The organism is Nonomuraea sp. NPDC048892, assembly GCF_040649735.1.
Classification (GTDB): Bacteria; Actinomycetota; Actinomycetes; order Streptosporangiales; family Streptosporangiaceae; genus Nonomuraea; species Nonomuraea maheshkhaliensis.
Map to the genome: position 1 here is coordinate 171,548 of NZ_JBEZFZ010000013.1, position 56,280 is coordinate 227,827.

Sequence of the window (56,280 nt, forward strand, 5' to 3'; positions counted from 1 at the left end):
GGCCGAGCCGCGGACGAGCTCCTCCAACTGGCCCAGACCCGGCTGCGGGGTGTAGTCGGTGCTCGCGATCTCGTTCTCCCGCAGCACCCCCACCAGCCTGCGCATCTCGGCCAGGGCCGCGCGGCCGGTCTTGGAGATGGTCTTGACCGCCAGCCTGGCCTGCTCGATGTCGCGGTCCATGGCGAAACCCGCGCCGTCGGCCTGCACCACGATCACGCTCACGTTGTGGGCCACGACGTCGTGCAGCTCCCTGGCGATCCTGGCCCGCTCGGCCGCGGCGGCCATCCTGGCCTGCTGGTCGCGCTCGCGCTCCGCCCGTTCGGCCCGCTCCTCCAGGCTCTCCAGGTAACGCCTGCGGGTGTTGGCGTACAGGCCGGTCAGCCAGACCGTCACCACGAAGACCGAACCGCTGAAGAACATCCCGAACGTCGGATCCGACCAGTGGACCAGCGCCAGGAACACCCCCACCTCCGCCACCAGCCCCGCCGCCAGCGCCCAGCGGAACGAGCACCGGTAGGCCACCGCCCAGAGCGCCACCAGCACCGCCAGGTTGGCGGGCAGCGGGTTCACCCCCGCCAGCCACTGGCCGAAGCTGATCAGCGAGACGGTGGCGAAGCAGCCCAGCGGCCGGCTCCGCCACGCCAGCGGCGCCAGCAGCGCCGCCGACAGGGCCAGGTAACCGGCCGCGCCGAGATAGGGGCTCCCGTCCTGAGCGGCGCCTGGTGGAGGCCCGTTCAGCGCGTACGGCACCGCCAGCAGGGCGCACAACAGCGCCAGAGGGGCCACACTGGCGGCGGCCGCCAGCTTCTCGTGGCGCCTGGACCACGCCCGTACGCTCCCGAACACATCATCACGATATGTAGGCCCGGCGCGGCCTTGGTCCGCCTGGAGGGTGAAGTCCGGGTACGACCCAGGTCTTACATGGCTTTGCCCTTACGCGGGGCTTACGGTGAGTTTGGCATCCTTCATTACCGGGAGCGCCCTTCGTGGGCGAGTAAAGGGAGATCGTGATGGCGGATCATGATCGAGACGCCGGGTCGCGCGGCGAAGAGGAAGCGCCGCGCGACCCGACCCAGGAGCCGCGCGAGCCGGCCCAGCTCAGATACGGGGAACAGGCGGACCGCCCGTACGCCGACCTCCCACCCACCCAGCCGATCGCCTCCAGCTGGGAAGAACCGCCTCCCTCTTCTTCCGGTGGCTTCTTCCGCCGCCGACGAACCCAGATCACGGCCGCGGCCGTCGCCGGCCTGATCGCCGGCGGCCTCCTCGGCGGCCTCACCGTCGCCTCGGCCACCGACCACGACCACGACCGGTTCGACGGGTGGCTCGAACACGAGAACCGCTGGCGCGCCCCGGACGGCCTGCGCATGCCGGAACGCATGAACCGGGGCTGCTACCGCACGGACGACGCGTTCTCCTGCGTCGCCCCACCACCCCGCGTCGACGACCCCGACTCTTTCGACGAGGACGACGACTAGCCTCTCAAAACCACGGCCCCGGCCCCCGCCAGGACGTCATGAAAGAAGAAATGTAGGGCCGGTGGGATTCGAACCCACACTAACAGCCACCTAAAGACTGCGCCTCTGCCATTGGGCTACGACCCCTTTTCACCTTTCCCTTGCCCGCGAAATTTTCGGTCTGGGAATGGCAATTCGGGCACAGGAAGCGGAGATTCTCCATTCGATTGTCGAGCCAGTCGCCACTGATGTGGTCGACATGGAGCGTCAGCGGCCTTCCCTGCCACGTGCCGCCAATCTTACAGCCTGCGCACGTGTACGGGACCCCTGCTTCGGCCTGAGCGCGGCGGAGAATCGGCGCCTTCTCGCGAATGGAACCGGGCGGGCGCGTCACCAGAACTTCCTGGTAGGAGCGCGCGGTCGCGGAACGCCGCCCTTTGCCGTGGGCCTGGCCGACGAAGTGAGAAGTGTCTATGCCGAAGTGCTTGAGCCGCCGGCTGATGTGGGCGTGGCTGCCCCCGGTCCACTTGATCCCGAGGCGCCTGAGCACGTCGGCGACGCTACGCGACTCCGCGGCGGCCTCGGCGAGCGACTCGCGGGAATACTTGATGTACGCGGCCACGACGCGAGCCTAGAGAACGACTCCGACGTTTTCCCGCGGCCGGGAAATCGCTGCGAGCATGCGGAGAATGTCGCCTTTGCGGGCCCTCCGGGAATGGAGGGCCCGTCGGGTCAGAGGAGGCCGAGCTTCTTCTTGAGTGAGGCCACGTGGCCCGTCGCCTTCACGTTGTAGAGGGCCTGCTCCACCTTTCCGTCCCCGTCGATGACGAACGTCGAGCGGATGACGCCCACGACCTCCTTGCCGTACAGCTTCTTCGTGCCGTACGCGCCGTAGGCCTGGTGGATGGTGAGGTCGGGGTCGGACAGCAGGGGGAAGGTCAGCGCGTCGCGCTCGGCGAACTTGGTCAGCTTGGCCGGCTTGTCCTTCGACACGCCGAGGACGACGAAACCCTCGGCGGTGAGCTGGTCGAGGCTGTCGCGGAAATCGCAGGCCTGCTTGGTGCAGCCGGGGGTCATCGCGGCGGGGTAGAAATAGAGGATCACCCGCTTGCCGCGGTAGGTCTCCAGGGAGACGGTGCCGCCGTCGGCGGTGGGTAGCGTGAACTCGGGCGCGGCGTCGCCGGGCGCGAGCTTGGTTTCGGTCAATTGGCCCTCCTGAGTTCTCCCCGCCAACCTACCGGCCTGGCCGCCGTGCCGTACGGCGTGCCGACCTGACAGACTGATCACCCAGAACGGACGAAGCCCAGCACGGCACGCGGCGCCGGGCACGCGTACGGTCGAAAGGAGAGCCATGGCTGACACCGATCCCGACGAGCTGGAGCGGCGGATCGCGCGGACGCGCGCGGAGTTGGCGCAGACGGTCGACGCCATTGCCGACCGGGTGAGCCCCAAGCGGGTCGCCGAGCGTACGGTGGCGGACGTCAAGATCAGGGCGGGGAACTTCGTGGCGTCCGTGGGTGACGCGCTGGGGGTGACGCCTCGGCCGGTGCCGTACGACGGGGAGGAGCCGGATCGGGTCTGGGAGGACGAGCGGCCCGACATGGGTCCTGTGCTGATCGCGGTGGGCGCGGTGCTGGTCGTGGGGGCGGCCGTCGTGCTGTGGCGGCGCAGGCGCAATCGTCGTTGACTCGTCGTTGAGCGGTTCACGCGTTCCTGGGGTCGGTCGTTGAGCGGGTGACGTGCTCCGGGGGCCAGTTGACGTGCTCCGGGGGTCAGAGGAAGGTCTGGCCCTCGCCTCGGTACGTCGGCACGGTCTCGACCAGGGTGTCGCCGTCCACGAGGTGGAGGGCGTCGAAGCGTTCGCACAGCTCGCCCGCCTTGGCGTGCCTGAACCACACCCGATCCCCGATCCGCAGCTCCGCGGCGGCCTGGCCGATGAGCGGGGTCTGCACCTCGCCCGCGCCCTCGTCGGGCGCGTAGCGCAGGCCGGCGGGCAGGTACGGCTGGGGCAGCCGGCTGGGCCCGGCCGAGCCGGAGGCCGGGTAGCCGCCGCCGAGTACGGTCACCGTCTCCATGTCGGGCCGGCGGACCACGGGCAGGGCGAAGAGGGCGGCCGGCCGGCCGGTGAAGCGGCGGTAGAAGTCGAACAGCCTGGGGTGGAAGAGCCCTGAGCCGGCCGCCACCTCGGTGATGGCCTTCTCGCGTACGGTGCGTTCCACGGAGCCGGTGCCGCCGCCGTTGACGAATTCGAGGTCGGTGTACTGGCGTACGGCGTTCACGACGCGGCCGCGCCGGACGATGAGCTCCCTGGCGGAGCGGGCCTGCATGAGCCGGATGAGGCGGGTGTAGACGGCGTTGCCTGGCGGGTCGTCGCCGAGGCCGGCGATCTGCGACTCGTACGCCATCAGCCCGGCCAGCCGGAACCCGGGCCGCTTGGCGATGCCGGCGGCCAGGTCGGCGGCCTGGTCGGGCTCGCGGACGGGGGAGCGCAGCGCGCCGGCCCTGAACCGTCCGCCGAGGGCGAGGTAGCCGGCGTCGATGTCGAGGCAGGTCCTGAGCTCGGCGCGCGGGTGCACGTGGGCCACGGCGGCGTCGATGAAGTCGAGGTGGGTGGCCGAGTCGATGGTGACGGTGATCCGCCGGGCGGCGTCCTGGTCGGCGGCCAGGGTGGCGAGGGCGTGCCGGTCGGCGGTGGGGTAGGCGACGAGGATGTCGGTGAAGCCGTGGCCGGCCAGCCAGAGCGCTTCGGGCAGGGTGAAGGCCATGATGCCGCGGAAGCCGTCCATGGCCAGGACACGTTCGAGGACCGCCCGGCTGCGGATGGATTTGCTGGCGACCCGAATGGGCTTGCCGGCGGCGCGGCGGACGAGGTCGGCGGCGTTGGCGCGCATGGCCGCCAGGTCGAGGATCGCGAACGGCGCTTCCAGGGCCGCTGTGGCTCTGTCGTAGCGCTGGCGGTCATCCATACCAGCAGCGTAACGACATATCGGGCAAATGAATATGAGGCTTGTTCGTGTTGATCGCCGTCCCCGTAATGATCGGGCAAATGGGCGGCGAGGGCGCGGTTCAGGTCATGCGGGATCCATGTACGTCTGTCGTTGTGATGACCACGCTTCAGCAGATACTGCCCGGTGCCGCCGTCACCCCGCGGCACACCGGGCTGCGCCGGGCGAACAGGGCGTTGCGGCCGGCGCGTACCGTTCCGGGGGCCCTGGTCGCGCTGACGCTGGCCGCCGGGCTGGGGGTGACCGCGGCCGAGGTGGTCTCGGGGCTGCTCGGCGCGCCGCTCGGCTGGGTGCCGGTGAACGAGGCGGTCGATCTCGCCACGAAGAGCACGTGGCCGGAGCTCGCCACGCCGTCCCTGGTCATGTCGGGGGCGGGCGTGCTGATGCTGCTGCTCGCGGTCGTGCCGGGCCGGTCGAGGACGGTGCCGGTGGAGACGTCCGACCCACTGATCGTCATCGGGATCACCCGCTCAGGACTGCGCCGCACGCTCCGCGCCGCCGCCCAGCAGGTGGCGGGGGTGGACAAGGCCCGGGTACGCCTGCGCCGGCGCACCATCGAGGTCACGGTCGTGACGAGCGCGGAGAGCTCGGGCCAGATGTTGCGGCAGGTCGGGGTCGCGGTGGGGGACCGTCTGGCGGGCGTGGGCACCCTAGGGACGGGCGAGGTCGTGGTGCGTCTGCGCAGGAGGTCCGCGTGATGGGCTCTCCGGTACGGCGGGGGCGCCGTGTGATCTGCCGGGACAGTGGGAGGTACGTCTGATGCGTCAGTACACCGGGAATCGGGTCGGGCTGGCGATCGTCGGGGCGACGCTGCTGGGCCTCGGCGCGTACGCGTGGCTGCGCGGCGAGGACCGTTTCCTCGGCCTGCCGCCGGGCGCCAGGGTGCTGCCCGCGCAGGCGTACCGGACGCTGGCGGAGGAGCCGTGGCCGCTGTGGTTCCTGGCCCTGGGCCTGTTGCTGCTGACCCTGGTCTGCCTGCGCTGGCTGCTGCTGTGCCTGGGCTGGGGCCGCAGGGGCACACCCAACGGCACGGGCACGGCCATGCTCTTCGTGGGCCTCAAGGGCGTGGAGGGGCTGGGCCGGGCGGGGGTCAGGGTCGCCGAGGACGGGCTGCGCATCTCCCTGACCTGCCCGGCGGCGGCCGACGTGGGCGCGGTGGTGGGCAAGCTGGACGGCGACATCGTCGGCCGGATCCGGCGGGAGGTCCGCGATGACGAGGCCCCCGCCGTCGTACGGCTGCACGTCCGCCGCCCGGCCGGTGCCCGATCACGTTGAAAGGCCGGGTCGCCGCCCGGTCAGCACTCGATCACGTTGACGGCCAGGCCGCCGCGTGAGGTCTCCTTGTACTTGTCCAGCATGTCCTGCCCGGTGATGCGCATCGTCTTGATGGCCTTGTCGAGCGCCACGTAGTGCTTTCCGTCGCCGCGCAGGGCGATCCTGGCGGCGGTGATGGCCTTGTTGGAGGCGACCGCGTTGCGCTCGATGCACGGGATCTGGACCAGGCCGCCGATCGGGTCGCAGGTCAGCCCCAGGTTGTGCTCGATGCCGATCTCGGCGGCGTTCTCCACCTGCTCGGGGGTGCCGCCGAGCACCTCGGTGAGGCCGGCGGAGGCCATGGAGCAGGCCGAGCCCACCTCGCCCTGGCAGCCCACCTCCGCGCCGGAGATCGAGGCGTTCTCCTTGAACAGCACGCCGATCGCGCCGGCCGTCAGCAGGAAGCGGACCACGCCCTCGTCGTCGGCGTGGGGGACGAAGCGGGTGTAGTAGGTCAGGACGGCGGGGATGATGCCGGCGGCGCCGTTGGTGGGGGCGGTGACGATGCGGCCGCCGGCGGCGTTCTCCTCGTTGACGGCGAGGGCGAAGAGCGTCACCCAGTCCATGGCCTGGAGCGGGTCCTTCTCGGCCGGCTCCGACTGCAGGCGGCGGTGCAGCTGGTTGGCGCGGCGCTTGACCTTCAGGCCGCCGGGCAGGACGCCCTCCTTGGAGATGCCGCGGCGCACGCACTCGGACATCACCCGCCACAGGTTGAGCAGGCCCTCCCGGATCTGCTCCTCGGTGCGGCCGAACGCCTGCTCGTTCTCCAGCATGAGGGCGGAGATCGACAGGCCCGTGTTGGAGCAGTGCTTGAGCAGCTCCTCGCCGGTGGTGAACGGGAAGGGCAGCACGGTGTCGTCGGGCTTGATGCGGTCGGCGCCGGTGGCCTTCTCGTCCACCACGAAGCCGCCGCCGACCGAGAAGTAGACCTTCTCCCTGATCGGCTCGCCGGAGGCGGTGTAGGCGGTGAAGCGCATGCCGTTGGGATGTTCCGGCAGCGAGATCTTGCGTTCGAAGACGAGGTGCTCGCCGACGACGAACGGGATCTCGTGCGTGCCGTAGAGCTTGAGCGTGCCGGACTCGCGCATCGCGGCGATGCGGGCCTCGACGCTGTCCACGTCCACCAGTTCGGGCTTCTCGCCGGACAGGCCGAGCAGGACCGCCTTGTCGCTGCCGTGGCCCTTGCCGGTCAGGCCGAGCGAGCCGTACAGGATGGTCTCGACCCGGGCCACCCGGTCGAGCAGGCCGTCCTCGTGCAGGCCGCGGGCGAATTTGTGCGCGGCGGCCATCGGGCCGCCGGTGTGGGAGCTGGACGGTCCGATACCGATCTTGAACAGGTCGAAGACGCTGATCGCCATTGATGTGCGCCCTTCTTAGGGGCCGGGGCCCGGCCGTGCGGGCCCCGGCGGTGGGTCAGGACTCGCTGCCCTTGGTGAGCGCTGTGTACTCCTCGGGCGTCAGCAGCTCTTCGGTGTCGCCTTCCACGCGCACCTTGAACATCCAGCCCTCGCCGTAGGAGTCGCTGTTCACCAGGCCGGGGTCGTCCACGACGGCCTGGTTGACCTCCACGATCTCGCCGCCGACCGGCGCGTAGATCTCGTTGACGGACTTGGTCGACTCCACCTCGCCGACGGAGTCGCCCCGCTCGATGGTCGAGCCGACCTCGGGGAGCTGCACGTAGACGACATCACCAAGGGCCTCGGCGGCGAAGGCCGTGATGCCGACGGTCACGGTGAGGCCGTCTTCGAGGCCGGCCACCCACTCGTGCTCCTTGGTGTAGCTCAGGTCGTCAGGGATGTTGCTCACTTGTTCCTCCTGTAGAAGGGCAGCTCGACCACGTCCATAGGTTCATGGCTGCCCCGGATGTCCACGGCCAGGCCTGTTTCCGCGCCGGTGTCCACGTAGGCCATCGCGATCGGCTTGCCCAGGGTCTGGGAAGGCGCGCCGCTGGTGACCACGCCGACGACGGCGCCGTCTTTCGTGACCGGGTAACCGTGGCGCGGCACCCGGCGGCCCCGCGCGACCAGGCCGACGAGCCGGCGTCGCGGCGTGTCGTCCTTGACCGCCTCGAGCGCCGCCCTGCCGACGAAGTCACCGGGCTTGTCGAATTTCACCACCCGGCCCAGCCCCGCGTCGAACGGGGTGAGCCCGGCGTGCAGCTCGTTGCCGTACAGGGGCATGCCGGCTTCGAGCCTGAGCGTGTCGCGGCTGGACAGGCCGGCGGGCTTGAGCCCGTACGGCTCCCCGGCCGCCGTGAGGGCGTGCCACAGCGGCACCGCGTCGTCGTTGGCGACGAACAGCTCGAACCCGTCCTCGCCGGTGTAGCCGGTACGGGCGATGAGGGCCTGCCGGCCGTCCACCACGCCGGGCAGCCCGGCGTAGTACTTGAGCCCGGCGAGGTCGGCGTCGGTGAGCGTGGCCAGGATCTCCTGCGAGCGGGGCCCCTGGACGGCGATCAGCGCGTACTGGTCGGACCGATCCTCGACGACCACATCGAACGCTTTAGAGCGAATTGTCAGCTCATTTCCGACTTTTTCATAGTTCGAGGCGTTGGCCACGACCATGAACTCCTCGTCCCCGAGCCGGTAGACGATGAGGTCGTCGAGCACCCCGCCGCGCTCGTCCACGATCATGGTGTAGCGCGCCCGCCCGGGCGCCAGCGCCGACAGATGCCCGACCAGCGCGTGGTCCAGCGCCTGGCCGGCCTGCGGCCCGGTCAGGAAGATCTCTCCCATGTGGGACAGGTCGAACAGCCCGGCCGCCTCGCGCACGGCCTTGTGCTCCGCGGACTCGCTGCCGTACCGGAGCGGCATGAGCCAGCCCGCGAAGTCGGTGAGCGTGGCGCCGAGGCTCTCGTGAACGTCTCGTAGCGGTGTCGGTCGGGACATTGGTCGCACCTCAGGACAGGGTTGGATGCCAGGATCCTCCCCCTCTGTCATCGATGCCTGAGAGCTTCGCCCGACTTTTGCCGGACTTTCACCTTCGGCGAGGCCCATGGGCCTGCTTTCCAGAGGTCACCCTTAGCCGTGCGGTCCTTTGCCTTGAGAGGTTTGCGGGGAGGGCTTGCTCCTTCAGGGACCCTGACCGGCTGTCAGGGTGCTCTCCCGCACGATGCGTCGGTGATTGCCGCCAGCCTAGTGCCGTCCGGGGGTCGTTGTCGCGTCCAGGGCAGTCGTGACCCGCCGCCGGCGCACGCGTCTCAGCAGGCGGACACCAGCGCGTCGAACAACGCGTGGCCCTCCGCCATCTCCGCGTGCCACTGCACGGCCACCACGAAAGCCGCGTCCAGCTCGACGGCCTCGATCGTGCCGTCGGCGCTCGTGGCCGTGACCGCCAGGCCGGGGGCCAGGCGATCGACGGCCTGGTGATGGTAGTGCGGGACCGCCACCGGCTCCTCGCCCAATGCCTTCGCCAGCCGGGTGCCCGGCACGACGTTCACCGGCAGGTCGCCGAACCGGCCGGGCCCTGGGCAGTGGTCCGTGTGGCCGACCACGTCGGGCAGGTGCTGGTGCAGGCTGCCGCCCAGGGCCACGTTGAGCACCTGGAGGCCGCGGCAGATGCCCAGGTAGGGCAGCCCGGCGTCCAGGGCCGCGGCGAGCAGGGCGAACTCCGCCTCGTCGCGGAACCGCCTGACGTAGCCGATCCGCTCGTGCGGGGCGGCGCCGTACCTGGCCGGGTCGATGTCGCCGCCCCCGGCCAGGATCAGCCCGTCCAGGCCGCGCACGACGGAGGCGGGCGCGCCGGCCGGAGGCAGCACGACCGGCTGGCCGCCGGCCCGCACGACCTGCTCCACGTACGCGTACGGCAGCAGCGCGGCCGTCGTGTCCTGCCACACCGTGAACGAGGCGGGCTCGACGTAACAGGTGATGCCGATGACGGGACGACGCACCATGACCCCCTTAGAGCGGTGTGACGTAGGCACCGGAGATGCCGCCGTCCACCAGGAACTCGCTGCCGGTGATGAACGAGGCGTCGTCGCTGGCCAGGAACGCCACCGCCGCCGCGATCTCCGACGCCTCCGCGAAGCGGCCCACGGGGACGTGCACCAGCCGCCGCGCCGCCCGCTCGGGATCCTTGGCGAACAACTCCCGCAGCAACGGCGTGTTCACCGGTCCCGGGCACAGGGCGTTGACCCTGATGCCCTCCCTGGCGAACTGCACGCCCAGCTCCCGCGACATCGCCAGCACCCCGCCCTTGGACGCGGTGTAGGAGATCTGCGAGGTGGCCGAGCCCATCACCGCCACGAAGGACGCGGTGTTGATGATCGAGCCCTTGCCCTGGCGGCGCATGTACGGGATCGCGTGCTTGCAGCACAGGTAGACGCTGGTCAGGTTCACCTCCTGGACGCGGCGCCAGGCGTCGATGCCGGTCTCCAGGATCGAGTCGTCGTCGGGCGGCGAGATGCCGGCGTTGTTGAAGGCGATGTCCACGCTGCCGTAGGTGTCGTGCGCCGTGGCGAACATCCGCACGACGTCGTCCTCGCTGGTCACGTCGGCCCGTACGAACAGGCCGCCGACCTCGGTCGCGGCCTTGACCCCCGCCTCCTCGTCGATGTCCGCGCAGACCACCTTGGCGCCCTCCTCGGCGAAGCGGCGGGCCGTGGCCAGCCCGATGCCGCCGCCCGCGCCGGTGATGACCGCCACCCGATCCTGCAACCGCTGCATGTGTGTCACTCCGATGAGATGAAGACGTTCTTGGTCTCGGTGAAGGCGGCCAGGGCGTCCGGGCCGAGCTCCCTGCCGAGGCCGGACTGCTTGAAGCCGCCGAACGGGGTCCAGTAGCGGACGGAGGAGTGGGAGTTGACCGACAGCGCGCCCGACTCGACCGCCCTGGCCACGCGCAGCGCCCGGCCGACGTCGCGGGTCCAGATCGAGCCGCTCAGGCCGTAGGGGGTGTCGTTGGCGATCCGCACGGCCTGCGCCTCGTCCTCGAACCTGACCACCGACACGACCGGGCCGAAGATCTCCTCGGTGAACGCGCGGTCCGTCAGCTCGGGGGTCAGCACCGTCGGCGGGAACCAGAAGCCCTTGCCCTGGGGGCAGGAGCCCTGCAGCCAGGGGGTGCCCTCGACGAAGCCGCGGACCCGGTCGAGGTGCTCGGCGCTGATCAGCGGGCCCATCTCGGTGCTCTCGTCACGCGGGTCGCCGACCTTGACGTCCTGGACGGCCGGGGCGAGCAGGGCCATGAATGCGTCGTACACGGACGACTGGACGAGGATCCTCGACCGGGCACAGCAGTCCTGGCCGGCGTTGTCGAAGACGGCGCAGGGGGCGGTGCGGGCGGCCTTGTCCAGGTCGGCGTCGGCGAAGACGATGTTCGCCGACTTGCCGCCCAGCTCCAGCGTGACCCGCTTGACCTGGCGCGCCGCCTTGGCCGCGATCTCCTTGCCCACCTCGGTCGAGCCGGTGAACACGATCTTCGCCACGTCGGGGTGCTCGACCAGGCGGGCTCCCGCGACCTCCCCTGCCCCAGGCAGCACCTGGAGCACCCCCTCGGGGAGGCCCGCCGCCAGGGCCAGCTCGGCCAGCCTCAGCGCGGTCAGCGGAGTCCACTCGGCCGGCTTGACGATCACGGTGTTGCCCGCCGCCAGAGCCGGGGCCATGCCCCACGTCATGATCACCATCGGGAAGTTCCACGGCACGATGATCCCCACGACGCCCATCGGCTCCTGGAACGTCAGGTTCACCCCACCGGGCACCGGGATCTGCTTGCCGTGGTCGCGCTCAGGCGCCCCGGCGTAGAAGTGCAGTACGTCGCGGACGTTGCCGGCCTCCCAGCGGGCGTTGGCGACGGTGTGGCCGGCGTTGGCCAGCTCAAGCCCCGCCAGCTCCTCGCCGTGCGCGTCCACCAGGTCGGCGAAGCGGCGCAGCAGCCGCGCCCGGTCGCCCGGGGCCACCTCACGCCACGTCGCGTACGCCTTCCTGGCACGCTCCACGGCCCGGTCGACCTCGGCCGCGTCGCAGAGCTCGACGTCGGCCAGGACGTCCTCGGTGGCCGGATTTACGATCTTCATGCGCCCCCGTCACATCCGCTCGAAACCACGGAACAGTTCCCAGTCCGTCACCGCCGCGTCGTACGCGGCCAGCTCCACCCGCGCGTTGTTCGCGTAGTGGTCGACCACGTCCTCCCCGAACGCCTCCTTGGCCAGCTTCGACCCCTCGAACAGGGCCAGCGCGTCGCGCAGCGTGTGGGGCACGGTCTCGGCCCCGCTGACGTAGGCGTTGCCGGGGCACGGGTCCTCCAGCGGCAGCTCGGCGTCGATGCCGTGCAGGCCGGCCGCGATCAGCGCCGCCACCGCCAGGTACGGGTTCACGTCGCCGCCCGGCACCCGGTTCTCCACCCGCAGCGACGGGCCGTGGCCGACGAGCCTGAGCGAGCAGGTGCGGTTGTCCACGCCCCACTTGACCGCCGTGGGGGCGAAGCTGCCGGGGACGAAGCGCTTGTAGGAGTTGACGTTGGGGGCGTACAAGAGGGTCAGCTCCCGCATGCACGCCAGTTGCCCGGCGATGAAGCGGGCGCCGAGCGGTGAGAGCCCGTAGGGTCCCTCGCCCGCCATGACGAGCTCGCCGTCCTCACCGCGGAGGGAGATGTGCACGTGGCAGGAGTTGCCCTCACGCTGGTTCGGCTTGGCCATGAAGGTGATCGAACGGCCCTCCTGGGCCGCGATCTCCTTGGCGCCGTTCTTGTAGATGGCGTGGTTGTCGCAGGTGGCCAGCGCCTCGGCGTAGCGGAAGGCGATCTCGTGCTGGCCGAGGTTGCACTCGCCCTTGGCGGACTCGACGTACAGGCCCGCGCCCTCCATGTCGCGCCTGATCCGGCGCAGCAGCGGCTCGACGCGGGCCGTGCCGAGCAGCGAGTAGTCCACGTTGTAGAGGTTGGCGGGCGAAAGATCCCGATATCCCCGGCGCCAGGCGTCCTCGTAGCTGTCGTCGTAGACGACGAACTCCAGCTCGGTGCCCACGTACGCGGCCAGCCCCCGGTCGCCCAGGCGGGCGAGCTGCCGGCGCAGGATCTGGCGCGGCGAGGCGGTCACCTCGGCGCCGTCCTCCCAGGTCAGGTCGGCCATCAGCATCGCGGTCCCCTCGTGCCACGGCACCCGGCGCAGCGTCGCGAGGTCGGGCTTCATCACGAAGTCGCCGTAACCGCGCTCCCAGGACGACATCGAGTATCCCTGCACGGTGTTCATGTCCACGTCGACCGCGAGCAGGTAGTTGCAGCCCTCGGAGCCGTGGTGCAGCACCTCTTCGAGAAAATACCGCGCCGACAGCCGCTTGCCCTGCAACCTGCCCTGCATGTCGGCGATCGCGAGGAGCACGGTGTCGATCCGCCCGTCCGCCACCTCGTCGCGCAGCTCGGCGACGGAAAGGAACCCGGTGCTCGCTCGTCCGCTCACGCTACGTCGCTCCGATCTGGCCTGACGCGCTCACCCGTTGATTGGGCTAGTCTCAGACCATTGATGTGCATGCCACGATCGCTTGTCAAGACCTGAGGACACGTTGGACGAGTCGGCGCGCTTGATGACGGTGTTGCGGCCGGTCAGGGCCGGCAACGCCTTCGAGGAGACCGTGGAACGGCTGCTCCAGGCGATCAAACTCGGCGTGGTCGCTCCGGGCGACAAACTTCCCGCCGAGCGCGAGCTGGCCGCGCGGCTCGGCATCAGCAGGGTGACGCTGCGCGAGGCGATCCGCGCCCTGTCCGACGCGGGCTATCTCGACGTACGCAGGGGCCGCTACGGCGGCGCGTTCGTCACCTACGTCCCGCCCAAGCCCGACGCCGGCGACCTGCGCCAGGCCCTCAGGAAGATGGGCCAGGACGAGCTGTCGGACGCGCTCACGTTCCGGCTGGCGGTGGAGTGCGGGGCGGCGCAGGTCCTGGCCACCTGCGAGCTCACCGACGACAGGAAGGCCGTCCTCGTCCGCCGGCTCGCCGAGCTCAACCAGGCCGGGCTGGACGACTACCGCCGCCTCGACACCGCCTTCCACCTGTCCATCGCGGAGCTCACCGGCTCGGCCCTGCTCGCCACCACGTGCGCCGACGCCCGCTCCAGGATCAGCGACCTGCTCAACGCCATCCCGATGCTCCAGGTCAACCTCGACCACGCCGCCGTCCAGCACCAGGCCATCGTGGACGCCATCCTCGCCGCCGACCCCGACGCGGCCAGGAGAGCCGTCACCGAACACCTGGACGGGACGGCCGCGCTGCTGCGGGCATTCCTCTCCTGACCGGCCATGATCGGGCAATGGGGCCTGGAAGGGGCGCGCGGCTCGTACCATCGAACCCAAGGCCATGCAGAACTGGTTTCAGCAGAGCATCATCTCCACAGGACGGCTGCCGCTGTTCTGTTACTTCGTCATGCTCATCGTCGCCTTCATCGCCACCCGCATCAACGTGCGCCTGATCAGGGCGAAGATCGGCTGGTTCCGCAACGTCAACGTGGGCGAGATGCACATCCACCACGTGGTCTTCGGCGTGGTGCTCATGCTGATCGGCGGCGTCGCCCTCATCGTCTCGCCCGGCTCGCAGATCGGCACCGCCGCCGCGGCCTCCGTGTTCGGCGTCGGGTCGGCGCTGGTGCTGGACGAGTTCGCGCTGATCCTGCACCTGCACGACGTCTACTGGGAGGAGGAGGGCCGCACCTCGGTGGACGCCGTCTTCATCGCGGTCGCCGTCACCGGCCTGCTCCTCATCGGCCTGCGCCCTCTCACCTGGAACTACGGCACCCCGGTCAACCCGGCCATGCTGATCGTGGCCAACCTGGTGCTCGCCGTCGTCACGCTGCTCAAGGGCAAGATCTGGACCGGCATGGCGGGGCTCTTCGTGCCGCCCATGCTGCTGGTCGGCGCGATCCGGCTGGCGCGGCCGGGCTCGCCGTGGGCCCACTGGTTCTTCGGCAAGGGCTCGCCGCGCAAGGTGGCCAGGGCGGTGCGCCGGGAGGAGAGGTTACGGCGGCCGGTGATCAAAGCGAAGATCGCGTTCCAGGAGTTCCTCTCCGGGCGGCACGATCTGCCGTCCACCCGGCGCGGGCGCCGGCACACGTAGCGGCTGTCCCGTAGCGGCTGTCCCGGCGGGCGCGGGCACACGAAGCGGCCATCCCGTAGCGGCCGTCCCGCAGCGGCTATCCCTGTGTGCCGGAGACCGGCTGAACCCATGGGATGAGGTCCGGGCGTTTGGCCGTGCGGCCGTCGCCCGAGGAGCGGCCGCGCAGGCGGCGCGCCATCCACGGCCCCGCGAACGTGGCCAGCCAGCGCACCTCGCCCGCCGCCACCCGCCACCGCGCCGCCGGAGGCAGCGGCGGGAAGGGCAGCATCCACGAGTCGTCGCTGCCGGCCAGCCCCAGCGCGTGCGCCATGGCGGCGGCGATGCGGGCGTGACCGGCCGGGCTCGCGTGCAGGCGGTCCACGCCCCACATCCGCGCGTCCGTGACGAACTCCATCGCGAACGTGTCCACCAGCGTGACCCCGTGCCTGGCGGCGGCGGCGCGGATGCGCTCGTTGAGGTCGAGCACCCGGGGCACTAGTGGCCGGGCCATCGGGGCGATCTTGCCGATGTCGGGGAACGTCACGCTGACCACGTGCGCGCCCGCCCCGGTCAGCGCGGCGAACATCTCCTCCACCACCCCCGCCACCGCGGCGGCGTCGAAGCCGGGACGGATGATGTCGTTCATCCCCGCCATGACCGTGACCAGGTCGGGCCGCAGCGCCAGCGCGGCGTCCAGCTGCTCGGCCCTGATCTGCGCGGCCACCCGGCCGCGGACGGCCAGGTTGGCGTAGCGGAGCTCCGGGTCGGCGCGGGCCAGGTGCTCGGCCAGGCGGTCGGCCCAGCCGCGGTGGCCGTTGACGTCGTCGCCGTCGCCCAGGCCCTCGGTCTGGCTGTCCCCGAGCGCGACGTAACGCGTGTAGGCGGTCATGAGGGCCCCTTCCCGATGCGCTCGCGTGCCCCGGCCGAGCGCTCCTCCGGCGTCCGCGCGGTACGCAGGCACCATAAGCGGTGGGCGCCCGCGGGTGCCAGGCGGGGGTCAGGCGGGGGTTGGACGGGGGTTGGACGGGGCTACAGAGCGACCACGGAGCGCAGGGCCAGGCCCGCGCCGAGGAGGACGACCATGGCGGCCGTGCCCATCGGGGCGAGGCCCGACAGCCTGGCGGCCAGGCGGCGACCGGCCGAGGCGCGCCGCTCCAGCCGGTCCACGAGTTTGACCAGGAGCAGGCCGGTGATCGTGAGGGTGGCGGCCATGCCGACGCCGTACGCGGTGACCAGCGCGACGCCGAACCAGGTCCGGCCGAGGGCGATGGCGCCGAGCAGGACGATCAGGGCCGAAGGGCTGGGCACGAGACCACCCGCCACCCCGAGCCCGATCAGGCCGCGGCGCTTGGAGCGATGCTGTTCGTGGTCGTGGTCGTGGTCGTGGCTGTGTCCGTGCTCGCCCTGGTCGTGGTCGTGCTGCTGGGTGCTGTCGTCGCTATGACCATGGCCGTGTCCGTGTCCGTGTCCGTGTCCGTGCCCGTGCGCATGTCCGTGACCGTGACGGTGCCCATGCCCATGCCCATGCCCATGACCGTACGTACGGCCGTGGCGGGTGTTCTGGAGGAGGCGCAGGCCGATGACGGCGATCAGCACGCCGCTGGCCACCCCCAGCCAGGCCAGCACCGACTCCCCGGCCAGCGCCGTGAACACGGTCAGCAGCAGCCCCACCACCAGCACGCCCGCCGTGTGCGTGGCCGTCACCGTCGCGCCCACCACGAGCGCGTCGCGCGGGCGCCCGCGCCGGCCCGCCAGGTACGCGGCCATGATCGTCTTGCCGTGCCCGGGGATGAGGGCGTGCCCGGCCCCGAGCACCACGGCCAGCGCCACCGCCAGCAGGCCCAGCGGCACGGTCAGCGTCTCCGAGCCGATCAGGCCGGTGAACGTCCGGTCCAGCGCGGCCAGGGCGTCCCCGATCGGCCCGCCGATCTCGACCCCGCCGGGCACTGCGCCGCCGCCGGAAGTACCGGACTGGCCGGGGGCAGCGGTGCGGGGAAAGCCGAGACTGGAGAGGGGGCCGGAGACCGTGAAGGTGGCCGTCCGCTGGTCGAGCGGGGCCGTGAGCAGGTCGTCGGGGTAGGACCGCAGCTCCTGGCTGATGCTGCGGGCGGGCACGGAGGAGCCGGTCAGGGCCACCCCGTCGCCGGCGGCGGTGATCTCGCGCCAGCCGATCCTGTCCTGCTCGAACCCGTCGGTGAACGTCACGGCCCCCGAGGCGCGGACGTCGCCCACGAGCCGGCAGGACAGGCGGCTGGTCCGCAGGCCGCCCTCGCCGGGGGCGTAGGTGAAGGAGGAGCCCTCCACGCGCCACGGCACCGTCCGCCCGGCCACCTCAAGCCGCTGGGCGGCGGCCAGGGCGGCGCAGCGGCGGGCCGGGTAGGCGGCGTCCACGTCCGGCTCGGCCTGGAGGGTCGGCAGCTCGGCCAGGTCCACGACGGCGAGGTTGCGCACGGCCGTAGCCGAGACCCGCAGGCCGTTGTAGTGGTTGACGGTGAACCGGCCGAGCGGATGAGCCAGCGTCTCCGCATGGGCGGCCGAGACGGGCGTCTGCGCGTGGGCGGAGGCGGGCAGGAGGGTCGCGCCGAGGGACAGCAGCAGGCCCGTCGCGACGGACAGCAGAGCGAGCAGGACCGCTCTCATGAGAACCTCGCCAGTGCGGAAAGCGTCGGGTCGAAGGCCGGATCCACCCGCGCCGAGCGGCCGAGAGCCCGCTCGATCACGGCGCGGTGGTAGGCGAGCAGCGGGTTGTGCCAGCCGGTCGCGGTGGCCCGCTCGGCGTATTCGAGCGCCTCGGCCGGCTCGCCCGCCTTGAACAGGGCCCAGGCCAGGGCGTCGGCGGCGACGAGGTTGGGGTTGCGCGCGTATTCGGCCCTGGCGTGCCGTACGGCCTTGGCCGGGTCGCCGTGGTCGGCCTCGAACTCGGCCCACGTCAGGTCGTCGCGCACGCCCGCCGCCGCGAAGAGCTTGCGCTGGGCTTCGAGCAGCGTCCAGTCGGCCCGCTGACCGGCCTTGATCCGGGTCTCGCCCTGCTCGATGAGGTACTGGGGGAGGGGGAGCCGTTCGACCACGCGCTCGTACAGGCCGAGTGCCTCGGTGAGCCGGCCGCCGAGCGCCGTCGCCCTGGCCTGGCCGGCGAGGGCGGGCGTGTAGGCGGGGTAGGCCGTGAGGGCCTTGCCGTACCAGTCGGCCGCGGTCTTGAGGTCGCCCGAGTGCAGGGCCAGTTCGCCCAGGTAGTAGCGGGCGTAGGCGACGTCGGCGGGCGTCCAGGCGTCGTTGTGCGCGTATTCGAGATATTTGCGGGCTTTGTCGAGGTCGCCGCGCAGCTCGGCCGCGTAGGAGGCGCGGGTGAAGGCGGGGACGCCGGGGTGCAGGTCCATCATCCGGTCCACGGCCCGCTGTGCCCCGCGCAGGTCGCCGAGCTGGGTCTTCGCGTCGGCCAGCACGCCGTACGCCGCCACGCCGTACGGGTTGGCCGCGATGGCGCGTTCGGCCAGCCGTACCGCGTCGGTGAACTCGTGCCGGCCGGCGGCCAGCGCCGCCTGGGCGGTGAGGACGGCGTCGTCGCGGTCGTTCAGCCGGGCGGCCGTGGCGAGCGCGCCTTCCGCCTTGCTGTAGTACGCCGGGTCGCCGGTGACCCGGGCCTGGTCCACGTACTGGGAGGCGAGTTGCGCCCAGCCGCGGAAGTCACCGGGCAGCCGCTTGAGCCGCTCCTGCAACGTCTCGCGGCGCTGCGCGTCCGCCACCGGCAGTGGCTCGGGCGAGGCCGTGAAGGTGAAGATCGTGAACAGCATCGCCCCGACGAGGGCGAGACCGGCGAATATCGCGAAGGCACGCATGTCCAAGGCTCCAGGGTCGGGCTCCCGGGTCGGGCTCCGGGGTCGGAAGGTGGGGCCGACCGGCCGTGACGGGGGGCGCGGCCGGTCGGCCCTTTCTGCTGGCGGCAGGCGATGGGAGACGGGGCCTGCCGCCGGGGCAACCGGCCGGTCTGGAGAGGAACCGGCCGGTCAGGCGGGTCAGCGCTGGTTCACTGCCACGTTGCTCGGCAGCGGGATGTACGGGAACGTCTGCCCGAACGGCTTGTCGTTCCTGTCCACCTTGTCCGTCAGCCCGGGCACGAGCTTGCCGGTCAGCGCGGCGCCGGCCACGGCCTGCAGCTCGATGTCCACGACGTCGTCGGCGAGCCGGCGGCCGTTCGGGAAGCCCGCGAGGTCGCCGCCGAGGACGCCGAGCCGGTTGGGGGACTTGGACGGCGGGACCGCCATGTTCAGCCGCAGCATCTCCGAGGGGCGCAGCTTGCCCGCGTCCTTGTTGAGCACCTGCGAGTTCAGGTCGGCCTTGATGGGGCCGTTCTGCTTGGCGATGCCGGTCAGGAAGATCTCGACCAGGTCGTTGCGCGGGGTCGCCGGAGCCTTGATCCCGTAGATCTTCTGCAGCAGCCTGGCCACCTCGGGGTCGGTGACCCGGTCGACCAGGGGCTGCACGTCGGCGTCCTTCGACGGGTCGAGGGCGTTGAAGGCGTCCTTCAGCCCGGCGGGGGCGACGACCTCGTTCACCAGCGGGTTGCACAGGCGGGAGACCTGCACGAAGGAGTTGCCGTTGAACTTGTCGGTGGTCGAGCAGACGCCGATCACGGGGTTGCGCTTGGGGTCGCCCTTGAGCGCGAGGTCCTTGGCGGGCACCTGGAGGGCCACGGTGTTGACGTTGTAGCCCTTGGTGGTGTCCTGACCGACCTCGGACAGGTCGCCGCCGTAGAGGAGGTCGAAGACGCGCAGGTCGAGGAAGAACGCCTCGTCCGACTGCCCGGCGAACGTCTTGCCGCCGTTCGGCAGGCTCTTGATCGACTGGTTGCGCAGGGTGCCGTAGTCGGGCATGGAGGCGCGTCCGACGTTGCTCGGCGCGACGATGCCGTCGTCGACCAGCGTCCTGGAGCCGCCCGGGGTGATCCGCTTGAGCGTGTAGCGCTGGCGGAAGAGCAGGTTGGGGTCGTTCAGCGAGGTGACGGGGCCGTTGTTGTAGAGGAACGTGTCGTTGCCGCGCTTGTCCTCGTTGCGGAACGTCCACTCGTAGGTGATGTCGGTCTTGGCGTCACCATCGTTGTCGATCTTTATGTTGTGCCGTGACTTGACTGCGAACGGGTAGAAGTTCGGGCCGCCGTTGGGCTCCTCGAACGGGATCCAGTTGGCGATCAAGGTCACGGAGTCCGCTTTGTCGGGACTCACGAAGGCGTACACGTCGGTGTTGTCATGCTGCGGGTCGCCCGAGATCATCGGGGCCTCGCGGTGCGAGGAAGCGATGCCGGAGTCTGTGCGGAGCACGGCTAGGGACGACACAGCGACGGCTGCGGCCAGGCCGATTCCGACAAGAGCGCGCCGGTTGGTCCGGAGCTCCATGTTCGGTCCTTTCGGGAAGGGCTGTTCGTGACTTGCGAGGTTCCGGCCGGGATTCCTCGACGCCCTATTCGTCCGTGGCCCGCCCGCGGATGTCGGTCTCCTCCTTGAGAATGAGTGTCAACCAAAGTTGACATACTTAAGTCGTCAATCTAAGTTGACGTTGTCCTGGCGGTGCGGATCCCGGGGTTCCGTTCGTTGGAGTGAATCGAGAAATGTCGTGAGAGGAGCTGTGGTGCTCAGGGAACTGCTGGCTTATGTGCGCCCGCACCGGAAGATCCTGCTCGTGGGCGGGCTGCTGGGCCTGATCGGCTCGGCGGCGGGTCTGGCGATGCCGTTGCTGGCCAAGTACGTGGTGGACGCCTTCGGACAGACCGGGTCGATGGCGGCGCCGTTACTCGGGCTGACCGCGGCGGTGCTCGTCGGGGCGGTCGTCTCGGCCGGGGGAAGTTACCTGATGGAACGCACGGGCGAGGGCATCGTGCTCGGCGCCCGCCGGAACCTGGTGGACCGGATGTTGCGCCTCAAGGTCGCGGACGTGGACCGGCTCAAGCCCGGCGACCTGCTGTCGCGGGTGACCGGTGACACGACGCTGCTGCGGGCCGTGCTGACCAACGGCATCGTCGACTCGGTCAGCTCGGCGTTCATGCTGGTGGGGGCCATCGTCCTGATGGCGACCATGGACGGCGTGCTGCTGCTCGTGACGCTGCTCGTGGTGGTGGTGATCGGCGGCATGGTGGCGCTGATCATGCCGCGGATCCAGCGGGCGCAGACCCAGGCCCAGGAGGCCGTGGGCGAGATGGGCGCGGTGCTGGACCGGGCGCTGCAGGCGTACAGGACCGTCAAGGCCAGCGGCGCGGAGGAGCGGGAGATCGCCGTGGTCGGCGACGCGGCCGTGCGGGCCCGCGACCGGGGGCTGCAGGTCGCCGGATGGACGTCGCTGGCGGGAGTGGCGACGTGGATGGCGGTGCAGATCGCGTTCCTGGCCGTGCTGGGCGTCGGCGGCGCGCGGGTCTCCTCCGGCACGCTGGAGGTGTCGTCGCTGATCGCGTTCCTGCTCTACCTGTTCTACCTGGTGCCGCCGATCGGGCAGCTGGTCCAGGGCGGCGTGCAGCTGCAGCAGGGGCTCGCCGCGATGAAGCGGATCAAGGAGATCGAGGACCTGCCCGCCGAGCCGGTCGGCGTCGCGGAGCCGCAGGCGGCACGCCCGGCCGGCGTGCGGTTCGAGGACGTGGTCTTCCGCTACGGCGACGACCGGCCGCTCGTGCACGACGGCGTGAGCTTCGAGGTGGCGCCCGGCGGGCTGACGGCGCTGGTCGGGCCGTCGGGGGCGGGCAAGTCGACGGTGTTCGCGCTGCTCGAACGCTTCTACGACCACCAGTCAGGCTCGATCGCCGTCGACGGGCGGGACATCCGCGACTGGCCGCTCGGTGAGCTGCGCGGCGCGCTCGGCTACGTCGAGCAGGACGCTCCCGTGCTGGCCGGCACGCTCAGGGAGAACCTGCTCTTCGCCGCCAGTGACGCCACGGAGGAGGAGCTGCACCGGGCCATCGCGCGGACGAGGCTCGACGACCTGGTGGCCCGGCTCCCCGACGGGATCGACACCCCGGTCGGGCACCGCGGTGTGCTGCTGTCGGGCGGCGAGCGCCAGCGGGTGGCCATCGCCAGGGCGCTGCTGCGCAAGCCCAGGCTGCTGCTGCTCGACGAGGCCACCTCGCAGCTCGACGCGGTCAACGAGCTGCGGCTGCGCGAGGTGATCGCCGAGGTCGCGAGGGAGACCACGGTGCTGGTCATCGCACACCGCCTGTCCACGGTGACCAACGCCGACCGCATCGTGGTGATGGAGGGCGGCGGCGTGCGCGCGGTCGGCACGCACGAGGAGCTGGTGGGCGCGGACGAGCTCTACCGGGAGCTGGCCGCCACCCAGTTCCTGGTCGGCTGAGCGGCGCGGGTCCGCCGCCGGGTTAGTCTCTGCTGTGAATGGGTTCATTCACAGCAGAGACCGCTTCCGGTCGTCACCGGTGTGAGGGATGAGAATGCCGGGTCGGCGGTGTTGGAGGTGACGTGGCGGACGGATATCACGGCGGGCTGAGCGTGCTCCTCGACGGCCGGAGGCTGTCGCCCGTGCAGCGCAGGATCGCCCACTACCTGAGCGAAAACCTGGACGAGGCCATCTTCCTGTCCAGCGTGGAGCTGGCCGACCGGGCCGGGGTCAGCCAGCCCTCGGTGACCAGGTTCGCCATGGTGCTGGGGTTCGCCGGATATCCCGAACTGCGCCAGGCGCTGCGGCCGCTGGTGCTGGGCGGCGGCGTGGAGGCGCCGCAGGAGAGCCTGCTGCGCGGCGCCATCGACTGCGAGATCCGCAACCTGGCCCTGGTCAGGGAGCGGCTGGCGGCGTTGCCGCTGAAGGAGCTGGGCGAACACCTGGCCGCGACCGAGCCGCTGCCCGTGCTGGGGCTGCGGGTCTCGTGCGGCCTCGCCACCACCTTCGCCTACTACGCCCGCCGCATCCATCCCGACGTGCGGCTGCTCACCCACGGCGGCTCCGAGCTGGCCGAGGGGCTGCACGCGGCCCGGCGGGCCGGAGCCGAGTGGGTGGTGGCCGTGGTGCTGCCGCGCTATCCGGCGGAAGCGCTGCGGGCGCTGGAATACGCGGAGAAGCTGGGCCTGCGCGTGGCCGCCATCACCGACAGGCCCGACTTCCCGGCCGAGATCGTGCTCGACGCGCCCGTGGGCGACCGGCTCGTGTTCGACTCGCACGCCGCGCCGCTGGCCCTGGCCATGGCCCTGGTGGAGGCCATGGCCGACGCCGCGCCGCTGCGTACGCGGGCCAGGCTCGAAGAATATGAGCGGATGGCCGACGAGACCGGCACGTTCCTAACCGGCGATCTTGCCTAGCGACCGCATCGACCACATCGTCGTGAGCACCGCCAGCGCGATGAACAGCCCGAACGCGATCGGGATCGACGCATCACCCAGCCGCCCGTCGAACAGCGCCCGCCCCGCCTCGACGGCGTGGTAGAGCGGGTTGACCGGGGCCAGGAACTTCATCCAGTCGGGCGCGAACGAGATCGGCACGAACAGCCCGGCCAGCAGCATGATCGGCAACATGAACAGGTTGAGCGTCTGCGACATGCCGTTCTCGTCGCGCACGGTCAGCGCCAGCCCCTGCGACAGCCCCGAGGCGAACAGCCCGGTCGCGGCCATGAGCAGCAGCACCAGCACCAGCTCGACGGCTCCGATGCGCACCCCCATGGCGATGGCCACGATCAGCACCAGGACGGCCTGGAGGACCAGCACGACCATGTCCTTGGCCACCCGCCCGAGCACGATCGCCGGCCGCCAGGCGGGGCTGACGGCGTAACGTTCGAGCGAGCCGTTGCGCAGCTCGGCGATCAGCCCGAACCCGGAGAAGAGCGAGCCGAACACGGCGATCATCATCATGGACGCCGGGGTGAACATGCGCAGCGCGTCCACCGTGGTGCCGCCCGGCGTCAGCGACTTCAGCAGCGGCGCGAACATGAGCAGGTAGAGCACCGGCTGCATGAGGCCGAACAGCGGCCAGATCGGGTTGCTGAAGGACTTCTTCAGCTCGTAGCCGGTGAACAAGGCGGTGTGGCGGATCATACGGCGGCTCCCGCGTCACGAAGGGATCGGCCGGTCTTGGCCAGGAAGACGTCATCGAGGGTGGAGCGGTCGAGCGCGATCGAGGTCAGGCCCAGGCCCCGCTCCTCCAGCGCCCGCAGCAGGGCGGGCAGCGTGTGCTCGCCGTCGTCCACGTAGACGCGCAGCAGGTCGTCGTCCACGCGGGTCTCGCGGGCCAGCGGCTTGAGCGTCTCCGCCGCGCGTTCCGGCTCGCTCACCCTGAGCGTGATCACGTCGCCGGAGACCTCCCGCTTGAGCGCGGACGGCGTGCCCTCGGCCACGACCGTGCCGTGGTCCACGATCATTAGCCGGTCGCACAGCGCGTCGGCCTCGTCGAGGTAGTGGGTGCTGAGCAGCACGCTCGTGCCCGCCTCGCGCAACTGCCTGATCCGGTCCCAGAGGTTGGCCCGGTTTTGAGGGTCGAGGCCCGTGGTGGGCTCGTCGAGGAAGAGCAGCGGCGGGTTGTGCACGAGCCCGATCGCGATGGCCACCCGCCGCTTCTGGCCGCCCGACAACGTACGGCCGGGGCGGTCGGCCAGCTCGGTCAGCTCGAAACGGTCGAGCACCTCGGCGGTGGCCCGCGCCGGATCGGCCATGGCGTGGATCCTGGCGGCCATCATGATCTGCGCCCTGGCGCTCGTGGTGTCCTCCACCCCGCCGGCCTGGCTCACGTAACCGAGGTTGCGCCGGACCTGCGCGGGCTCCTTGAGCAGGTCGTGGCCCGCGATCGTGGCGGTGCCCGCGTCGGGGGCGATCAGCGTGGACAAGATCCTGATCGTGGTGGTCTTGCCCGCGCCGTTGGGCCCGAGCACGCCGAAGATCTCGCCCTTGGCCACGTCGAGGTCCACGCCGCGCACGGCCTCGACGGTCTGGGCGCCCTTTCTGCTTCTCGTGGTGAACGTCTTGCGCAGGCCCTCTGCCTGAATGATCATCGGGGCGGTCAGCTCCTTCATGGCAACTCGTCGGCCTCGATCCTCGGGATCGCCTTCTCCACCCAGTCGAGCTGGGCCTGGAGCATGGCCCGCTGCAGGCCGAGGTTCTCGTTGACGTGCTCAGGGGCGCCGTGGGCGACTTTCACGCCGCTCATGTGTCCCATGGTGTCGACGTACATCCGAAGCTGGGACATCCTGCCACGCAGCGCCGTCAATATCTCCTGCTTTTCCAGCCGGTCCATGAACGTCATGGCCACCTGGAACGGGTCGACGATGGGCTTGAGCTCGTGCCACGCCTTGAGCAGCATCCGGTGGAACTCCTCGCGGCCGAGGTCGGTGAGGGCGTAGACGACCTTGCCGCCCTTGCCCGCCTCGACGACCTCCAGCAGGCCCTCGTCGGCCATCTTGCTCAGGCCGTGGTAGATCGAGCCGAACGCCACGTTGGTCCAGGATTCGATGCCCATGACCTCCAGGCGGCGGCGGACCCCGTAGCCGTTCATGGGGCCGTCCAGCAATGCGCCGAGGATCAGGATCCGGGTCGATGACATGTATTCAAGTTTGTATGCAAACTTGAATAGTCGTCAAGGTCAATAAGCTGCCTCCATGAGTGAACGACCGACGGCGCTGGTCACAGGCGCCTCCAGGGGTGTCGGCGCCGCCGTCGCCAGGGCGCTGGCCCCGACCCACGACGTCATCCTGGGCGGGCGCGACGAGCGGGCGCTGGCCGCGCTGGCGGCCGGACTGCCGGGAGCGCGCCCCTGGCCGGTGGAGCTGACCCGGGTCACCGCGGCCGACGTGGCCGGCATCGAGCGGCTCGACGTGCTGGTGCACAGCGCCGGGATGAGCCGGCTCGGCCGGATCGCCGACCAGGACGCCGACGTCTGGCGGCAGACCATGGAGGTGAACGTGATCGCGGTCGCCGAGCTGACCAGGCTGCTGCTGCCCGCGCTGCGGCGGGCCGGCGGCCACGTCGTCTGCGTCAACTCCGGCTCCGGTCAGCGGGCCAACCCCCACTGGGCGTCCTACGCGGCCAGCAAGTTCGCGCTGAAGGCGTTCGCCGACGCGTTGCGGCTGGAGGAGCCGGAGCTGCGGGTCACCACCGTCTATCCGGGGCGGACGGCCACCGACATGCAGCGGGAGGTGCGGGCGTACGAGGGCGGCGCGTTCGAGCCGGAGAAGTATCTCGAACCGGAGACCGTGGCGCGGGCGCTGCTCGCGGCCGTCATGGCCGGACCCGACGCCCACCTTACCGAGCTGACCCTGCGGCCCCGAGGGGGTCCCGTCAACTGAAGTGAATGGATCCATTCACTATGGTGGGGTCCATGCTTGAACGACTCGCCCCCATTGGCAGAGATCCCGAGACCGGCGGCTACCTGCGCGACGCCTGGTCGGACGCCGACCTGGAGCTACGCGAGTGGTTCGCGGGCGAGGCCACCAGCAGGGGGCTCGACCTGCGCGAAGACCGCAACGGCAACCTGTGGGCGTGGTGGGGGAGCCCGTCGCGCGAGCGCCCCGGCGTGGTGACGGGCAGCCACCTCGACTCCGTCCGCCAGGGCGGCGCCTATGACGGGCCGCTCGGCGTCGTGTCCGCCTTCGCCGCGCTCGACCTGCTGAAGGAGCGGGCCGTGACGCCCTCGGTGCCCGTGGGCGTGGCCTGCTTCACCGACGAGGAGGGCGCCAGGTTCGGCGTGCCGTGCATGGGCTCGCGGCTGCTCACCGGCGCGCTCTCCCCCGACCGCGCGCTCGGGCTCACCGACGACGACGGCGACACCCTGGCAGATGTGCTGCGCCGGGCCGGGCGCGAACCCCACGAGACCGGCCGCGACGACGAGACGCTGGCCACCGTCGGCACCTTCGTGGAGCTCCACGTCGAGCAGGGCCGCGGGCTCGTGACCGAGGGCCGCCCCGTGGGCGTGGCCGGGGCGATCTGGCCGCACGGCCGCTGGCGGCTCGACTTCCGCGGCCGGGCCGACCACGCCGGCACCACCCGGCTGGCCGACCGCGACGACCCGATGCTGCCCTTCGCCCGCATGACGCTGGCCGCCAGGCAGTCGGCTCAGCGGCTCGGCGTGGTGGCCACCGTCGGCAAGGTACGCGTCTCGCCCGGCAGCGCCAACGCCATCCCGGGCCTGGTCAGCGCCTGGCTCGACGCGCGCGGGGCCGACGCCGCGGCCGTGCGCGAGCTGGTCGGCGAGGTGAGCGGCGAGGCGAGCGAGGTGCGCGAGGAGTCCTGGACGCCCGAGGTGGTCTTCGCCGAGGCGCTGCGCGACCGGCTGGCCCGGGTGGCCGGGGGCGACACGCCCGCGCCCATCCTGCCCACCGGCGCCGGGCACGACGCCGGAATCCTCGCGGCGGCGGGTGTCCCGAGCGCCATGTTGTTCGTCAGGAACCCCACCGGCGTGTCCCACTCACCCGGAGAGCACGCCGAGCGGGCAGACTGCGAGGCGGGAGTGGTGGCACTCGCGGAGGTGCTGGAGGATCTGTGTCGCTGACCTACTGGTGCGAGCGGGCCTGGCTGCCCGATGGGGTCGCCGGCGACGTGCTCGTGGAGATCGACGGCGCCAGGATCACCCGCATCGAGCAGGGCCCGCCCGGCGACGCCGAGCGGCTGCCTGGGCTGACCGTCCCCGGCCTGGCCAACGCCCACTCCCACGCCTTCCACCGCGCGCTGCGCGGCGTCACCCAGGAGGGCAAGGGAGACTTCTGGACCTGGCGCGAGCGGATGTACGAGGTGGCCGCCCGGCTCGACCCCGAGTCCTACCTGCGCCTGGCCACCGCGGTCTACGCCGAGATGGCCCTTTCCGGAGTGACGTGCGTGGGCGAGTTCCACTATCTGCACCACGACCGTGACGGGCGGCCGTACGAGGACGACGACAACGCGATGGGCCACGCCCTCGTGCGCGCCGCCCGCGCCGCCGGGCTGCGCATCGCGCTGCTCGACACCTGCTACGTGTCGGGCGGCATCGGCGCCCCGCTGGCCGGCCCGCAACTGCGCTTCAGCGACGGCGACGCCGAGCACTGGGCGGTCAGGGCCGAACGGCTGGAGGCCGCCTACGGCGGGCAGCCCGACGTCGAGATCGGCGCCGCCATCCACTCCGTGCGGGCGGTGCCGCCCGAGCAGATGCAGGTCGTGGCCGAGTTCTCCCACCGCCATGCCGCGCCCCTGCACATGCACGTCTCCGAGCAGCGGGCCGAGAACGCCGCCTGCGTCGAGCGCTACGCCGCCACGCCCGTCCAGGTCCTGCACGAACGGGGGGCGCTGGGGCCGCGCTCGACCGCGGTGCACGCCACCCACCTGACCGACGTGGACATCGAGCTGCTCGCGCAGTCGGGCACCTACATCTGCATGTGCCCCACCACCGAACGCGACCTCGCCGACGGCATCGGCCCGGCCAGGACGGCGGCCGACCGGGGCGCGCGCATCACGCTCGGCTCCGACAGCCACGCCGTGATCGACCTGTTCGAGGAGGCCAGGGCGGTCGAGCTGAACGAGCGGCTGGCCAGCGAGCGACGCGGGCACTGGCGCGCCGCCGACCTGCTGCGCTCCGCCACGGTCGAGGGGCACACCTCGCTCGGCTTCCCCGACGCGGGCCTGCTCGTGCCCGGCGCGTGGGCGGACCTGGTGACGCTGCGGCTCGACTCCGTACGCACGGCCGGCGCTCCCGACCTGGAGGCCGTGGTGTTCGCGGCCACGGCGGCCGACGTGCACTCGGTGGTCTCCGGCGGGCGCCGCGTGGTGACCGACGGCCGCCACGTGCTCGGCGACGTGGGCCGCATGCTGATCCGGGCGATCGGGGCGGTGACAGGACCCGAGACGGGGGCCGCGACAGGGCCTGTGACAGGAACGACGACGGGAACGACGACGGGAACGACGACGGGGACGGCGTCAGGGGCGGAGACAGGCGCGGCGATGGGAGAGCGGCGATGACCACGACGCTGATCGACGGGATCGGGCTGCTCTACACCGGCGACCCCGAGCGCGAGGAGATCCCCGGCGCCGCGCTCGTCGTCGAGGACGGCCTGGTCGCCTGGACCGGCCCCGCCGCCGAGGCTCCCGACGCCGACGTGCGGGTGGACGCCGGTGGGCGGGCCGTCATCCCCGGGTTCGTCGACAGCCACGCGCACCTCGTCTTCGCCGGTGACCGGACGGCCGAGTTCCAGGCGCGCATGTCGGGGGAGGCGTACACGGGGGGCGGCATCAGGACCACGGTCGCGGCCACCCGCCGGGCGAGCGAGGCCGAGCTGGCCACCCGCGCGCGGGCCCTGGTCGGCGAGATGCTCGCCCAGGGCACCACCACCGTGGAGATCAAGAGCGGCTACGGGCTGTCCGTCGAGCACGAGCGGCGCTCGCTGGAGATCGCCACCGGGCTGACCGACGAGACCACCTTCCTCGGGGCCCACGTGGTGCCGGCCGGCATGGACACCGACTCCTACGTGCGGCTCGTGGCCGGGGAGATGCTCGAAGCGTGCGCGCCCTACGCGAAGTGGGTGGACGTGTTCTGCGAGCGCGGGGCCTTCGACGGGGACCAGACGCGCGAGATCCTCACGGCCGGGCGCAAGGCCGGGCTCGGGGTGCGCGTGCACGCCAACCAGCTGACGGAAGGGCCTGGGGTGCGGCTGGCCTGCGAGTTGGGGGCGGCCTCCGCCGACCACTGCACCCACCTGACAACGGCCGACGTGGACGCGCTGGCCTCCTCGGGGACGGTGGCGACGCTGCTGCCGGGGGCCGAGTTCTCCACCCGCTCGCCGTACCCCGACGCGCGGCGGCTCATCGACGCGGGCGCGACCGTGGCGCTGGCGACCGACTGCAACCCCGGCTCGTCGTTCACCTCGTCGATGGCGTTCTGCGTGGCGCTGGCCGTGCGCGAGATGCGGATGACGCCGCTGGAGGCGATCAGGGCGGCGACGTACGGCGGGGCACGCGCGCTGCGCCGTAGGGACGTAGGCTGGTTGCGGCGCGGGGCCCGTGCGGACCTCGTCGTCCTCGACGCTCCCTCCTACGTGCACCTGGCCTACCGGCCCGGCGTTCCCCTCGTTCACCAGGTGTTTCACCGTGGTCTCCTCCTTGAGGAGGACATCCAGAACCATCCCGCAGACGTAGTGCTTTAGGGAATCTTTGCCCCTGCCCGGACGTTGGCCGGGTAAGTATGCAGCTGCGGAACGAGGTGCCTGGGGATGGCAAGGCCTACGGGGAGTCGCACGCAGGAGCAGCACGTCGCTGATCGCGATCTGCTGGGGACATATCTGGCCGAGATCGGCCGGGTCCCGCTGCTCACGGCTGAGGAAGAGGTGGAGCTCGCCAAGCGGATCGAGGCGGGCCTGTTCGCCGAACAGCTGCTCGACAGCGGGGGCACGGAGCCGCGCATCGGGGACGCGGCCGACGAGGAGCTGGAGCGGCTGGCCATCTCGGGCCAGCGGGCGAAAGACGAGTTCATCCAGGCCAACCTGCGCCTGGTCGTGGCGGTGGCCAGGAAATACTCCGGCCGGGGGATGCCGCTGATCGACCTGGTCCAGGAGGGAAACCTGGGGCTGGTCCGGGCGGTGGAGAAGTTCGACTACCGGCGGGGATACAAGTTCTCCACCTACGCCACGTGGTGGATCAGGCAGTCGGTGGGCCGGGCCATTCACGAGCAGGCCCGTCCCGTACGCCTGCCGACCCACGCCGGCGAGCAGATGACCCGGCTGATGCGGGTGCGGCGCGACATCCTGGCGGAGTTCGACGCCGAGCCGACCGACGACGATCTCGCCGAGATCCTCGACCTGCCCATCGAGCGGGTGCGTGAGCTGCGGCGCTGGGCTTCCGACCCGGTCTCGCTGCAACTCGGCGTCGGCGACGAGGACGAGACCGAGCTCGGCGACATGATCGCCGACGAGACCTGGGCCGATCCCGAGCAGCAGGCCATCGACATCCTGGAGCGGGAGCGGCTGGACCAGTGGCTCACCGGGCTCGAAGGTGTCACCAGCGAGATGCTGCGCTGGCGTTACGGGCTGGTCGACGGGCGCGAGCACACGCTGACCGAGGTGGGTGAGCGTTACGGCATCGGCCGTGACCGCGCCCGCCGCATCGAACGCGACGCCCTGGCCCGGCTGCGCAAGATGGCCACCGCGGCCGCCTAGACCGCTCGCGGTTCCGGGGGGAGCCGTGCGGAGGTTCGGGGGGTGGGCCGCCAGGGCCCGGGGGCGTCAGGTTCGGGGCGTCAGGTTCGGGGTGGGTCAGGTTTTGCGGGTGATCCGCGACTTTCCGGGCGGGTCGTAAGCTCTCGGGCATGCATGTCGAGACGTTGCGCCGCTATCCGGTCAAGTCGATGCTGGGGGAAGAGCTCGCCGAGAGCGCGGTGAGCGAGCGGGGGTTCGCGGGAGACCGGGCTCGGGCGGTGCTCGACGTCGCCACGGGGAAGATCGCCAGCGCCAAGAACCCCCGCCTCTGGCGCGGGCTGCTGGCGATCGAGGGCGCGCGGGCGCCGGGTGACGCGGAGCTGTCGGAGCTGCTCGGGCGCGAGGTCAGGCTGATCGACGTGCCCCCGGAGGGCGCTCACCTCGAACGGTCGGTGCCCGAACGGGTGCTCGCCGACGGCATCGAGGCCGAGGTGCCCTACACCACGACCGTGCTCGGCTCGGGCTCGCCCGAGGGCACGTTCTTCGACTTCGCGCCGATCCATCTGATCACCACCTCCACCGTCGAGCGGATCGGCGCGCTCGGCCCGCGCGGGCGCGTCGAGGCGCTGCGCTACCGGCCCAACCTGGTGATCGCGACGGAGCCGGACGGCTTCGTGGAGAACGACTGGGCCGGGCGCGAGCTGCACGTCGGCGCGGAGGTGGTGCTGCACGTGATCGTGGCCAGCCCGCGCTGCGCCGTGCCGACGCTGGCGCACGGGTCGCTGGAGCGCGACGCCGACGCCCTGCGCACCGTGGCCAGGCACAACCGGGTCACGGTCTTCGACCTGGAGAACCAGGCCTGCGCGGGCGTCTACGCGCGAGTGCTCCGCCCCGGCCTGATCAGGAAGGGCGATCCGGTACGTCTCGCGTGACCGGCGTCACTTCGCGAGCGGCGCCAGGTACTTGTCCAGGTCGTCCAGGATCTTGCCGGCGGCCGTGACGCCGATCCCGGTCATCCAGATCTCGTCGTCCACGTTGTGCGCGTTGCCCGACTTGACCGCCTCCAGGTTCTTCCACAGCGGCCCCGCGGTGACGGTGGCCTGCGACTTGGCCGCCGCCTCCCCGTACGCGGTGTAGAAGACCGCGTCGGCATCGGCCTTGGCGATGTTCTCCTGGCTCAGCTTGCCGAAGCGCTTGTCGTCCTGGTCGGCCAGCTGCTGCGCCTCGGGCCTCGGGATGCCGGCGTCGCCCACCACGATGCCGCTGAACGACTCGGGGCCGTACATGCGGATCTCGGTCGGCATGAACCGCACGATGCTGACCTTCAGCTTCGAGAACTTGGCGCCCACCTCCTTGGCCCGCGTCTCGTACGCGGACAGCAACTGCTGGGCCTGCTCCTTCTTGCCCAGCGCCTCGGCGTCGAGCAGGAAGTTGTCCTTCCAGGTGATGCCGACCCGCTCGGTGAACACGGTGGGGGCGATCTTGGCGAGCTTGTCGTAGAAGGCGGCCTGGCGGAACTTGCTGCCCAGGATGAGGTCCGGCTTGAGCGCCATGATGGCCTCGATGTTGAGCTGCTGCAGCGTGCCCACGGGCTTGGTGTCCGCCAGCGCCGGGCCGAGGTATTCGGGCCAGGTCTGGTTCTCCTGGGCCTGCGCCGCGCCGACGGGGGAGAGACCGAGCGAGACCATCGTGTCGAGCTTGTCGGTATCGAGGACGATGACCCGTTTCGGCGTCATGGGCACCTTGGTCTCACCCATGGCGTGCTTGACGGTCCGGGTGGGCCCCGCTTCCTGGGACGCGGTGGTGCCGCTCCCGCATGCGGTGAGGACTAACACGGGCAGCATGGCAGCGACGGCCAGGCGAAGGCGCATGGGCATTCCTTGATCGTTAGGTTAGGCAATCCTAAGTATGACATGTCCGATTCAGTGTTACCCAAATGCGCGGAGTGAGATGTCCGAAACCTAGTCGAAACACCCGTGTGGCGAGATTCACAGATGTGAAACACGCCTGGTCGAGCCACGAAACCCCGGCCGAACACGCTGTGGCCACACGTCACATGTAAGGAGGGTCGCGTCGTGAAGATCGATAGCGGCACGACTGCCTGGATGCTCGCGGCCACCGCGTTGGTGCTGTTGATGACTCCGGGCCTCGCGTTCTTCTACGGGGGCATGACCAGGGCCAAGAGTGTCCTGAACATGATGATGATGTCGTTCGGCGCCATCGTCACCGTAACCATCACCTGGATGCTCTTCGGGCACTCCCTGGCCTTCACCGACAACCCCAGCTCAGCACTCAACAACTTCGTCGGCGGCTTCGACGCGCTCGGCCTGCAGAGCCTGGTGGAGACCGCGACGAAGGACGACGGCACCGGCATGCCGAGTCTCGTCTTCTCGGCCTTCCAGATGACGTTCGCCATCATCACGGTCGCCCTGATCAGCGGTGCCATCGCCGACCGGGCGAAGTTCGGCGCGTGGATGCTGTTCAGCGTGATCTGGGCCACGGTCGTCTACTTCCCCGTCGCCCACTGGGTGTGGGGCACCGGCTGGCTCAACACCATGGGCATCGAGGACTTCGCGGGCGGCACGGTCGTCCACATCAACGCCGGCGCCGCGGCGCTCGCCCTGGCCCTGGTGCTGGGCAAGCGGCAGGGCTGGCGCAAGGAGCCGATGCGGCCGCACAACCTGACCCTGGTGCTGCTCGGCGCGGCGCTGCTGTGGTTCGGCTGGTTCGGCTTCAACGCCGGCTCCGAGCTGGCCGTGGACGGCACGGCGGGCCTGGCCTTCCTCAACACCCAGGTCGCCACCGCGGTCGCCGTCGGCGCATGGCTCGTGGTGGAGAAGCTGCGTGACGGCCACGCCACCAGCCTCGGTGCCGCCTCCGGCGCGGTGGCCGGTCTGGTCGCCATCACCCCCGCCTGTGGTTTCGTCGACCCCTGGGCCGCGATGGTCATCGGCCTGCTGGCCGGCGCGATCTGCGCCTACGCCGTGGGCCTGAAGTACAAGCTCGGCTACGACGACTCCCTCGACGTGGTCGGCGTGCACCTGGTCGGCGGCGTTGTTGGTGCCGTCTCCCTTGGCTTCCTGGCCGCCTACCCCTTCCTCGACCAGCAGAGCGAGGGCCTGTTCTACGGCGGCGGCTTCGGCCAGCTCGGCCTTCAGGTGCTCGGCCCCGTCGCGGTCGGCGGTTACTCGTTCATCCTCACATGGGTGATCGGCAAGATCATCGACAAGACGATGGGCTTCCGCATCTCCACCGAGGACGAGGTCACCGGCATCGACATCACCTCGCACGCCGAGACCGGGTATGACCTCGGCACCGTTCACGCCTCCGGCGTGAGCTCCCCCAACGGCCCCGTCACCGCTCCCGCCACGAAGAAGGTGGACGCATGAGGCTCATCACCGCCATCATCAAGCCCTTCAAGCTCGACGACGTGAAGGCCGCGCTCGAACAGTTCGGCATCAAGGGAATGACCGTCAGCGAGGCCAGCGGCTACGGCCGCCAGCGCGGCCACACCGAGGTCTACCGCGGCGCCGAGTACCAGGTGGACCTGGTGCCGAAGGTGCGCCTCGAGGTCCTCGCGGAAGAGGACGACACCGAGGACGTGATCGACGTCATCGTCAAGGCGGCCCACACCGGCAAGATCGGCGACGGCAAGGTCTGGTCCGTGCCGGTCGACACCGTCATCCGTGTGCGCACGGGAGAACGGGGTCCGGAAGCCCTGTGACGTCGGAGACGCGAAGCCCTGACAACGGCGTCAGGGCGGAGCACGACAGGGGTTCCACGACGGATCCGCGGCGATGCCCGGACAAGGGGGTCCGGGCGGAGCTCGGCAAGGGGGCACAGCAGTGAGGGGAGAGGCCCGTTCGTACGCCGCGGCCCGCAAGGAGCGGGGCGCGGACACCGACCGCTGGCTGAAGGATCTCTTCCGCACGGCGAGCGACGGCGAGCACGTCTCGCTCGTCGCCGTCGGCAGCCTGGGAAGGGGTGAGCTGGCACCCGGCAGCGACCTCGACCTCGTGCTGCTGCACAACGGCCGGGCCGACGTGGCCAGGATCGCCGACCGGATCTGGTATCCGATCTGGGACTCCGCGGTCAACCTCGACCACTCCGTACGCACGGTGGACGAGGCCGTGTCGGTGGCCAGGCAGGACCTCAAGGCCGTGCTCGGCCTCATCCAGGCCAGACACGTGGCCGGCGACCCCGACCTGACCAGGAAGGCCAGGGAGTCGGTGCTGGCCGAATGGCGCGCCGACTCCAGGCGCAGGCTCGGCGAGCTGCGCGAGGCGGCCGACAAGCGGGCCCAGGCCAGCGGCGAGCTCGCCTTCCTGCTGGAGCCCGACATCAAGGACGGACGCGGCGGGTTGCGCGACGTCCAGGCGATGCAGGCCGTGGCCGCCGCCTGGGTCGCCTCGGCGCCGGGCCCGCGGGCGCGGGAGGCGTACGAGTTCATCCTCGACGTGCGGCACGCGCTGCACGTCGTCACCGCCCGCGGCACCGACCGGCTGGTTCTCCAGGAGCAGGACGCGGTGGCCGGGCTGCTCGGGCTGCTGGACGCCGAGGCGCTGATGCGCCGCCTGGCCGAGGCCGGCCGCACTGTCTCCCACGCCTTCGACGCCACCTGGCGCACCGTTGACAGGCTGCTGTCAGGACCGGCGCCCCGTGGCCGCCGCCCGCTGGCCGACGGCGTGGTCGAGCACGGCGGCGAGGTGGTGCTGGCCAGGGGCGCCGACCCGCGCAAGGACCCCGTCCTGGTGCTGCGCGCCGCCGCCGCAGCGGCCGACTCCGGGCTGCCGATGGCGCCCGCGACGGTGTCCGTACTCGCAGCTCAGTCGGCTCCGATGCCGGTGCCGTGGCCCGAGGAGGCCCGCGACGCGCTGGTGTCGATCCTCGGCGCGGGCCGCGCCGCCGTGCCCGTGTGGGAGGAGCTCGACCAGGCGGGCATTCTTGTCAAACTGCTTCCTGACTGGGAGCGCGTACGCCACCGCCCCCAGCGCAACCCGATCCATCGCTTCACGGTCGACCGGCACCTGATCGAGGCCGCCGCGAACGCGGCCGGCCACACCCGTGAGGTCTCCCGCCCCGACCTGCTGCTGATCTCCGCGCTGCTGCACGACATCGGCAAGGGCTGGCCCGGTGACCACTCGGCGACCGGCGAGGTCGTGGTCCGCGACATCGCGACCCGGATCGGCCTGCCCGCCCACGACATCGACACGCTCGCCGTCGTCGTCCGCCACCACCTGCTGCTGCCCGAGACCGCCACCCGCAGGGACCTCGACGATCCCGTGACGATCGAGAAGGTCGCCGCCACGGTCGGCACCCGCGAGGTGCTCGACCTGCTGGCCGCGCTGGCGGTCGCCGACGGCAACGCGACCGGTCCCGCCGCCTGGAACGCCTGGAAGGCGGGGCTCGTCGCCGACCTGGTCCGCCGGGTCAGGTCGGTGCTGTCGGGCTCGCCGCCGCCCCAGCCGCCCACCCTCTCGCCCGAGCAGGCCGGGCTGGCCCGCCACGGCGGCGGCGCCGTCCGGGTCAACGGGGGAGCGGTCACGGTCGTCGCCCCCGACCGGGTCGGGCTGCTGTGGAGCGCCGCCGGGGTGCTGTCGGCCCACCGGCTGGTCGTGCGCTCGGCCTCGTCGGCGTCCGCGGGCTCCACGGCGGTGATCGAGTTCTCCGTCATCCCCGAGTACGGCTCTCCGCCCGACCCCGCGACGCTGGAGGCCGATCTCCGGCTCGTCCTTGCCGGCCGTCTTGACATCGAGCAGCGGCTGGCCCGCCGCACCCGCGCGCTCAGGCCGCCCCGCGTACCTGTGGCCCCACCTCGGGTGACACTGGTCGACGACGCCTCCGCGACCGCTACCGTGGTGGAAGTCAGGGCCCATGACAGGCCGGGACTGCTGTGGCGCATTGGACGTGCGTTCGGTGAGTGTGGTCTTGACGTGAGGGCCGCTCGCGTGGAGACTCTCGGCGCGGAGGCGGTGGACGTCTTCTACGTTGTGGACCGCGCTGGTCGCCCCCTCAGCGACGACGCGCAGAGGGCTCAAGTCCGCGATCAAGTCCTGGCCGCACTGCGATAACCAACAACACATCGACTACGGTCACGTTTGTAACGATTGTGTCCGATATGACTGTTAAGTCAGTTGCTGCGGATACCTTGTGGACGGCTTATGGCCCGTGGCGGACGGGACGATTGAGGGGTAGCGGGAGCGGTGACAACGGGGAGTGCGGGAAGCGACCCAGCCACACGAAGGGACCGCGGGCAGCGGTCTCTGCCACGGCTGGGGCTGCGGAATTGGCGCGTGAGATGGCGGCTGACCGCCCTGATCCTGGTGCCCACCATCGCCGGCGTCGTGCTCGGGGGAGCGCGCGTCGTCGGGTCGGTCCAGAGCATCGGCGTCTACGACCGCACGGCCACCGCGGCCGAGCAGGCCGGACGCATCCGTGACCTGGTGCAGGCCATCGGACTCGAGCGCGACACGGGCGGCTGGATCGGCGCGAGCCGCTCGGTGCGCAAGGCCCTGGCCAACCCGTACGCACAGCGCAAGGCGTCCGTCGACACCTTGATCAAGACCGTCAGAGCCGACCTTAACACGATGGACGACTCTTATGGACCCCGTGTGGTCAAGGCGGTCGAACAGGCGAAGTACGACCTGGGCCGGCTCCCCAAGATCAGGACCGAGGGTCAGGTCAACACCATCCGGTACGACTTCCTCACCGACACCCTGCTCAAGCTGCACGACGAGCTGGCCCTGATGTCCGACGACTCCCAGATCGTCGGCCAGTTCCGTGCCCTGAGCGCGCTCGCCTCGGCCAAGGAGGAGATGTCCAAGCAGCGGGTGAAGCTGCTGCAGGCCTCCTACGAGACCAGGCGGGTCGGCGCCAAGGACGTCGAGGAGTTCATCGCCTCCAACGCCCGCCAGCAGCGCGACATCGCCACCGTCGGCGCCGAAGCAGGCGTCGAGGTCGGCCTTGAGCTGTCCAAGGCGCTCACCTCGAACAACGACTACGTCAACGTCCAGCTCACCAAGTCGCGCGCGGTCACGCTGGTCAGCGGCCGGCAGCCGGGCGCCACGATCACCGACAACCTGATCTCCGCCAACGCCGAGCGCGACCAGTGGTTCAAGCAGAACACCAACGCCATCGAGGTGCTGCACGGCATCGAGAAGCAGATGGCGGACAAGGTGAACCTGCGCAGCCAGGAACTGCGCCAGTCCGAGATCCGCAGCGCGATCGTCGCGGGCGCCCTGATCCTCGGGCTGCTGCTGCTCGTCCTGCTGCTCACCGTCGCCATCGCCCGCTCCATGGTCGGCCCGCTGCGCCGGCTGCGCACCGAGGCGCTGGAGGTGGCCGGCTTCCGGCTGCCCGACGTGGTGCACCAGCTGCGCGTCAGCGGTGACTCGGCCGTACGCGACGTGCAGCCGATCGAGGTCGAGGGCAACGACGAGATCGGTGAGGTGGCCAGGGCCTTCGACCAGGTGCACCGGCAGGCCGTACGCCTGGCGGGCGAGGAGGCCGAGCTGCGCAGCAACATCAGCTCGATGTTCGTCAACCTCTCGCGCCGCACGCAGACGCTGGTCGAGCGGCAGATCTCGCTGATCGACGGCCTGGAGAAGGGCGAGCAGGACGGCGGCCGGCTGGCCGACCTGTTCAAGCTCGACCACCTGGCCACCCGCATGCGCCGCAACTCCGAGAACCTCCTGGTCCTGGCCGGGCACGAGGCCACCCGCAGGCGCAGCCAGCCGGCCAAACTGGTCGACGTCGTCCGCGCCGCGCTGTCGGAGGTCGAGGGCTACGAGCGCGTCCAGGTCAAGGTGCACCGGGCCACCTCCGTGCTCGGCAGCTGCGCCAACGACCTGGTCCACCTCGTCGCCGAGCTGGTCGAGAACGCCATCCAGTTCTCCCCGAGCAACTCCCAGGTCACGGTCACCAGCAGCCTCATCGAAGGCGGCGGCGCGCTGCTGTCCGTCACCGACTCCGGCATCAGCATGACCGAGGACGAGCTGGCCGAGGCCAACCGCCGTCTGGCCGAGCCGCCCGTGGTGGACGTGTCGGTCTCCCGCCGCATGGGCCTGTTCGTGGTCGGCCGCCTGGCGCTGCGCCACGGCATCAGGGTGCAGCTGCGCAAGGGCGACGGCAGCGGTCTGATCGCCATGGTGCTGCTGCCTCCGACGCTGATCGCCGACGGGACGCAGCAGCAGCCGCTGCCGCAGCGGCCGGCGTTCGGCGGCGGCACCGTGCCCGGCCAGCCCGCCGCTTCCGGCACGGGGGCTTCGGGGCCGAACGGGCTGGGTGCGCAGAACGGGACGTTCCGGTCGTTCGCCAGCTTCGACTCCTTCGAGATCGGGCAGGTGCCGCGGCCTGGCGGCTACGACAACGGGCAGCCCAGGACGGGCGGGCTCGACAACGGGCAGCCCAGGCCGGGCGGCTTCGACGGCGGCCAGCCGCGTCGTGGCGCCTTCGAGGCGGGGCCCGCGCCGCGCCCCGGCTCCGCCGACAACGGGCGGCCCCGGCACGCGGCCCCGCCCTCCGGCCAGGGGCCCGGTTCTTTCGACAGCAGCTCCTTCGGCAGCGGCTCGATCGACAGCGGCCCGTACGACAGCGGCCCCGGCAGGACGGGCCCCGGCACGTTCGACACCGGCCCCGCCCGGCGGCCGGGCCCGCGCCAGGACGACAACGCGCAGGGGACGCCAGGGCCCGCGTTCGGCACGTTCGGCTCCGACCCGGGCCGCCCGGGGGCGGGCGGCTTCACCGCCGACACCGACGGCGGCTCTTACCGCAGGCAGCAGGGCACGTTCGACTCAGGAAGCTACCCTTCGTACCCCGGCGCGGGTTCTCCGCGATCTGGTAGTGGCGCGTTCCAGACGCCGCCGCCGGCGCCGTCGTACTCGACGAACGACGTGCGCGGGCCGGGCCGGACTCCGTCGGTCGACATGTCGCCGATGGAGCAGGAGCAGGAGGAGTACCTGCCGATCTTCGCCTCGGTGGAGTCGGCCTGGTTCCGCCGGCCGCCCGCGGAGACGCCGCCCCAACCGGCGGGCACCGGTGAGGCCACACCGGCGCAAGCCGTACCCTCTGGGGAGGAAGCGTGGCGTACGGCCGCGGACGCCGGATGGCGTGCGGCGGCCGCGGCCAGCGAACCGAGTCTCGGCGGCGTCACCGCCGCCGGGCTCCCCAAACGGACCCCGAAAGCCAACCTGGTGCCGGGCACGGCGAGCCGGCCCGCACAGGCGCAGCAGCCCCAGCGGCAGGCTCCCGCGCCCCCGGTCTCAGCCGACCGGATGCGCTCCAGGATGGCCGGCTACCAGCAGGGTGTGCGACGGGCCCGTCAGGAAGTACACGGACAGGAGGAACAGAGTGAGTAAGCGTCCCGCCGGGGAGGATGCGTGACAACCCTTAGCCATGAGGCGCACAAGTTCGACTGGCTGATCACCGACTTCGTGCGTAACACCCCAGGTGTCGCGCACGCCGTCGTCGTCTCGGCCGACGGGCTCTGCCTGGCCGCCTCGGAGGGCTTCCCGCCCGACCGGGCCGACCAGCTCGCCGCGGTCTCCGCGGGTCTGCTGAGCCTGACCGTGGGTGCGTCCAGGGTGTTCGAGGGCGGCGCGGTGACGCAGACCGTCGTCGAGATGCAGCGTGGCCTGCTGCTGGTGATGGCGATCAGCGACGGCTCGGTTCTGACGGTGCTGGCGGGTCCGGATTGTGACATGGGCCTCGTGGCATACCAGATGACGTTGCTGGTAGACAGAGCGGGACAAGCGCTGACACCGGCCCTTCGTGCGGAGCTTCAGGCCGCCAGGTCCCGGTGATGTGATGGAACTGATGGGAGAGGGCCGTGTACGGCACTGACGGCACCGGGGACGAAGAGCCCCTGTTCCGTCCTTACGCGGTGACCGGCGGCCGTTCCGAGCCGCGTTATCACCTCGCCATGGAGACGTTGATCTCGTCCATGTCGATCCCGGACGACGAGATGGCCATGCTCACCCCCGAGCAGGAGGCCATCATGCAGCTGTGCAGGTCGTTCCGGTCGGTCGCCGAGATCTCGGCCCTGCTCCGCGTCCCGCTGGGCGTGGCCCGGGTGCTCGTGGCGGACATGTCCGACGAAGGGCTTGTCCGCCTGCACCAGCCACGCCTCAGCCAGGGACAGCCAGATCTCAACATGCTCGAAAGGGTGCTCAGTGGACTACGCAGGCTCTAGCCCCGGCCTCACGTCGACGAAGATCGTCGTCGCGGGCGGGTTCGGCGTCGGGAAGACGACGTTCGTGGGGGCGGTGTCGGAGATCCTCCCGCTCACCACGGAAGCCGTGATGACCGACGCGTCCGCGGGCATCGACGACCTGGGCATGACGCCGAACAAGCAGACCACGACCGTGGCGATGGACTTCGGCCGCCTGTCGCTCGACCGTGACCTGATCCTCTACCTGTTCGGCACCCCGGGTCAGCACCGGTTCTGGTTCATGTGGGACGACCTCGTCCGCGGCGCGATCGGCGCGGTGGTGCTGCTCGACACGCGCCGCCTGGCCGACAGTTTTCCCGCCATCGACTACTTCGAAGAGGCCAAACTGCCGTTCGTCATCGGGGTCAACGGCTGGGACGGGCAGTTCCCGCACTCCGACGGCGAGGTCAGGGAGGCACTCGCGCTCTCGCCGCACGTGCCGATCGTGCGCACCGACGCGCGCAGCCGCGAGTCGGTCAAGGCGACGCTGATCTCCCTGGTGGAGCACGTCGTACGCCTGCGCGCGGCCCCCGTACGCTAGCCCGCCGCACCGCGCCGGGGCGTGGACGCCGGCCCGCGGTGTCGGCGTCAGGATGAGGTCGCGCGGCGGTTGATCAGGGCCTCGATGCCGTCGAGCACGCGCTCCAGCCCGAACTCGAAGGCGTGCTCGGGGCTGTAGGCGGCGTTGAACGCCTCGCCCGCCGACTGCCCGACCCTGGAGGCCACGGAATAGCGGCCGGCGTCGGCGATGCGGCTGAGGAAGGGCGCGTGCGCGGCCCACCACTGCTCGTCGGTCAGCCCGGTCACGCTCTCCGCCTGCGCGGCCTCCACCGCGCCCCTGGCCGCCCCGTGCACGAAGCCGGTGATCAGCGTGATCACCGAGTCCATCTCCACGTCCGTCAGGCCGATGCCGTCCACGGCGCGCAACTCGTAGTCGTACTTGGCCGTCACGTTGGGCCCGAGCGGCGGGCGGCTGGCCGCCACCTGGAGCAGCCACGGATGGCGCAGGTAGAGGGCCCAGTTCTCCCTGGCGATCCGGTCGAGCGCGCCCCGCCAGTCGCCGGGCACGTGCTCCGGCCTGGCCGTCTCGCCGTACACCGTGTCGAGCATGACGTCGAACAGCTCCGGCTTGCCCGGCACGTACGTGTAGAGCGACATCGTCCCCACGCCCAGCCGCTCGGCCACGCGGCGCATGGACAGCGCCTGGAGGCCCTCGGCGTCGGCCACCTCGATGGCGGCGCGCACGATGCGATCGACGTTCAGCTCCGGCCTGCCCTTGCGGCTGGCCCGCTCGCTGGTGCGCCAGAGCAGCGCCAGGCTGCGCGCCGGGTCGCCTTTTCCGGAGTACTCGACTGTCATCTTCGTACGGTACACCGTACGGTTGCCGTTCTCCACCGTATGGCGTACGGTACATCGTACGCTATCGACGGGAGGCGGCATTGTCAGCGGTATGGGCGCGCGACCTGCGCAAGACGTACGGCGAGCAGGCGGCGCTGGACGGCATCGACCTCGACGTGGGCCAGGGCACGGTGCACGGCCTGCTCGGTCCCAACGGCGCGGGCAAGACCACGACCGTCCGCGTCCTCACCACGCTCCTGCGCCCCACCGGCGGGCGCGCCGAGGTGGCCGGCTTCGACGTGGTCCGGCAGCCCCGCCAGGTACGCCGCAGCATCGGCCTGGTCGGCCAGCACGCCGCGGTGGACGAGATCCTGACCGGCCGGCAGAACCTGGAGTTGTTCGGCCGCCTCTACCACCTGGGCCCCGCCGAGGCGCGGGCCAGGGCGGAGGAACTGCTGGAACGCTTCGGGCTGGAGCACGAGGGGCCGGCCAAGGAGTATTCAGGCGGCATGCGGCGCCGGCTCGACCTCGCGGCAGGCATGATCCTGGCGCCGCCCGTGCTGTTCCTCGACGAGCCCACCACGGGCCTCGACCCGCGCAGCCGCGCGGAGATCTGGCGGGCCGTGCGCGACCTGGTCGCCGGCGGCACCACGGTGCTGCTGACCACCCAGTACCTGGAGGAGGCCGATCACCTCGCCGACCGGATCTCCGTGATCGACGCGGGCCGGGTGGCGGCCGAGGGCACGCCGGACGAGCTCAAGGCCAGGCTCGGCGGCGACCGGCTCGACGTGGTGATCCGCGACCCGGAACGGCTGGCCCAGGCCGCCGAGATCGTCGGCCGCGCGGCGTCAGGGGCTGTAGCAGGGGCGGTGGAGGCCGATCAGGACACGCGGCACGTGAGCGTGCCGGTGCGCGAGCGCGTCCAGGCGCTCACGGAGGTCCTGGTGGCGCTGTCGGCGGCCGGGATCGAGGCCGAGGACGTGGCGGTGCGCCGCCCGACCCTCGACGAGGTCTTCCTGAGCCTGACCGCCGGAGGTGACGGCAGATGAACACGGTCTCGCTCGGAAGGGGAGCGGCGGATGAGGACGATCTCGACGGCGGGCGGTGGCGCATGAGCGCGAGCTCGCTGCGCTGGGCCCTGGTGGACGGCTGGTCGGTGGCCCGCAGGGACCTGATCCACTGGGCGAACCAGCCCATGACGGTGGTGTTCGGGGTGGTCTTCCCCGTGGTCATCACGCTGGCCTTCGGCTACCTGTTCGGCGGCGCGGTGAAGGTGCCCGAAGGGGCCGACTACTTCGCCTTCCTCATGCCCGGCATGTACGGCATGACGATGCTCTTCGGCCTGAGCGCCACCATGATCGCCGTCGCCACGGACGTCTCGAAGGGCGTCACCGACCGCTTCCGCTCCATGCCCATGGCGCCTTCGGCCGTCCTGATCGGCCGGGCCGTCGCCGACCTGCTCAACTCGGTCCTCGTCCTGGCCGGCCTGCTGGCCTGCGGCCTGGCGGTCGGCTGGCGTCCGGCCACGTTCTCCGGCGCGCTCGGCGCGGTGGGCCTGCTGCTGCTCCTGCGTTTCTCGCTGCTGTGGGCCGGGATGTACCTGGGGCTGCTCACCAGGGATCCAGGCGCGGCGGTGGCGGTGCAGACCCTGGAGTTCCCGATCGGCTTCCTGTCCAACGCCTTCGTCGCCCCGGACACGATGCCGGGCTGGCTGGGGGCGGTCGCGGAGTGGAACCCGCTGTCGTCCACGGTGGCGGCGGCCAGGCAGCTGTTCGGCAACCCGGGCTGGGGCGGCGACTCCTGGGTGGCGCAGCACGCGGTGCCGATGGCCGTGGTGTGGCCGCTCGTCATCACGGCGCTGTTCTTCACCCTGTCCGTCCGCCGGTACCAGCGTCTCGACCGGTGAACTACGCCTGCCCGTGGCGGTAGAAGGCGACCGGCTCCGGCGGCAGGGGCGTGTTGCCGAGGATGAGGTCGGCGGACTTCTCGGCCAGCATCATCACCGGCGCGTAGATGTTGCCGTTGGTCACGTACGGCATGGCCGAGGCGTCCACCACCCGCAGCCCGTCCAGGCCGTGCACCCGCATGCTCTGGGGATCGAGCACCGACATCTCGTCGGTGCCCATCCGGCAGGTGCACGACGGGTGCAGCGCGGTCTCGCCGTCCTTGGCCACCCAGGCCAGGATCTCCTCGTCCGTACGCACGTCGGGCCCGGGTGACAGCTCGCCCCCGTCCAGGTCCGCCCAGGCGGGCTGGGACAGGATGGCCCTGGCGTGCCTGATCGCCTCCACCCACTCGCGCCGGTCCTGCTCGGTGGACAGGTAGTTGAAGCGCAGGGCCGGCTTGCGGCGGGGATCGGCGGAGACGACGCGCACCGAGCCGCGCGCGTCGGAGTACATCGGGCCGATGTGCACCTGGTAGCCGTGTCCGCCGGCCGGGGCCGAGCCGTCGTAGCGGACGGCGATCGGCAGGAAGTGGAACATCAGGTTGGGGTAGGCGACGTCGTCGTTGGAGCGGATGAAGCCGCCGGCCTCGAAGTGGTTGGTGGCCCCTGGGCCGCGTCTGCGGAAGAGCCAGTCGGCACCGATGAACGGGCGGCGCCACATGGCCAGCGAGGGCTGCTGCGAGACCGGCTGCGTACACGCGTGCTGGATGTAGACCTCCAGGTGGTCCTGGAGGTTCTCCCCGACGCCGGGCAGGTCGTGCACCATCTCGATGCCCAGGGGCTCCAGCAGGGCGCGCGGGCCGACCCCGGAGAGCTGGAGGAGCTGCGGGGTGTTGATCGCCCCGCCGCACAGGATGACCTCCCCGGCCTCGATGCGCTCGCCGTCGCACAGGACACCGGTGGCGCGGGTGCCGTCGAAGAGCACCTTCTCCACGAAGGCGCGGGTCCTGACGGTCAGGTTGGGGCGGCGGCGCACCGGGTGGAGGTAGGCGCGGGCGGCGCTGAGCCGGCGGCCGCGGTGGATGTTGCGGTCGAAGGCGGCGAAGCCCTCCTGGCGGTAGCCGTTCACGTCGTCGGTCAGGGGGTGCCCGGCCTGCTGGACCGCCTCGAAGAACGCCTCGAACAGCGGCCCGCGCGCCGGGCCGCGCTCCAGCTTGAGCGGGCCCTCACCGCCGCGGAACTCGGTGCCGGGGTCGGCCAGGCAGTTCTCCATCTTCTTGAAGTACGGCAGGCAGTGGGCGTAGTCCCAGTCCTTCATGCCGGGATCGCCGGCCCAGCGCTCGTAGTCGAGCGGGTTGCCGCGCTGGAAGATCATCCCGTTGATGCTGCTCGAACCGCCCAGCACCTTGCCGCGGGCGTGGTAGACGCGCCGGCCGTTCATGTGGGGCTCGGGCTCGGACTCGTACTTCCAGTCGTAGAAGCGGCTGCCGATGGGGAACATCAGCGCGGCCGGCATGTGGATGAACACGTCCCACAGGTGGTCGGCCCGGCCGGCCTCCAGCACCAGCACCGAGGTCGAAGGATCGGCGCTGAGCCGGTTGGCCAGGGCGCAGCCGGCCGAGCCGCCGCCCACGATGACGAAGTCGAACCTCAACGGGGAATCCAGTCCTTCCACACGATCTTGTTCTCGTCGACCCACCGCTCAGCGGCCTCTTCGGCGCTCATCTTCTCGTTGATCATGTCGCTGGCCACGGCGTTCTGGTCGTCGTTGGTCCAGTTGAAGTTGCGGACGAACTCGTACGCCTTCCCGCCGGTCTCGGCGAACCGCCTGCTGACGATCTTGTCCAGCAGGTACGGCGGATAGTCGCAGGCCACCTTCGCCGCCGTGTCGTCGCAGCCCACCGCGTAGGGAGGCAGTGAGACCTTGACGAGCCGGATCTTGGTGAACAGCCATTGCGGTTCGTAGAAATACATGAGCAGCGGCGTCCGGTTCTTCGTCGCCTCCTGCGCGGCCTTGATCAACGCGGCCTCGCTCCCGGAGTAGACGACCTTGTAATTCAGTCCGAGGTTCTTGATGATGGCCTCGTCATTCGTCACGAAGGTCGGATCGCCGTCCAGAACCTGTCCGGCGGTGCCAGTTTTCTCGGTCCGGAAAAGGCTAGAGTATTTATTGAGGTTTCGGTAGTCCGTAATGCCGGGATACCTTTTGGCCATCCACTCGGGGATGTACCAGCCGATGACCCCTTTGTTCCCCGTGAGGCCCGCCGACAGTGCGACCTTCTTCTGCTCGATGTAGGTCTTCTTCAAGTCGTTGTGACCCCAGCTCTCCACGATCACGTCGACCTTGCCGGATTCGAAATCCTTCCAGGACTGGTCCTCTTTCACTGGGCGCTTGTTGACCTTGTAGCCCAGCTCCCGCTCCAGCAGGTGCGCCATGACGGCGGCCTGGGCCTCGTAGCCCGCCCAGGCGTGGATGTCGATGTTGACCGTCCCCTTGGCCTGGGCGGCGGTCTCGGGTTCGGCGCCCGAGCAGGCCGTCAGGAGCAGGATCCCCGCGAGGGGCCCAGTGAAGGGCAGGGCGGCGAGCTTCTTGGTTCGCATCATCAGAGGTCTCCGGGAACGCGCGGCCCCAGGGGCGGGGCCGCGCGGTCATGACGGGGTCACTTGGGGATCCAGGCCTGCCACTTCGCGGGGTTGGCCTCGATCCACTTCTTGGCGGCTTCCTCGCCGGTCATGCCGTTGTTGGTCATGTCGTTGGCCACGGCGTTCTGGTCCTCGTTGGTCCAGCTGAAGTTCTTGACCAGCTCGTACGCCTTCCCGCCGGTCTGCGCGAACTTCGTGCTGACGATCTTGTCGAGGTCCATCTCCGGGTAGTCGCAGGCGACCTTCTTGGGGTCCGCGTCGCAGCCCTCGGTCCAGGCCGGCAGGTTGACGCGGACCAGGTCGACCTTGTCGAAGATCCAGTGCGGCGTCCAGAAGTAGAACAGCAGCGCCTTCTTCTGCTCCTGCGCCTGCGTGGCCGACTTCAGCAGGGCCGCCTCGCTGCCGCCCGTGACCACCTTGAAGTTCAGCTTGAGGTTCTTGACCAGGGCCTCGTCGTTGGTGACGTAGCTGGGGTCGCCGTCGAGGAGCTGGCCCTTGCCGCCCGACTCCGAGGTCTTGAACAGGTCGGCGTACTTGTTCAGGTTCTTGTAGTCGGTGATGTCCGGGTACTTGTCGGCCATCCACTTGGGCACGTACCAGCCGATGATGCCCTTGTTGCCGGTCGAGCCGGCCTCCTGCGCCGTCTTCTTCTCCTCGATGAACTGCTTCTTCAGGTCGGGGTGACCCCAGTTCTCGATGATGACGTCGACGTCGCCGGTCTCGAAGCCCTCCCAGGCCAGCTGCTCCTTGATCTCGGGCAGCTCGACGTTGTAGTTGAGCTCGTTCTTCAGCAGGTACGCGACGACGTTCGCGCTGGCCTCGTACCCCACCCAGGGGTTGATCGCGATCTTCACGGTGCCCGCGGAGGCGGCGCTGCTGGCGCCGGCCTGCGGGGCGGCGGTGCTGGTCGAACTGCTGTCCACCGTTGCTCCGCCGCAGCCCGCGGCGGCGAACGCAACGGCCATCAGGCCTGCGAACAGGCGAATCTTCATGTGAGCTTCCTCTTTCGGGGGGAAGGGCGTCTGTCGGCGCCCTGCGTGATGCGGTCGAGCATGACTCCGAGCAGGACGGTCGCGACGCCGGCCACGAAGCCCATGCCGAAGTCGCTCCGCTGGGAGAAACCGACGACCACGTCGTAACCGAGCGCCCCCGCCCCGACCAGGCCACCGACGACGACCATGGCGAGCGTCATCACGATGCCCTGGTTGGCCGCGAGCAGGATCGCCCGCCTGGCCATCGGGAGCTGCACCTTCCACAGGAGCTGGGCCGAGGTCGAGCCGGCGGAGGCCGCGGCCTCCACGACGGTCGGGGGCACGGCCTTGATCCCGTCCTCGACCAGGCGCACCACGGGGGGAACGGCGTAGATGATCGAGGCGAAGATGGCGGTGAAGCGGGTGGTCTCGAACAGCGCCAGCGCCGGCAGCAGGTACACGAACGCCGGCATGGTCTGGGCGGCGTCCAGCACGGGCCGCTGAACGGCCGAGTAGCGCGGCGAGCGGGCCGCGGCCACCCCGAGCACGAGGCCGATGAGCAGGGTGACCAGCACCGCGACGGCGACCGTGGTCATCGTCTGCATGGCGTGCTCCCAGACGCCGAGCAGCGCGATGGCGAGCAGGCAGCCCAGCGCCGTCAGCGCGGGGCCGGCGCCGCTCACCCGCCAGGCCACCAGCAGCACCGCGAGCGCGATCAGCCACCAGGGGGCCGAGGTGAGCAGCGACTCCAGCGGGTTGAGCAGGACGGCGGAGGTGACGTCCTTGATCCACGTCGTCACGCCGAACCAGTTCGTCTCGGCCCAGCGGACGATGTCGTTGACCTCGGAGACGACGTTGACGGTCAGGTTCTCCGGCCACGTCGCGGGCAGCACGGGGATGAGCGCGAGCCCGGCGGCGGCCAGCACGCCCGCCCCGGCCAGGCCGGCGCGGCCGATCCTGGCGTGCGGGTCGCGGCGGGCCACCGCCATCAGCATCCGGTCCAGCACCACCGCCATGATCACGACGGCGACGCCGGCCGGGAGCATGATGCCGACCTGCGCGCGCGACAGGCCGCGGATGATGTCGCCGCCCAGCCCGGGGGCCGAGATCAGGTTGGCGATGACGACCATGGACAGCGCCATCATGACCGTCTGGTTGACCGCCAGCGCCATCGTGGACCTGGCCAGCGGCAGGTAGACCTTGAACAGCGTCTGCGCGCGCGTGGCGCCCAGCGAGGTGGACGCCTCGACGGCGGTGGGGGAGACCCCCGAGATGGCCAGGGCGGTGATGCGGATCGCGGGCGGGATCGAGTAGATCATCGTGGCGATGGCCCCGGCCGGCGCGCCGATGTGGAAGAACAGCGCCAGCGGCGCCAGGTACGCGAACGTCGGCATGATCTGCATGACGTCCAGCACCGGGGTGATCGCCCGCCGGACGCGGGCGGAGAGCCCGGCCCAGACGCCGATCGGGACGCCGATCGCCAGCGACAGCAGCACCGCCACCGCGACCAGGGCCAGCGTGTCAACGCTCGACTCCCACAGCCCCAGCACGCCGAACGCGCTCACGCCCGCGACCGCGACCAGCGCGATCCGCCAGCCGCCCGCCAGCCACGCCAGCGCGCCCATGACCCCGGTGATGCCGGGCCAGCCGAGGGCGTACAGGGTGGTCTGGAACACGCCGTAGAGCAGGCCTACGAAGAGCCGGATGTAGTTGAGGAAGTACAGGAAGAGCGGGTTGTCGTTGCGGTGGTCGTCGATCCACTCGCGCAGCTCGGTGACGGCCAGGAACTGCGGCGCCTCCTTGTCGTGCGGCAGCGTGCCCGTGCCCTGGAAGACCAGGTACGCCACCACGAACAGCAGCGCCACGCCCGCCGGCGCCGCCCACTTCGGCAGGCCGAGCCTGGTGGAGGGCGTGGGGACGGCCGTGGAGCTCATGCCCCCGCCTTCGCGCCCGTGCTGTCGCCGCCGTCGCCCGCACCCGCGCTCGCACCCGCGCTGACACCGGCACCGGCGCCGGCGTTCGCGCCTAAGTCCTGGCCGGCCAGGAAGCCGAGCAGGTCCACCTGGTCCACCACGCCGACCAGCTCGTCGCCGTCCACCACCCTGATCGGCTGGGCCGAGGACGACGACACGCCGATCGCGTCCTTGATCACCGTGGTCACCGGCAGCACCGGCCCGTCCAGCGGCTCGCCGCGCTCGGGAGGGCGGCAGATCCAGCGCAGGGTCAGCACGTGACTCCTGGGCACGTCGCGGACGAAGTCGGCCACGTAGTCGTCGGCCGGCGCGCCCACCAGCTCCTCGGCCGTGCCGAGCTGCACGATCGAGCCGGCCCGCATGATCGCGATCCGCTCGCCCAGCTTGAGCGCCTCGGACAGGTCGTGCGTGATGAAGAGCATCGTCTTGCCGACCTCGCGGTGCAGCCGGATCACCTCGGCCTGCATGTCGCGCCTGATCAGCGGGTCGAGCGCGCTGAACGGCTCGTCGAACAGCATCACCTGCGGCTCCACGGCCAGCGCGCGGGCCAGGCCCACCCGCTGCTGCATGCCGCCGGAGAGCTGGTCGGGATAGGCGTCGGCGTAGCCGTCGAGGCCGACCAGCGAGAGGATCTCCCCGGCCCGCGCGTGCCTGGCGGCCTTGGCGGTGCCCTGGATCTCCAGCCCGTAGGCGACGTTGTCGATCACCTTGCGGTGCGGCAGCAGGCCGAAGTGCTGGAAGACCATGCTGACCTGGTGCCGGCGGATCTCACGGAGCCGGGTGGGCGAGGCGGCGCGGATGTCCTCGCCACCGATCGTGATCCGGCCCGCGGTCGGCTCGATGAGCCGGGTCAGGCAGCGCACCAGGGTGGACTTGCCGCTGCCCGACAGGCCCATGACCACGAAGACCTCGCCGGGGCGGACCTCGAAGCCCACGTCCCTGACGGCGGCGGTGCAGCCGGTCTTCTCCCTCAGCGCGGCGGGTTCGAGATGCTTGTCCTCGCTGTCCAGGACTTTCTCCGCCCTGGGTCCGAAGATCTTCCAAAGACCCGCAACGGTGATAGCCGCGTTGTCGGGAGAATCTCCCACACTCGCCTCCTCGTTATGACGTCGCTCAACATATGTCGGGAATAGCGAGATTCTCAACGCTGTGACCTTCTGGAGATCTTCGTGCGCCTCGCACGTTACTCGCTGGAACGGACCAATCGCCCAGAAGTGGACATTTATTCTGTTAAAGGTTTATTTCGTGCTGCAGACGCTTCCATCATGGAGTGCCAGGTTCTATCCTCATCAGTCACGCGAGCCAACTTTTGTCGCGTTATGTTGCCTTGGCCACGAGCCTTAGGATGTGTTGCAATAACCGGCAACTTGATTTCTCCCACGGCACACACTCCTCATATACGCCGATTCGGGCGAGGTGCGTTCGGTGACTACAGAGCGGGGCGTCAAGCACGCCGGCGAGGGCGGCTGGCGGCTGGGCAATTGGCGCGTCCGAGCACGTCTCGTGGCCCTCATCATGGTGCCCACCGCCGCGGCCGTGCTGCTCGGCGGCGTCCAGGTGCTCTCCTCGACCGCCGCGGCCGGCGACTACGCGCGCACGAACCAGTTCGCCCGGCTCTCCGCCGAACTCGGCGGCCTCACCCACCTCATCTCCGGCGAGCGGGCGCGGACCTCCTGGTACATCGCGCGTAACCGGCCGGCCGACGGCCTGGCCGAGGTCAAGGCGCAGATGGACCAGGTGGACCTGGAGGCCGGGCAGGTGCGCGGCATCGCCCAGCAGCTCCTGGCCGACTCCACCGGCCGCACCGCCGACCAGCTGGAGAGCCTGCTCAACCGGCTGAACGACCTGACCTCCCTGCGCGCGCAGGCGCTGGAGGCCAACCTGCTGCCCGGCCCGGCCGTCGAGCTCTACACCACGGTCGTCAACGACCTGCTCTCCGTGCACAACGAGCTGGTCAAGGGCAGCGTGGACGACGAGCTCTTCCGCCAGACGCGCATGCTCGACGGGCTCGCCCGCGCGAAGGAGAGCCTGTCCTACCAGCAGGCGCTGGTCACCGTCGTGCTGGCCGAGGGCGCGTTCGACCAGGAGCAGCTCAAGCGCTTCCTGGGCGAGCAGTCCAGGGAGCAGAACGAGCGCAGAGGATTCGCCGCCGAGGCCACCGCCGAGGAGCGCCGCTTCTTCGACGAGAACGTCAACGGCAGGCCCGCCGACCGCATGCTCTTCCTGCGCGAGCTGGTGCTGATCAGAGCCACCAGGGGCCTGCCGCTGCGCGGGCTCGACCAGTCCGCGCCCGACGACGCCAAGGAGTGGTTCGACGCGACCAACGTGGTCGTCGACGCCATGCGCCAGGTCGAGGAGCGCCAGGCGGAGGGCATCGTCCGGCGCAGCGAGGCGCTGAGCGCCGACGAGCGGCAGCAGGCCATCGTGACCGCCGTCGCCGTGCTCGCCCTGCTCGTGATCGTGCTGCTCATCACCACCGGCGTGGCCCGATCCCTGGTACGCCCCCTGCGCCGCCTGCGCGGCGAGGCCCTGGAGATCGCCGGCAAGCGGCTGCCCGACTTCGTCCAGCACCTGCGCGAGTCGCGCGACGGCGTGGTCACCGCCGAGGTGCCGCCCATCGGCATCTTCTCCAAGGACGAGGTCGGCGAGGTCGCGCGCGCCTTCGACGAGGTGCACCGCGAGGCCGTCCGGCTGGCGGGCGACGAGGCCAAGCTGCGCTCCAACGTCAACGCCATGTTCGTCAACCTGTCCAGGCGCAGCCAGACGCTGGTCGAGCGGCAGCTCACGCTGATCGAGAAGCTGGAGCGCGGCGAGCGCGACGACACCAGGCTCGGCGACCTGTTCAAGCTCGACCACCTGGCCACCCGCATGCGCCGCAACAGCGAGAACCTGCTCGTCCTGGCCGGCCAGGAGGCCGCGCGGAAGTGGAGCGAGCCGGTCGAGCTGATGGACATCGTGCGGGCGGCGCTGGGCGAGGTCGAGAGCTACGACCGGGTCAGCATCCAGGTCGAGTCGGACGTCGCCATCGCCGGGCAGGCCGTCACCGACGTGGTCCACCTGCTCGCCGAGCTGGTCGAGAACGCGGTCTCGTTCTCCTCGCGCGACACCAAGGTCATCATCTCCAGCAGCCGCATCGACGGCGGCAGCCTGATGTTGTCGGTCACCGACCAGGGCATCGGCATGAGCCAGGAGGAGCTGGCCGAGGTCAACTGGCGCCTGGCCAACCCGCCCGTGGTCGACGTCTCCGTCTCGCGGCGCATGGGCCTGTTCGTGGTCGGCCGGCTGGCGCTGCGGCACCAGATCCGGGTGCAGCTGCGCCGCCAGGACATCGGCGGCCTGACCGCGATGGTGCTGGTCCCGCCCCGGTTGCTCACCGCCGTGCCCGGTCCGGTGCCCGGCGCGGGGCAGCGTCTTCAGGCGCCCAGGCAGGTCAACCGGCCCACGCCGTCGTACGCCCCGCCGTACTCCTCCTCGCCCGCCGGGCCGCCATCGGGCCATTCGTCGGGTCATTCGTCGGGTCGTTCATCGAGTCATTCGTCTGGGCATCCGTCGTTCGACACCGGCGGCGCGCCCGAGCCGTCGTCCTGGTTCACCTCCTCGCGCACGTCCATGAGCGGATCGCTCTCCTTCGACTCGGCGTCCTTCGACGCGGCCTCCTTTGATTCGGCTGCGTTCGATTCGGGGTTCGACTCGACGTTCAGCCCGGGCGGCCCGGGCGCGCCGCGGTCGTCGTTCGCCGGGCCGGCGCCGCCCGCCCCGTCCTACCCCGACCAGGCCACGCCGGCGACGTCGTTCCCGCCGCCCCCTGCGCCGGCCAAGGACGAGTACCTGCCGATCTTCGCCTCCGTCGAGGAGAGCAGCTGGTTCAGCAGGTCGGCGCCGACGGCAGACCGCCGCGAGGAGTCCTGGTCCTCACCCGCCGACCAGGGGTGGCAGGCCGCGGGAGCGGCCGCGGAGCCCGTGCAGAGCGGCACCACGAACTCCGGCTTGCCGAAGCGCACGCCACGAGCGAATCTGGTACCGGGCACCGCCAGCCCGCAGCCGCCGCCCGTACCCGTCGCTCCGGTGTCCCCTGACCGGTTGCGCAGCAGGCTGGCCAGCTACCAGCAGGGCGTGCGCAAAGGACGCGCCGAGCTCCAGGAGGACTCATGAAGGAGTTGAGTCAGGCCGCCAGAGACATCAACTGGCTGGTCAGCCGCTTCGTCGAAGAGGTCCCGGGCGTGGCGCACGCCGTCGTGGTCTCCGCGGACGGCCTGCCGATGGCCTTCTCCCGGGGGTTTCCGAAAGACCGTGCAGACCAGCTCGCCGCCATCGCGGCCGGGCTGGTGAGCCTCACCCAGGGGTCGGCCCGCGTGTTCGAGGGCGGAGGGGTCACCCAGACCCTCGTCGAGATGGAACGCGGCCTGCTGCTGGTGATGTCGATCAGCGACGGTTCCTGTCTGGCGGTGCTGGCCGCACCCGACTGCGACATGGGCTTGGTCGCCTACCAGATGACGATCCTGGTCGAGCGTGCGGGGCAGGTGCTGACGCCTGCCGTGAGGGCGGAGCTCTCCGCAGCGCGTCCGTGGTGATGGGAGTGAACCGTGGCATCGTGGCACAACGGGGAGCCGGAGCCCGAGCGAAGTTCGCTCGTCCGGATGTACGCCGTGACCGGAGGCCGGACCGCTCCGCGCACGGCGCTGGCCATGGAGGCACTGGTATCGTCGGCGACCTCGGCGCAGCTCGGCACGACCTACACGCGCGAATATCGCGCGATCAGTGAGCTGTGCCGGCAGGTGCGGTCCGTGGCGGAGATCTCCGCGCTGCTCAGCGTGCCCCTCGGAGTGGCTCGGGTGCTCGTCGCCGACATGGAGGCGGATGGGCTGGTCAAGGTGTACCAGCCGCAGCTAGAGGCAGGTTTGCCCGACAGGGGCCTGCTCGAAAGGGTATTAAGTGGACTTCGCAGGCTCTAGCCGGCTCACTTCCACGAAGATCGTCGTGGCCGGCGGGTTCGGCGTGGGCAAGACCACGTTCGTGGGCTCCGTGTCCGAGATCATGCCGCTCACGACGGAGGCGGTCATGACGGACGCGTCGGAGGGCATCGACGACCTCGGGCACACTCCGGGCAAGACCACCACAACCGTGGCCATGGACTTCGGGCGGCTCTCGCTCGACCAGGACCTGATCCTCTATCTCTTCGGCACCCCGGGCCAGCACCGGTTCTGGTTCATGTGGGACGACCTCGTCCGCGGGGCCATCGGGGCCGTGGTGCTGGTCGACTCGCGGCGGCTGGCCGACAGCTTCCCCGCGGTCGACTACTTCGAGAACTCCGGGATCCCGTTCGTCATCGGGCTCAACGGCTGGAACGGAGAGTTCCCGCACATCGAGAGCGAGGTGCGGGAGGCGCTCACGCTCTCGGCCCACGTGCCGATCGTGCGCACGGACGCGCGGGTCCGGCCGGCGGTCAAGCAGACGCTGATCACGCTGGTCGAACACGCGCTGACCGTACGCACGGGCTGAGCGGCCTGGTCAGGCACCCACCCGGTGGATCTATTGGGCCGACCACCAGTAGGCGGCCACCAGTTCGGCCACCAGCGTCTCCGTGAGCAGGGCGACGTCCGGGTCGTCGTCGTGGACGTACCTGATCGCCGCCGCGGCGTCCTTCACCTCGCCGCCGACGGCGATCACCGTGGACCCGCGCTCGCGCACCCAGTCCATGGCCTGCCCGTCGTAGCGGGAGCCGGGGAAGAGCAGGGCGCGGTAGTCGAGCGTCTTGGTGAGGTAGACGTCCACGTGCGACCAGTCGCCGCTCTCGCAGGCGTCGGCAGGGCGGCGCGGGCCCTCGCGGAACATCAGCGCCGACTGCTCCGCCGACGACAGCCGCTCGGCCGGGGCGATCGTGTAGACGCCGTGCGGGCCGTCCAGCAGCTCCATGGTCAGGGGCAGCCACTCGTCCCTGCGCTCCAGCAGGTCGGCCGACGCCTGCGCCGCCCGTTCGAGCAGGGCGGGCAGGTCGCGGTCGCGGCCGGTGAGCCTGGACTCCAGCGCCAGCAGCAGGGCCAGCGTGTGCTGGAACGTGCGGCAGGCGACGCCGCCGCGCTCCTCCCCGGCGTGCAGGTCGACCACCAGGTCGGCGGCGGCGGCGAGGGGCGAGCCGGGGGAGTTGGTGAACGCGGCCAGCCGGGCCTGACCGCCCGCGTACGCGGCGACGGCGTCGAGGGTCTCCCTGCTGGCGCCCGTGGCCGAGATGGGCACGACCAGGGTGCCCTCGGCCGGCGGCAGGCTCGCCGCGGCCGAGGCGTACTCGGCGTGGGCGAACACGCCGGCGGCGCGAAGCCGCAGCGCGGCGACGCCGGCGGCGTAGCGTGAGCTGCCCATGCCGAGGAACAGCACCCGGTCGATGCCCGCCGGCAGGCCCGCGAACGGGTCC

The 56,280-nt window shown here is 70.8% G+C and carries 53 protein-coding genes, 1 tRNA gene and 1 riboswitch (2 of these 55 only partly in view); of the genes, 27 read left to right on the forward strand and 27 right to left on the reverse strand.

The features are described from left to right. A protein-coding gene (locus AB0C28_RS34875) for a histidine kinase (RefSeq protein WP_358080062.1) crosses the window boundary here: on the reverse strand, positions 1–846 show its 5' portion. The gene continues 342 nt to the left of window position 1, outside the view; the window shows 846 of its 1,188 coding nt (coding positions 1–846); the start codon lies at positions 844–846; its stop codon lies off the left edge, out of view. Between the two features lie 164 nt (positions 847–1,010). Here AB0C28_RS34875 and AB0C28_RS34880 point away from each other — a divergent pair, with 164 nt between their 5' ends. Continuing rightward, positions 1,011–1,478 (forward strand): hypothetical protein, encoded by a 468-nt coding sequence (locus AB0C28_RS34880; RefSeq protein ID WP_358080063.1) that lies wholly within the window; start codon positions 1,011–1,013, stop codon positions 1,476–1,478. A 53-nt stretch (positions 1,479–1,531) separates the two neighbouring features. On the opposite strand, the gene AB0C28_RS34885 is transcribed toward AB0C28_RS34880, so the two are convergent. From AB0C28_RS34885 to bcp, 3 genes are all read right to left on the reverse strand, one after another. Continuing rightward, positions 1,532–1,604, reverse strand: a tRNA-Leu gene (locus AB0C28_RS34885). Then, positions 1,558–2,079, reverse strand: coding sequence for an HNH endonuclease signature motif containing protein (locus AB0C28_RS34890; protein ID WP_358080089.1), 522 nt, complete (start codon positions 2,077–2,079; stop codon positions 1,558–1,560). Before AB0C28_RS34890 ends, AB0C28_RS34885 begins: the two co-directional genes overlap by 47 nt. Positions 2,080–2,189: 110 nt before the next feature. Next, entirely contained in the window at positions 2,190–2,663 is a 474-nt protein-coding gene (bcp, locus tag AB0C28_RS34895; RefSeq protein WP_358080064.1) for a thioredoxin-dependent thiol peroxidase, read from the reverse strand. Between the two features lie 145 nt (positions 2,664–2,808). Between bcp and AB0C28_RS34900 the strand changes: the two genes are divergently transcribed. After that, positions 2,809–3,144 carry a DUF3618 domain-containing protein gene (locus tag AB0C28_RS34900; RefSeq protein WP_357857700.1) on the forward strand — a complete coding sequence of 112 codons (336 nt, stop codon included), beginning with the start codon at positions 2,809–2,811 and terminating at the stop codon, positions 3,142–3,144. An 85-nt stretch (positions 3,145–3,229) separates the two neighbouring features. Here AB0C28_RS34900 and AB0C28_RS34905 read toward each other — a convergent pair whose 3' ends face one another. Next, positions 3,230–4,423, reverse strand: coding sequence for an amino acid deaminase/aldolase (locus AB0C28_RS34905; RefSeq protein ID WP_357857703.1), 1,194 nt, complete (start codon positions 4,421–4,423; stop codon positions 3,230–3,232). A gap of 137 nt (positions 4,424–4,560) precedes the next feature. Between AB0C28_RS34905 and AB0C28_RS34910 the strand changes: the two genes are divergently transcribed. Both AB0C28_RS34910 and AB0C28_RS34915 read left to right on the forward strand, forming a co-directional pair. Next, positions 4,561–5,160 (forward strand): DUF6286 domain-containing protein, encoded by a 600-nt coding sequence (locus AB0C28_RS34910; protein ID WP_357857706.1) that lies wholly within the window; start codon positions 4,561–4,563, stop codon positions 5,158–5,160. Positions 5,161–5,221: 61 nt separating this feature from the next. Further along, positions 5,222–5,737, forward strand: a complete 516-nt coding sequence (locus AB0C28_RS34915) for a hypothetical protein (RefSeq protein WP_357857709.1) — start codon at positions 5,222–5,224, stop codon at positions 5,735–5,737. A gap of 20 nt (positions 5,738–5,757) precedes the next feature. On the opposite strand, the gene AB0C28_RS34920 is transcribed toward AB0C28_RS34915, so the two are convergent. The 7 genes from AB0C28_RS34920 to AB0C28_RS34950 all read right to left on the reverse strand — a co-directional run bounded on the left by AB0C28_RS34920 (position 5,758) and on the right by AB0C28_RS34950 (position 13,169). Further along, positions 5,758–7,134, reverse strand: a complete 1,377-nt coding sequence (locus tag AB0C28_RS34920; protein WP_358080065.1) for an L-serine ammonia-lyase — start codon at positions 7,132–7,134, stop codon at positions 5,758–5,760. A gap of 55 nt (positions 7,135–7,189) precedes the next feature. Next, entirely contained in the window at positions 7,190–7,582 is a 393-nt protein-coding gene (gene gcvH / locus AB0C28_RS34925; protein WP_346104794.1) for a glycine cleavage system protein GcvH, read from the reverse strand. Next, complete coding sequence (gene gcvT / locus AB0C28_RS34930) at positions 7,579–8,664, reverse strand: glycine cleavage system aminomethyltransferase GcvT (protein WP_357857715.1); 1,086 nt, start codon at positions 8,662–8,664, stop codon at positions 7,579–7,581. The genes gcvH and gcvT overlap by 4 nt, the downstream gene beginning before the upstream one ends. Before the next feature lie 131 nt (positions 8,665–8,795). Next, positions 8,796–8,893, reverse strand: a riboswitch (glycine riboswitch). Positions 8,894–8,975: 82 nt separating this feature from the next. Further along, the gene (locus AB0C28_RS34935) at positions 8,976–9,668 is read right to left on the reverse strand and encodes a gamma-glutamyl-gamma-aminobutyrate hydrolase family protein (RefSeq protein ID WP_357857718.1); all 693 of its coding nucleotides are present in this window, start codon (positions 9,666–9,668) and stop codon (positions 8,976–8,978) included. 7 nt (positions 9,669–9,675) lie between these two features. Continuing rightward, positions 9,676–10,440 carry a 3-oxoacyl-ACP reductase gene (locus AB0C28_RS34940; RefSeq protein WP_357857721.1) on the reverse strand — a complete coding sequence of 255 codons (765 nt, stop codon included), beginning with the start codon at positions 10,438–10,440 and terminating at the stop codon, positions 9,676–9,678. A 5-nt stretch (positions 10,441–10,445) separates the two neighbouring features. Beyond that, a complete protein-coding gene (locus tag AB0C28_RS34945; protein WP_357857724.1) occupies positions 10,446–11,789 on the reverse strand; it encodes an aldehyde dehydrogenase family protein in 1,344 nt (447 codons plus the stop codon). Positions 11,790–11,798: 9 nt separating this feature from the next. Further along, positions 11,799–13,169 (reverse strand): glutamine synthetase family protein, encoded by a 1,371-nt coding sequence (locus tag AB0C28_RS34950; protein ID WP_357857728.1) that lies wholly within the window; start codon positions 13,167–13,169, stop codon positions 11,799–11,801. Positions 13,170–13,293: 124 nt separating this feature from the next. Between AB0C28_RS34950 and AB0C28_RS34955 the strand changes: the two genes are divergently transcribed. Further along, positions 13,294–13,998, forward strand: a complete 705-nt coding sequence (locus AB0C28_RS34955) for an FCD domain-containing protein (protein WP_357857731.1) — start codon at positions 13,294–13,296, stop codon at positions 13,996–13,998. A 64-nt stretch (positions 13,999–14,062) separates the two neighbouring features. After that, entirely contained in the window at positions 14,063–14,815 is a 753-nt protein-coding gene (locus AB0C28_RS34960; protein WP_357857734.1) for a hypothetical protein, read from the forward strand. A gap of 76 nt (positions 14,816–14,891) precedes the next feature. Here AB0C28_RS34960 and AB0C28_RS34965 read toward each other — a convergent pair whose 3' ends face one another. From AB0C28_RS34965 to AB0C28_RS34980, 4 genes are all read right to left on the reverse strand, one after another. Further along, on the reverse strand, positions 14,892–15,683 hold the full coding sequence (locus tag AB0C28_RS34965; RefSeq protein WP_357857737.1) for an SGNH/GDSL hydrolase family protein: 792 nt from the start codon (positions 15,681–15,683) through the stop codon (positions 14,892–14,894). A 140-nt stretch (positions 15,684–15,823) separates the two neighbouring features. Next, complete coding sequence (locus AB0C28_RS34970; RefSeq protein ID WP_358080066.1) at positions 15,824–17,434, reverse strand: High-affinity nickel-transporter; 1,611 nt, start codon at positions 17,432–17,434, stop codon at positions 15,824–15,826. Further along, the gene (locus AB0C28_RS34975) at positions 17,431–18,630 is read right to left on the reverse strand and encodes a tetratricopeptide repeat protein (protein WP_358080067.1); all 1,200 of its coding nucleotides are present in this window, start codon (positions 18,628–18,630) and stop codon (positions 17,431–17,433) included. Before AB0C28_RS34975 ends, AB0C28_RS34970 begins: the two co-directional genes overlap by 4 nt. Positions 18,631–18,807: 177 nt before the next feature. After that, positions 18,808–20,109: a DUF4331 domain-containing protein gene (locus tag AB0C28_RS34980; protein ID WP_358080068.1), complete on the reverse strand. Its 1,302-nt coding sequence runs from the start codon at positions 20,107–20,109 to the stop codon at positions 18,808–18,810. Positions 20,110–20,416: 307 nt separating this feature from the next. Between AB0C28_RS34980 and AB0C28_RS34985 the strand changes: the two genes are divergently transcribed. Both AB0C28_RS34985 and AB0C28_RS34990 read left to right on the forward strand, forming a co-directional pair. Next, a complete protein-coding gene (locus AB0C28_RS34985; RefSeq protein WP_357857749.1) occupies positions 20,417–22,123 on the forward strand; it encodes an ABC transporter ATP-binding protein in 1,707 nt (568 codons plus the stop codon). A 122-nt stretch (positions 22,124–22,245) separates the two neighbouring features. Beyond that, positions 22,246–23,079 (forward strand): MurR/RpiR family transcriptional regulator, encoded by an 834-nt coding sequence (locus AB0C28_RS34990; RefSeq protein ID WP_357857752.1) that lies wholly within the window; start codon positions 22,246–22,248, stop codon positions 23,077–23,079. On the opposite strand, the gene AB0C28_RS34995 is transcribed toward AB0C28_RS34990, so the two are convergent. Genes AB0C28_RS34995 through AB0C28_RS35005 form a run of 3 tightly spaced genes read right to left on the reverse strand, consistent with a single transcriptional unit; the run spans position 23,059 to position 25,306 of the window. Continuing rightward, positions 23,059–23,808, reverse strand: a complete 750-nt coding sequence (locus tag AB0C28_RS34995) for an ABC transporter permease (RefSeq protein WP_357857755.1) — start codon at positions 23,806–23,808, stop codon at positions 23,059–23,061. The two genes, AB0C28_RS34990 and AB0C28_RS34995, sit on opposite strands and share 21 nt — an antisense overlap. Beyond that, positions 23,805–24,758, reverse strand: a complete 954-nt coding sequence (locus tag AB0C28_RS35000; protein ID WP_357857758.1) for an ATP-binding cassette domain-containing protein — start codon at positions 24,756–24,758, stop codon at positions 23,805–23,807. Before AB0C28_RS35000 ends, AB0C28_RS34995 begins: the two co-directional genes overlap by 4 nt. 17 nt (positions 24,759–24,775) lie before the next feature. After that, positions 24,776–25,306, reverse strand: coding sequence for a PadR family transcriptional regulator (locus tag AB0C28_RS35005; RefSeq protein ID WP_346104767.1), 531 nt, complete (start codon positions 25,304–25,306; stop codon positions 24,776–24,778). A 55-nt stretch (positions 25,307–25,361) separates the two neighbouring features. On the opposite strand from AB0C28_RS35005, the gene AB0C28_RS35010 reads away from it, so the two are divergent. From AB0C28_RS35010 to AB0C28_RS35035, 6 genes are all read left to right on the forward strand, one after another. After that, positions 25,362–26,048: an SDR family oxidoreductase gene (locus tag AB0C28_RS35010; RefSeq protein WP_358080069.1), complete on the forward strand. Its 687-nt coding sequence runs from the start codon at positions 25,362–25,364 to the stop codon at positions 26,046–26,048. A gap of 32 nt (positions 26,049–26,080) precedes the next feature. Further along, positions 26,081–27,250: an allantoate amidohydrolase gene (locus tag AB0C28_RS35015; protein WP_358080070.1), complete on the forward strand. Its 1,170-nt coding sequence runs from the start codon at positions 26,081–26,083 to the stop codon at positions 27,248–27,250. Beyond that, the gene (locus tag AB0C28_RS35020) at positions 27,241–28,686 is read left to right on the forward strand and encodes a formimidoylglutamate deiminase (RefSeq protein WP_358080071.1); all 1,446 of its coding nucleotides are present in this window, start codon (positions 27,241–27,243) and stop codon (positions 28,684–28,686) included. Before AB0C28_RS35015 ends, AB0C28_RS35020 begins: the two co-directional genes overlap by 10 nt. Beyond that, positions 28,683–29,867 carry an imidazolonepropionase gene (hutI, locus tag AB0C28_RS35025; protein WP_357857770.1) on the forward strand — a complete coding sequence of 395 codons (1,185 nt, stop codon included), beginning with the start codon at positions 28,683–28,685 and terminating at the stop codon, positions 29,865–29,867. Before AB0C28_RS35020 ends, hutI begins: the two co-directional genes overlap by 4 nt. Positions 29,868–29,933: 66 nt before the next feature. After that, a complete protein-coding gene (locus tag AB0C28_RS35030) occupies positions 29,934–30,875 on the forward strand; it encodes a sigma-70 family RNA polymerase sigma factor (protein WP_106248319.1) in 942 nt (313 codons plus the stop codon). A gap of 149 nt (positions 30,876–31,024) precedes the next feature. Then, positions 31,025–31,786: an MOSC domain-containing protein gene (locus AB0C28_RS35035; RefSeq protein WP_358080072.1), complete on the forward strand. Its 762-nt coding sequence runs from the start codon at positions 31,025–31,027 to the stop codon at positions 31,784–31,786. A 6-nt stretch (positions 31,787–31,792) separates the two neighbouring features. Here the strand turns inward: AB0C28_RS35035 and AB0C28_RS35040 are convergent, their stop codons facing one another. Continuing rightward, positions 31,793–32,725, reverse strand: a complete 933-nt coding sequence (locus tag AB0C28_RS35040) for an iron-siderophore ABC transporter substrate-binding protein (RefSeq protein WP_357857776.1) — start codon at positions 32,723–32,725, stop codon at positions 31,793–31,795. A gap of 204 nt (positions 32,726–32,929) precedes the next feature. Between AB0C28_RS35040 and AB0C28_RS35045 the strand changes: the two genes are divergently transcribed. From AB0C28_RS35045 to AB0C28_RS35075, 7 genes are all read left to right on the forward strand, one after another. Continuing rightward, entirely contained in the window at positions 32,930–34,243 is a 1,314-nt protein-coding gene (locus tag AB0C28_RS35045) for an ammonium transporter (protein ID WP_357857779.1), read from the forward strand. Then, entirely contained in the window at positions 34,240–34,578 is a 339-nt protein-coding gene (locus AB0C28_RS35050) for a P-II family nitrogen regulator (protein ID WP_020546578.1), read from the forward strand. Before AB0C28_RS35045 ends, AB0C28_RS35050 begins: the two co-directional genes overlap by 4 nt. 121 nt (positions 34,579–34,699) lie before the next feature. Beyond that, positions 34,700–36,925, forward strand: a complete 2,226-nt coding sequence (locus AB0C28_RS35055; RefSeq protein WP_357857782.1) for a [protein-PII] uridylyltransferase — start codon at positions 34,700–34,702, stop codon at positions 36,923–36,925. A gap of 222 nt (positions 36,926–37,147) precedes the next feature. Further along, positions 37,148–40,210, forward strand: a complete 3,063-nt coding sequence (locus tag AB0C28_RS35060) for a nitrate- and nitrite sensing domain-containing protein (RefSeq protein ID WP_358080073.1) — start codon at positions 37,148–37,150, stop codon at positions 40,208–40,210. Positions 40,211–40,231: 21 nt separating this feature from the next. After that, positions 40,232–40,654 (forward strand): roadblock/LC7 domain-containing protein, encoded by a 423-nt coding sequence (locus tag AB0C28_RS35065; protein WP_106248327.1) that lies wholly within the window; start codon positions 40,232–40,234, stop codon positions 40,652–40,654. 26 nt (positions 40,655–40,680) lie between these two features. Next, positions 40,681–41,043 carry a DUF742 domain-containing protein gene (locus AB0C28_RS35070; protein WP_106248329.1) on the forward strand — a complete coding sequence of 121 codons (363 nt, stop codon included), beginning with the start codon at positions 40,681–40,683 and terminating at the stop codon, positions 41,041–41,043. Beyond that, positions 41,024–41,602: an ATP/GTP-binding protein gene (locus tag AB0C28_RS35075; RefSeq protein WP_346104744.1), complete on the forward strand. Its 579-nt coding sequence runs from the start codon at positions 41,024–41,026 to the stop codon at positions 41,600–41,602. Before AB0C28_RS35070 ends, AB0C28_RS35075 begins: the two co-directional genes overlap by 20 nt. A gap of 47 nt (positions 41,603–41,649) precedes the next feature. Here AB0C28_RS35075 and AB0C28_RS35080 read toward each other — a convergent pair whose 3' ends face one another. Continuing rightward, positions 41,650–42,420: a TetR/AcrR family transcriptional regulator gene (locus AB0C28_RS35080; RefSeq protein ID WP_357857790.1), complete on the reverse strand. Its 771-nt coding sequence runs from the start codon at positions 42,418–42,420 to the stop codon at positions 41,650–41,652. 80 nt (positions 42,421–42,500) lie between these two features. Here AB0C28_RS35080 and AB0C28_RS35085 point away from each other — a divergent pair, with 80 nt between their 5' ends. After that, complete coding sequence (locus AB0C28_RS35085) at positions 42,501–43,448, forward strand: ATP-binding cassette domain-containing protein (RefSeq protein ID WP_357857792.1); 948 nt, start codon at positions 42,501–42,503, stop codon at positions 43,446–43,448. 62 nt (positions 43,449–43,510) lie between these two features. Beyond that, positions 43,511–44,305, forward strand: a complete 795-nt coding sequence (locus AB0C28_RS35090; protein WP_357858107.1) for an ABC transporter permease — start codon at positions 43,511–43,513, stop codon at positions 44,303–44,305. A 1-nt stretch (position 44,306) separates the two neighbouring features. Here the strand turns inward: AB0C28_RS35090 and betA are convergent, their stop codons facing one another. From betA to AB0C28_RS35115, 5 genes are read right to left on the reverse strand one after another with little or no spacing between them, the layout of a single operon-like run. Further along, the gene (gene betA, locus AB0C28_RS35095; RefSeq protein WP_357857795.1) at positions 44,307–45,938 is read right to left on the reverse strand and encodes a choline dehydrogenase; all 1,632 of its coding nucleotides are present in this window, start codon (positions 45,936–45,938) and stop codon (positions 44,307–44,309) included. Continuing rightward, on the reverse strand, positions 45,935–46,888 hold the full coding sequence (locus tag AB0C28_RS35100; RefSeq protein WP_358080074.1) for an ABC transporter substrate-binding protein: 954 nt from the start codon (positions 46,886–46,888) through the stop codon (positions 45,935–45,937). Before AB0C28_RS35100 ends, betA begins: the two co-directional genes overlap by 4 nt. A gap of 56 nt (positions 46,889–46,944) precedes the next feature. Continuing rightward, a complete protein-coding gene (locus tag AB0C28_RS35105; RefSeq protein WP_357857801.1) occupies positions 46,945–47,919 on the reverse strand; it encodes an ABC transporter substrate-binding protein in 975 nt (324 codons plus the stop codon). Beyond that, a complete protein-coding gene (locus tag AB0C28_RS35110; RefSeq protein WP_358080075.1) occupies positions 47,916–49,832 on the reverse strand; it encodes an ABC transporter permease subunit in 1,917 nt (638 codons plus the stop codon). Before AB0C28_RS35110 ends, AB0C28_RS35105 begins: the two co-directional genes overlap by 4 nt. After that, entirely contained in the window at positions 49,829–50,959 is a 1,131-nt protein-coding gene (locus AB0C28_RS35115) for a glycine betaine/L-proline ABC transporter ATP-binding protein (protein ID WP_358080076.1), read from the reverse strand. The genes AB0C28_RS35110 and AB0C28_RS35115 overlap by 4 nt, the downstream gene beginning before the upstream one ends. A 337-nt stretch (positions 50,960–51,296) precedes the next feature. Here AB0C28_RS35115 and AB0C28_RS35120 point away from each other — a divergent pair, with 337 nt between their 5' ends. From AB0C28_RS35120 to AB0C28_RS35135, 4 genes are all read left to right on the forward strand, one after another. Further along, on the forward strand, positions 51,297–54,023 hold the full coding sequence (locus AB0C28_RS35120) for a nitrate- and nitrite sensing domain-containing protein (RefSeq protein ID WP_357857810.1): 2,727 nt from the start codon (positions 51,297–51,299) through the stop codon (positions 54,021–54,023). Next, on the forward strand, positions 54,020–54,442 hold the full coding sequence (locus tag AB0C28_RS35125) for a roadblock/LC7 domain-containing protein (RefSeq protein WP_346104726.1): 423 nt from the start codon (positions 54,020–54,022) through the stop codon (positions 54,440–54,442). The genes AB0C28_RS35120 and AB0C28_RS35125 overlap by 4 nt, the downstream gene beginning before the upstream one ends. Before the next feature lie 66 nt (positions 54,443–54,508). Next, a complete protein-coding gene (locus AB0C28_RS35130) occupies positions 54,509–54,823 on the forward strand; it encodes a DUF742 domain-containing protein (protein ID WP_245956310.1) in 315 nt (104 codons plus the stop codon). Beyond that, positions 54,804–55,370 carry an ATP/GTP-binding protein gene (locus AB0C28_RS35135; RefSeq protein WP_357857814.1) on the forward strand — a complete coding sequence of 189 codons (567 nt, stop codon included), beginning with the start codon at positions 54,804–54,806 and terminating at the stop codon, positions 55,368–55,370. The genes AB0C28_RS35130 and AB0C28_RS35135 overlap by 20 nt, the downstream gene beginning before the upstream one ends. 30 nt (positions 55,371–55,400) lie before the next feature. Here AB0C28_RS35135 and AB0C28_RS35140 read toward each other — a convergent pair whose 3' ends face one another. Then, positions 55,401–56,280: the 3' portion of an SIS domain-containing protein gene (locus AB0C28_RS35140; protein WP_357857817.1), read on the reverse strand. It continues 80 nt past the right edge of the window; 880 of the gene's 960 nt are visible here — the last part of the coding sequence; its start codon lies off the right edge, out of view; its stop codon occupies positions 55,401–55,403.

Excerpts from the sequence above, each read along its gene's own strand:
- AB0C28_RS34880 (WP_358080063.1), top strand. The coding sequence starts at position 1,011 with ATGGCGGATCATGATCGAGACGCCGGGTCGCGCGGCGAAGAGGAAGCG.
- AB0C28_RS34900 (WP_357857700.1), top strand. The coding sequence starts at position 2,809 with ATGGCTGACACCGATCCCGACGAGCTGGAGCGGCGGATCGCGCGGACG.
- AB0C28_RS34905 (WP_357857703.1), bottom strand. The coding sequence starts at position 4,423 with ATGGATGACCGCCAGCGCTACGACAGAGCCACAGCGGCCCTGGAAGCG.
- AB0C28_RS34910 (WP_357857706.1), top strand. The coding sequence starts at position 4,561 with ATGACCACGCTTCAGCAGATACTGCCCGGTGCCGCCGTCACCCCGCGG.
- AB0C28_RS34915 (WP_357857709.1), top strand. The coding sequence starts at position 5,222 with ATGCGTCAGTACACCGGGAATCGGGTCGGGCTGGCGATCGTCGGGGCG.
- AB0C28_RS34920 (WP_358080065.1), bottom strand. The coding sequence starts at position 7,134 with ATGGCGATCAGCGTCTTCGACCTGTTCAAGATCGGTATCGGACCGTCC.
- gcvT (WP_357857715.1), bottom strand. The coding sequence starts at position 8,664 with ATGTCCCGACCGACACCGCTACGAGACGTTCACGAGAGCCTCGGCGCC.
- AB0C28_RS34935 (WP_357857718.1), bottom strand. The coding sequence starts at position 9,668 with ATGGTGCGTCGTCCCGTCATCGGCATCACCTGTTACGTCGAGCCCGCC.
- AB0C28_RS34940 (WP_357857721.1), bottom strand. The coding sequence starts at position 10,440 with ATGCAGCGGTTGCAGGATCGGGTGGCGGTCATCACCGGCGCGGGCGGC.
- AB0C28_RS34945 (WP_357857724.1), bottom strand. The coding sequence starts at position 11,789 with ATGAAGATCGTAAATCCGGCCACCGAGGACGTCCTGGCCGACGTCGAG.
- AB0C28_RS34955 (WP_357857731.1), top strand. The coding sequence starts at position 13,294 with ATGACGGTGTTGCGGCCGGTCAGGGCCGGCAACGCCTTCGAGGAGACC.
- AB0C28_RS34960 (WP_357857734.1), top strand. The coding sequence starts at position 14,063 with ATGCAGAACTGGTTTCAGCAGAGCATCATCTCCACAGGACGGCTGCCG.
- AB0C28_RS34965 (WP_357857737.1), bottom strand. The coding sequence starts at position 15,683 with ATGACCGCCTACACGCGTTACGTCGCGCTCGGGGACAGCCAGACCGAG.
- AB0C28_RS34970 (WP_358080066.1), bottom strand. The coding sequence starts at position 17,434 with ATGAGAGCGGTCCTGCTCGCTCTGCTGTCCGTCGCGACGGGCCTGCTG.
- AB0C28_RS34975 (WP_358080067.1), bottom strand. The coding sequence starts at position 18,630 with ATGCGTGCCTTCGCGATATTCGCCGGTCTCGCCCTCGTCGGGGCGATG.
- AB0C28_RS34995 (WP_357857755.1), bottom strand. The coding sequence starts at position 23,808 with ATGATCCGCCACACCGCCTTGTTCACCGGCTACGAGCTGAAGAAGTCC.
- AB0C28_RS35000 (WP_357857758.1), bottom strand. The coding sequence starts at position 24,758 with ATGATCATTCAGGCAGAGGGCCTGCGCAAGACGTTCACCACGAGAAGC.
- AB0C28_RS35005 (WP_346104767.1), bottom strand. The coding sequence starts at position 25,306 with ATGTCATCGACCCGGATCCTGATCCTCGGCGCATTGCTGGACGGCCCC.
- AB0C28_RS35010 (WP_358080069.1), top strand. The coding sequence starts at position 25,362 with ATGAGTGAACGACCGACGGCGCTGGTCACAGGCGCCTCCAGGGGTGTC.
- AB0C28_RS35015 (WP_358080070.1), top strand. The coding sequence starts at position 26,081 with ATGCTTGAACGACTCGCCCCCATTGGCAGAGATCCCGAGACCGGCGGC.
- hutI (WP_357857770.1), top strand. The coding sequence starts at position 28,683 with ATGACCACGACGCTGATCGACGGGATCGGGCTGCTCTACACCGGCGAC.
- AB0C28_RS35030 (WP_106248319.1), top strand. The coding sequence starts at position 29,934 with ATGGCAAGGCCTACGGGGAGTCGCACGCAGGAGCAGCACGTCGCTGAT.
- AB0C28_RS35035 (WP_358080072.1), top strand. The coding sequence starts at position 31,025 with ATGCATGTCGAGACGTTGCGCCGCTATCCGGTCAAGTCGATGCTGGGG.
- AB0C28_RS35040 (WP_357857776.1), bottom strand. The coding sequence starts at position 32,725 with ATGCGCCTTCGCCTGGCCGTCGCTGCCATGCTGCCCGTGTTAGTCCTC.
- AB0C28_RS35050 (WP_020546578.1), top strand. The coding sequence starts at position 34,240 with ATGAGGCTCATCACCGCCATCATCAAGCCCTTCAAGCTCGACGACGTG.
- AB0C28_RS35080 (WP_357857790.1), bottom strand. The coding sequence starts at position 42,420 with ATGACAGTCGAGTACTCCGGAAAAGGCGACCCGGCGCGCAGCCTGGCG.
- AB0C28_RS35090 (WP_357858107.1), top strand. The coding sequence starts at position 43,511 with ATGAGCGCGAGCTCGCTGCGCTGGGCCCTGGTGGACGGCTGGTCGGTG.
- AB0C28_RS35100 (WP_358080074.1), bottom strand. The coding sequence starts at position 46,888 with ATGATGCGAACCAAGAAGCTCGCCGCCCTGCCCTTCACTGGGCCCCTC.
- AB0C28_RS35105 (WP_357857801.1), bottom strand. The coding sequence starts at position 47,919 with ATGAAGATTCGCCTGTTCGCAGGCCTGATGGCCGTTGCGTTCGCCGCC.
- AB0C28_RS35110 (WP_358080075.1), bottom strand. The coding sequence starts at position 49,832 with ATGAGCTCCACGGCCGTCCCCACGCCCTCCACCAGGCTCGGCCTGCCG.
- AB0C28_RS35125 (WP_346104726.1), top strand. The coding sequence starts at position 54,020 with ATGAAGGAGTTGAGTCAGGCCGCCAGAGACATCAACTGGCTGGTCAGC.
- AB0C28_RS35130 (WP_245956310.1), top strand. The coding sequence starts at position 54,509 with ATGTACGCCGTGACCGGAGGCCGGACCGCTCCGCGCACGGCGCTGGCC.